Raw genomic sequence first — 56,659 nt, 5'->3', positions numbered from 1 at the left:
GGTGGTTGGTGGCGAACTGCGCCTCCCAGCCGGGCCCGACCCGCGTCTCCGGGCAGGCCATGATGCCCGCGCTGTTGATGACGATCTCGGCGCTGCGTCCGGTGGCGAGGAAGCGCTCGGCGAACCCGCGTACGCTGTCGAGGTCGCCGAGGTCGAGCTCGTCCACCTCGACCCCGTCGATGCCCCGCACCGCCTCACCGGCGGTCTCGATGCGGCGGGCGGGGACCACGACGTGGGCCCCGGCACGGGTCAGCGCACGCGTGGCCTCCAGGCCGATGCCCGAATAGCCGCCGGTGACGATCGCCAGCTTCCCGGACAGATCGATCCCGTGGAGCACGTCGTCCGCGGTGCTCCGGGCGTCGAAGCCCGATCCGATCTTGTGTTGTGGCGTGGTCATGACTCCACGTTACGAATTAGAGCGCGCTCCAGGTCAAGCGCCCCCTGCGCCGGGCCGCAGGCCGACGGCCGGAGCGAGGTCGGTGAGCTGGGCGACGGCGTCGGCGAGGTCGGGGGCTTCCGGGGAGAGGGGCTGGATGACGACGTGGTCGGCGCCGGCGTCGAGGTGGTCGCGGACGCGCTGGGCGACGGTGTCGACGCTGCCCCAGGCCACGATGGCGTCCGTCAGGCGGTCGCTGCCGCCGTCGGCGAAGTCGTCGTCGGTGAAGCCGAGCGTGCGCAGGTTGTTGAGGTAGTTGGGCAAGGTCAGGTAGACGGACATGTGGGTGCGGGCGATCGCGCGGGCGCGGGCCGGGTCGGACTCCAGCACGACCGCCTGCTCCGGGATGAGGAGCCGGTCGCGGCCGAGGATCTCGCGGGCCTGGGCGGTGTGCTCCGGCGGCACGAAGTAGCTGTGGGCGCCGTCGGCCTTGTCTCGCGACAGCTCCAGCATCTTGGGCCGCAGCGCGGCCAGGAGCCGCGGGCACTCGGCCTTGGGGAGGATCTGCTTGGCCTCGTCCATGGCGTCGAGGTAGGTGCGCATCGCGGTCAGCGGCTTGGTGTAGTCGTGGCCCCGGGTGTTGACCAGGGGGCTGTGGCTGACGCCGATGCCCAGCAGGAAGCGCCCCGGGAAGGCGTCGGCCAGCGTGACCCCGGCCCCCGCCATGGCCATGGCGTCCCTGGCCCACAGGCTGGCGATGCCGGTGCCGAAGACGACGCGCTCGGTGGCCGCCAGCAGGACGGCGGCGCTCGTGAACGGCTCCTTGCTCGCCCAGCCCTCGTTGACCCAGATGGAGCCGTAGCCCAGCGCCTCGATCCTGGCCGCCGCCCGCCGCCCCTCCTCGGCGGGAGCCTGTCCGATCATGGGATGCCACACTCCGACGCGCCCGAGGTCCACGGCCGCTCCCTCCGAGTAGAATGTTCGATCGAGATGGAACACTATCCTAATGTTCGATCGCCGTCGAACAGGACACGCAACCTCAGCCACACCTCGCCGCTCGAGGTCTCGCTCCAGGCCGCCCTCGACGCGGTCGGCGACCCGATCCGCCGCCGCATCCTGCGCGAGCTGGCCGGCGTCCCCGACTGGGCGCGCGCCTGCGGCACGTTCAACCACCTGCCGGTGGCCAAGTCCACGCTGAGTCACCACTTCGCCGTCCTGCGCAATGTAGGCCTGCTGGAGCAGCGTGACGAGGGGACTCGCCGACTCAACCGGCTACGGCGCGAGGAGTTCGACGGTCGTTTCCCCGGGCTGCTGGCGCTGGTCCTCGGCGAGGGGGAAGCCGTTCCTCCCGAGGCGTAGCGGCGCTCGTTTTGGAGTGATCTTCCTGGCCTTGGTTGCCCACCTCACCATGGGCGCGTTGCAATGTGAGATGTGATCGCCACTCCCGGCAGGACCGGCACCCCAGCCGAGCGCCCCCGGTTGGCCATCTCCTCCTGCCTGCTCGGCCGGCCCGTCAGGCACGACGGCCGCCACAACCTCGACCGCTTCCTCACCGAGACCCTGGCCCCGTACGTCGACTGGCTCCCCGTCTGCCCCGAGGTCGAGGCGGGCCTGGGCACCCCGCGCGAGGCCCTGCGGCAGGTGAGCACGGCGCAGGGCCCCCGCCTGGTGACCCGGATGTCTCGCGTCGACCTCACCGGCCGCATGACGGCGGTGGCCGACAGGCGCGCCACCCAGCTCGACATCGACGGGTACGTCTTCAAGGCCAAGACCCCCACCTGCGGCATCCACGGCGTCCCCCGCCACGGGAACGACGGCGTCGACCAGCGCAACCGGGGCCTGTTCGCCGGGATCGTCATGGAGCGGCACCCGCTGCTGCCCGTGGAGGACGAGGGCCGGCTGCGCGACCCCCGGCTGCGCGCGGACTTCGTGGAGCGGGTGTTCGCGCACGCCAGGCTGCGTACGTTCCTCGACGGCGACTGGCGGCCACGCGATCTCGTCGCCTTCCACGCCCGCCACAAGATGCAGCTGCTCGCCCACGACCCCCTGCTCTACCGGGAGGCGGGCCGCGTGGTGGCCGGCGCCGGCGCCCGGCCGCACGGGGAGGTGGCCGCCGACTACGCCGAGGTGTTCCGGCGCACGATGGCCGCCAGGACCACCACGGGCCGGAACGTCAACGTGCTGCAGCACTGCCTGGGCATGCTCGCGCTGGACCCCGCACGGCGGTCCGACCTGGTGGAGGTCATCGACTCTTACCGGGCGGGCCTGGTGCCGCTGGACGTGCCCGTGCGGCTGCTGCGCCATCACGCGCGCGGGGAGTCCGCCACGTACGTACGGGACCAGACGTACCTGACCCCTTACCCCGACGCCCTCCGGGAGTAGCGTTCTCCTCGATGAACGCCGTCGAGGAGAGCAGCGACCGTCCAGCCGCGCGCGTGGTCTGCCTGGACCGCGACGGCCGGGTGCTGCTGATGCACTGGTACGACGCGATCGCCCGCGCGGACGTCTGGGAGCCCCCGGGCGGCGGGATCGATCCCGGCGAGACCCCGCTGGAGGCCGCCAGGCGGGAGCTGACCGAGGAGACCGGCCTGCCCGGCTCGGCCGTGCTGGACCGCTTCGTCGAGGTCGAACGCGACTTTTGCTGGCTCGGGGTCCGCTACGTGAAGCGGGAGCCCTTCTACCTGGCCAGGTTCGCCGAGGCCCGCCCGGAGGCGGACCCCCGGGAGCTGACGGCGGAGGAACGGGCCGCCTTCCGCGGCTATGTCTGGGCCGAGGTGCTGCCTGAGGGCGTCGAGCCCCCGGAGCTGGCGAAGGTCGTCGCGCGGCTCACGGAAGATCCACGGTGACCCCGGCCGCCGCGACCGACAGCTCGCCACCGTAGGACGCGGCCGCCGCCGCGAGCGCGGGCTCGGGCGGGGTGTCCGGCCACAGGTGCGTGAGCAGCAGCCGCCCCGCCCCGGCCGAGGCCGCCGTGCGGCCGGCGTCACGCGCGCTGGAGAGGTAGGGGGCGTCGTCGTCGGGGACGCGTTCGGGGTAGGTCGCCTCGGCCACCAGCAGGTCCGCGCCCTTCGCCAGCGCGAGGAGCTCGCCGGAGGGCCCGGTGTCGCCGGTGTAGGCGATCACCCGGCCGCCCGCGCCGGTCAGCCGCAGCCCGGCGTTCGGCACGTGATGCGGCAGGTCGAAGGTGTCCAGCCGGAAGGGGCCGAGCTCGACCGGTCTGCCGGGCACCAGGTCGTGCCGGGCCAGGCCGGCGGCCAGCATGCGCGGCTTGTCCAGGGCCAGGACCGCGTCGAGCGCGCCGGGCGGCGCGTGGACGAGCAGCGGCGGCGCGGGCTCGTCAGCCAGCGCGCGAGCCCGGAGGAGCGGGTTGAGGTCGGCGCAGTGGTCGGGGTGGCCGTGGGTGACCAGGACCGCGTCCACGTCGGCGGCGCCCATGAGCTCCAGGAGCCGGGGCAGGGTGGCGTAGCCGGGGTCGATGAAGACCCGGAAGCCCTCCTCCTCGACGAGGTAACCGCTGCACGCCTGCCCGGCCGCCGGCCAGGCGCCGCACCCGCCCAGGACCGTGAGCCTCATGGGCGCCCCAGCTCGGCCAGCGTCGTCGTCATCAGCCCGCGCAGCAGCGCGCCCGCGACCTTCTCGTGCTCGGCCTCCACCGGCAGCCCCTTGTTCACCCGGTCGCGGTAGACCTCGCGCTCGTGGCCGCCGGTGTAGGGCACCGCGGTCATCGCGACGACCACGCCGACCTTGGTGCCGCCGTGCGGCAGGACGGCCACGGCATGCGTACGCAGGCAGGTCTCGTCGGGGGCGCCGTACCAGCCGCACTTGATCCTCGCCTTCGGCGAGCGCAGGGCCCGGCGGGCGCCGAACGCCTGCGACTCCTCCACCTGCCCCATCCACCCGAGCACGGTCTCGGCCACCGGATCGCCCGTGACGGCCGCCTGGGCGAGCACCGCGTAGGCGGCGGCCACCTCGTCGGCCGAGACCTCGACGGAGCCGAAGCGGGAGGGGTCGCCGTTCGGCGGCGCCCAGGCCACGCCGGTGCGCTCGCGGAGGTCGTCGAGGATGACGCGCGGGCCGACGGCGAGCCACAGGTTGAGCGTGTCGGTGTTGGAGGAGACGACCACGGCCGGCTCGGCGTGGCGGCGCCACCGCTCGGCGTCGGGGATGCGGGGCGCGCTCACCCACGCGTACAGGGGCTTCAGCAGGGACGCGCAGCGCAGCCGGGTCAGGCCGGATCTGACACTCACCGTACGGGCGGGCGGCCCGCCATAGCCGCGCCTGATGCCCGCCGCCTGGGCGCTGGCACTGTGATCAAGGTTGTCGAGCAGCTCATTGAAGCCCACGCGTCCAACCGTAGACCCTACGGAGCACTCCCCCAGCGCCCTTCGTACCACTCCGGACTCGGCGGTTCGCCCGGCAGCTCGGTCGCGCCCGGGGCGCGCAGGCCGTCGAGGGCGATGGCGAGCAGGCGCCGCTTGACGTGCTCGTGCTCCTCGCCGGGCGGCCCGGGGGCCGGGCGGCTGAACTGCTCCATGAGCAGCGAGATGTCCAGCATGGTCACGTCGCTCCTGAGCACGCCCGCCTCGTGCGCCCTGGCCACGAGCCGCTCGGCGGCCTCGTCGCCCCTCCTCGCGGTGCGCCACATCTCGCCGGTGACCTCGATCGTGCCCGCGACCGGCGCCAGCGCGCCCGACCTGTTGGCCACGCAGGTGCGTACGTAGAGCGCCAGGCCCTCCCACGGATCGTCCTGCGCCAGCCCGGCCTCGGCGGCCTCCACGGCCCGCTCCATCGCGATCAGGCACAGGCGCTGGAGCAGCTCCTCCTTGGTGCGGTAGCGCCGGTAGAGGCTGCCCATGCCCACGCCGGCCTGCTTGGCGATGGCCGACACGGGGGCGTCGAACCCCTGCGTCGTGAACACCTCGTGCGCCGCCCGCAGCAGGCGCAGATCGTTGCGTGCCGCCTCGGCCTGCCTGCCGCGTGTGCTCATGCCGTCCAGGATATTGCGGAGCGCATCGCTCCGATACACTTCCGGAGCAGATCGCTCCGATTGAAGTGAGGTGTGGCATGCGTGCGGTGGTGCTGAGGCGGTACGGAGGGCCCGAGGCTCTGGTCGCGGAGGAGGTGCCGGATCCCGTTCCCGGGGCCGGGCAGGTGCTCGTGGAGGTGGAGGTGGCCGGCATCACGTTCGTGGAGACGCAGGTGCGGGCCGATCGGGGGCCGCGGCGCGCATCGCTGCCCGCGATCCTGGGCAACGGCGTCGCCGGTACGGTCTCCGCCGTCGGCGACGGCGTGGACCCCGCGCTCGAGGGCACGCGGGTGGTCAGCACGCTGGGCGGTTACGGCGGGTACGCGGAGCTGGCCGTGGCCGGGGCCGGCGACCTCATCCCGATCCCCGAGGGGTTGTCGGCCGAGGTCGCGGTGGCCCTGCTCGCCGACGGGCGTACGGCGGTGGGGCTTTCCGCGGCCGCCGCGCCCCGGGCGGGAGAGTGGGTGCTGGTGGAGGCGGCCGGGGGCGGCGTGGGCAGCCTCCTCGTGCAGCTCACCCGGGACGCGGGGGCGCGCGTGGTCGCGGCGGCGAGCAGCGCGGCCAAGCGCGACCTGGCCGCGGGCCTCGGCGCCGAGCTGACCGTGGACTACACCGACCCGGGCTGGACCGATGTCGTGCGGGCGGCCACGGGCGGTCTCGACGTGGTCTTCGACGGGGTGGGCGGCGAGATCGGCGCGGCGGCCCAGGGGTTGCTGAAGGACGGGGGCCGGTTGAGCGTGTACGGGATGGCGGGCGGGCCCATGACCACCCCCGATGCCCGCGTGACGGCGGTGGGCTGGCCTTCGACGGACCTGCGTGAGCTGTCGAGGCAGGCCCTGGAGCTGGCCGCGCTCGGGCGTCTGCGGCCGGTGATCGGGGCCACGTACCCGCTGGAGTCGGCGGCCGCGGCGCACGCGGCCATCGAGGCGCGCACGGTCACCGGCAAGACCCTGCTGCGGACTCGTACGGGGTCCGCGACCTGACCGCCGGGCGGGGTCAGAGGCCGTACCTCGTCAAGGAGGCGACAAATGCGACCGGCACCAGGGCGGCCACCCCGAGCCACGCCGCCACCCGCCACCGGCGCGCCACCCCGGCCTCCGTCACGAACGTCCCCAGCGCGCCCGCCACCGCGAACGCCGCGCCCGCCATGGCCGCGTGCGCGAGTGACGACGTCGAGGAGGGCAACGACTCGCCGGCCACCCTGAACACCACCAGCATCCCGGCCGCCACCAGCGCCACCCGCCGCCCCGGCCGGACGCCGACCCGCTCCAGGGCGAACGCGATCCCGGCCAGCAGGGCCAGGCTGATCACCACGACCACGCCGACGGCCGGCACCAGGCAACCCCACTCCTGACACCCGACGCCCGACCAGGCCAGCCGCACGGTGGCCCACCACCACACCCCCAAGGCCGCACACACCACGGCCGCCCGCCCCATTCGCCCCCTCATGCCCCCAATGCTCCCACCGCCCCCGCTCCCACGCCGCCCCGACCGGGACGACCACCGGCCCGACGCGGGCCAGGCACCCGAGGCGGAGCGGCCCCGGCCGGGCCGGCACGGAACAGCGGGGGCCGACGCGGGGGCGGGACCGACGCGGGGGCCGACGCGGGGGCCGACGCGGGGCAGGCCGACGCGGGACGGGCCGACGGGGGTGGGGCGGTGAGCAGCGCGGTCGGGTCCGGGACGGCACAGCGCGGGGCGGGGCGGGGCGAGGGGCGGTGGGGTGGCTCAGGGGAGGTGGGTGGCGTGGTGGTCGTCGGCGTCGGCTTCGGGGTGGCGGCCCAGGGCGCGGAGGGCTACGGCGCGGTTGGCGTACAGGTCGGGCTGGGGCTGGAGGTCGATGGCGCGGGTGAGGTCGGCGACCGAACCCTCCAGGTCGCCCATGGCGTAGCGCAGCACCCCCCGGTTCCCCCAGGCCGACGCGAGCGCGGGCGCCCGGTCCACGGCCAGGTTCAGGGCCGCCGCCGCCGCGTCGTACCGGCCCGCCGACGTCTCGAGCTGGCCCAGCACCGTGAGCAGATGCGGGTTGCCGGGCGCCAGGGCCAGGCCGGCGTCCACGTCGGCCCTGGCCTCGGCGTCCCGGTCCAAGGCGGCCAGCAGCCCGGCGCGGTTGATGTAGGCGTCCAGGTAGCCGGGATCCAGCTCGATGACCCGCCCCAGGTCGTCGAGGGCGGCATCGACGTCGCCCCGCACCGTGCACAGCTCAGCCCGGTTGTAGTGGGCCTCCGGCAGCGGCGGCCCGGCCCGCATGGCGCGCTCGAAGTCGGCCAGCGCCTCCTCGTGCCGCCCGAGCCGGAACAGGAGATTGCCACGTTCCAGGTAGTAGTCGGGAAATGCCGGATCGATCCGGATCGCCGCCCCGTAGTCCTCCAGCGCCTCCTTGGTGTGCCCGAGCGCCGCCAGGAGCTGGGCCCGGTTGGCCAGCAGCACCATCCGGTGCACCGGGTGCCGCTCCCCCAGCTCGCCAGCCAGCTCGATGGCCGACTCCACCAGCGACAGCGCCGCCCCGAGCCGGCCGTGCCGCAGCTCGATCAGCGCCAGTCCGTTGCGGTCGAAGCCGAGCTTGAACGCCCGTTCGGCCGGGTCGGGCAGGAGGGTGGAGATGGCGATCGCCTGGTTGATCCAGGCCCTGGCCCTGGTCAGGTCGCGGCGGGCGGGGTCGGGGTGGCGGGCGTCGAGCATGGCGGTGCCGTACGCGGCCGCGGCGTGCATCGCCGGGTCCTGACTATCCTGGCGTACCCGGTCCCAGACCTCGCGGGCCTCGTCCGTGCGCCCGAGCCCGCCGAGCGCGGTGGCGGTGCGCTGGGCGAAGCGCCACCAGCGGGCGGAACCCGGCTCGGTACGCGCCATGCCCCGCTCCCCCAGCTCCGTCACGGCGTGCAGGAAGCCCTCCCGCATGCACCGATCGACGACCGCCCACAACTCGTCCGCGTCCCGGGTGTCGGGTGCGGGCTCGGGGCCGCCGGAGTACACCGTGATCGCCAGCGTGGCGGGCGGGATCCGCCGCATCATGACGTCGAGCAGCTCGGTGTCCGTCGGGTCGGCCGCGTCGCCGTTGCACACGGCGATCGCCCGCCCGGGGGGCACGACGTCGCGGACGAACTCCGCGAGCCCGTTGGCCAGCCGTAACGTCCGGCGGGGCGCGGGGACCAGGATGCGCTCCTCGTCGGACAGCCCGGCCTCGATCGTGACCCGCCCGGCCGGTACGAGCCCGGCCAGCTCGGGCGCCGCCGCCAGGATCTCGATGTCGTGGGCCGCCACCAGCTCCGCCGACCGCTCCAGCGCCGGCGGCACCAGGTGCCGCAGCAGAGCGGCGGCGACGGTGTAGGGGCCACGCGGCAGGCGATGTGCGTCGATCAACGGCGCCAGCAGCCGCGCGGCCCCCGTTCGGGCGGGTGGTTCGCCCTGGACCCTGAGGTGGGACCTCTCCTCAGTCACCCCTTGTGAATGACGCTGGAGGTCCCAGCCAGCCTCGCGGTTCCAGGCTTGCGGACTACGATGCGCTTCATGGCATACCTCTCCACTCGGGGCTAATTACCCATTATTGGGTCACCCCACCGAATATCAAGGTTTATCGTGAATAAGTGGGAGGCTAATGGATAAAAAGCACTTGCCTTTTGAATGGTATATCTAACCTATTAGGACCGAAACCAACGGTGCAATCGTGTGGTATGCGCCTGTCCGGTTTCCTCCATCAAGTCGCACAGGCACCGGCCGAGCAGGGTGACCGACTGGCAGCACCCGGGCCCGGGCAGGTTCTTCGCGCGCACGATGATGGTGGCCCGCTCGATCAACCGCTCCAGGCTGGGCTCCGCACCACCCTTGAGCGAGCGGGTCTGCCACGGGCACGACTCGGCGTCCACGCAGGCGTTCCGGTCGATGAACGGCGGGGCGCCGCCTTGGAGCCGCAGCGGATCGGCCCGCTTGACCCGCTGGTCGGCCAGCGCCCGGGTCGCGATGGCCAGCAGGTCACGGCGGCCGCGTACCTTCCTCTGAGCGGCGGCGCCCCCGGCCGGCAGGGCGAGCAGCATCGCCCCGGCCATCAGCGCGCCGCCCACGACCAGGCTCCAGCCCATCTGCTCGTGGAACCAGATCACCGCGATCGCGGCGACCCAGAGCGGTTGCGAGGACATGAGGATCTGGCTCGGCACGGCCGGCACGTGCGCCTGACCGTAGGAACGGGCCAGGAAGCCCAGGGCGCACGACACCACGGAGAGATGCGCCAGGATCAGCCAGTCCGGCACACTCGCCGGCAGCGACACCCCGTCACGCACCGCGACCCCTCCCGTGAGGATGCCGATGGTGGAGAGCTGGATCACGGTCAGCGCGTACGCGGGAAATCCGGAGGGACGCTTGGACAGGTGCGCCAGCAGCAACGTGTGGCCGGAGTAGAGGGCGGCGGCGGTGAGCGTGACGCCGAGCGCGAGCACCGAGATCTCGTGATCCTCCACCCCGCGCAGCAACGTGAACACGGTCATGCCGGCCAGCGCGAGCACGACCCCGGCCCAGATCCGCCGCGGCACCCGCTGCCGGAACAGCGCCAGCGACAGGATGGGCGTGATCATCACGCTGCACCCGACGGCGAACCCCGACACCGCCGACGGCAGGCTGTCGAGCGCGACGGCCTGGGCCGCCTGCCCGATCCCGAACATCACCCCGAGTACGGCCCCGTTGATCCACGTGCCCCGCGACAGCCCCCGAAGGCAGCCCGGCTTGATGAGGAGCAGCGTGAGCGCGGCAAGGAGATAGCGCTCGGCGAGCAGGTCCTCAACCGGTAACCGGAGAATGAGATCTTTCATCAGCGGGAACGCCGACCCCCAAGCGGCGCTGACGAACAACAGAAGCACGGCTCCCAGAAGGGGGCGGGGAGCGGGCATGCCTGTCATGAGAAAAGCATGGCACTACTATTCGCAGCCGTAGATGTACAGGGCGCAGCCGGTGATGCTTGTCTACACCTAGGTGGTAAGAGCCTCACCCGCGGGTTCGTACATCCTTATCCGTGGAAGCCGATAAGGGACCGGTCGCACATATCGCTCGGGGGAATTCGGCGATCGGCGAGCGTCACGGAGAGTGCCGGCGGTGCGGTCACGCCGAGGGGTCCGGGGCAGGGTCACCGGGGAGAGCTGTGGGTGGCGGGCCCCAGGAGGGGGTGTGGGGCCGTGCGCGTGAGTGCGGTCTAGAGTTCCAGGACCGCCGGTGGGATCAGGCGTTTCTCTATGTAGACGACGGTCAGGTCGCCTACTTGCTCCCTGGAGAGCTCACGCCATCCCTGGCGCTCGTACAACGACAGCGCGGCCTCCTGGTTGAGGGTGGTGTCACCCCTGACGCAGTGGAAGCCGAGCTCGACCGCGCGCCGCTCCAACGCGACGAGCATGGCCGAGCCGAACCCGCGCCGCTGGTATTCGGGGTGGACCCGCAACCGGCACATCTCGGCCGTGTCGGTGTCGACGGGTTTCAGCCCGCCCATGGCCACGACCCGCGAGCCCACCTCGCCCACCAGGAAGTCGCCGCCGCAGGCCAGATAGATCTCCTGGATCCGCGGGAAGTCGTCGTCGTAGTAGACGCCGTCGCCGGGGACCAGGCCCACCTTCGCCAGGGCGATCCGGTGGAGTGCCAGGATGGTGTCGAGGTCGGACCAGCGATAGCGTCTGATCTTCAGCTTCATCCACCTTCCCTTTCACGTGGGCTGCTTGGGCCGCCGCAGCGCGGCCTGGTAGCCCGGCAGCCCTGGAGCCTGGGCGTCCCGCGAGATGATGGCCTGTTCGAGCGCCATCGCGGGCCGCACGATGAGGTCGGTCAGATATTCGTCGCCCACCAGGCTCAGGGCCTTCGTGCCGATGGCCACCGCCTCGCCGACGTCGCCGTCGATCAGCTTGCACTGCGCCTGGTCGAGCCTGATCAGCGTCTGGTCGAGGATGTGGTCTTCGTACTTGTCCAGCGCCTGGTCGAGCACCACCTCGGCCTCGATCGTCTGGCCGAGCTTGGTGAGCACGTCTCCCTGGTAGAAGTAGAGCTGCTTCTCGGTGTAGCCGAAGGCCACGTCCTCCTGCTCCTCGGTCTTCATGTGGGAGAAGGCGTTCCTGGCCCGCGCCAGAGCGCGCTTGGCCTGGTCGACGACCTCCTTCTTGCTGTCCACGCCGGACATCATGGCCAGCGCCCTGGCCTCGACGACCGGTGCCATGGCCTGCGCCGGGCACGGGGTGGAGCCGGCCAGGTCGCGGCTCTTCTTGGCCAGGTTGAGCGCCTCGCGCGCGTCGCCGAAGTAGAGGGGGACGAGCGACTCGCGGGCGCAGATCCACGCGCGCAGCGCGCGGTCGCCGGTCTCGTCGGCGGCCGTGCGGCCGGTGCGGAAGAACGACCGCGCCAGCCGGTGGTCGCCCAGGTTGATCAGGATCATGCCGCTCAGGCCGGACAGCTGGGCGGCCATCCTGCACAGGCGTTCCTGCAGGTCGATGGGCTGACGGCGGGACATCGCCGTGCGGACGGCGCTCAGCTCCAGCAGCACGTCGCACAGCAGCCGCAGCGGGGCCGTCGTCGTGTACTGGCGGCCGAAACTGACCGTGGCCTCCTCCCACTGGTCGAGCATCGCGGCAGACACGGTGGCCGAGACCAGCGTCTCGTCCATCCGGCGCCTGATGCCCTCGCACGCTCCGAGCACCGGCCCGTCGATCTGCCCGGGAGAGTTGCTGTCGGTGTTGAGGAGATTTAATAGCGTCCGCCGGAGGATGTTCTCGTCCTCCTCCGCGTCGGGCTCGGTCTCCATGGGCTCGATCTGCAGCTCCCGCTCGGTGGCCAGCTGTGGCCGCTCCTTGGGGTCGGGGGCCAGCAAGCCCGGCATCCGGTGGCCGTGGCCGCAGATGCACGGCGCGTCGTAGCCGAGCGCGACCGGCTCGACGCGGTAGACCGTGCACAGATAGTGCAGGTATTCGGGGCCCGGACGCTTGAGCCCGCTCTCGTACGCGGACAGCAGCGTCTCGCCGATGCCGGGCATCGGTTTCGCGTCGCGCTCGAACAGGGCGCGCACCTGCTCGATGACGTCGGCCAGCGCGATCCCGTACGACAGGCGATGCGCCTTGATGCGGGTCGTGCTGAACAGGCCCGTGCACGCCTCGTGGATCTCATCAGCTATCTGAGCCGACGTGCGCCCGGCGGCCAGGCCCCTGGCCCTGATCCGCCGGGCGATCTCCGTCTCCCTGTGCTGTCTGCCGGACATCCCGGCCCCTCTCACGCATGTCTCGACCGGTCCGCAACTGGTGACTCAGCGTAGCCCTCAAGTTGCTGTGCGCCTACCCCAAGACTATGAAGCAATGACGGCGGGATTGGAAACGCGTGTAGCAAGCCTACGGTTAAGGATCGTCCTCCCCGGGACTGTTTCTTACAACCCATGAGGTGAGAAGCGACTCCCCGTGAGCAGAACGGCTCGTTGCGCCGACCCTTGACATGGGACATCTTTGGCCCACCAGCAACGATTCCCAAGGGAGGGACGAACGGTGGGGGACGACAACTTCGAGCACCTGGAGCGCCTCGTGGCCGAACTCGGCGCTCGCGGGCTGCTCGCACGAGTGGTCCAGACCCAGAGCGGGCGCAGGTTCGTCCGGGTCATCAACCCGAACGCGACAAGCCTGTCCGAGAACGTCACCTGTCGGCCGGCAGCCGTCTCCGACATGCCGGACTGGTGGTACTGCTGGTCCTGGGGCGAACGGATGCACACGGCCGACGACCCGGCCGGTGCGGCGACGAAGGTCGCCCGCGTGCTCGCCGCCGTGGGGGAGTGACGACGCGGTGAACCGGGTGGAGCGCAGCCACCACGGCTCACCGCACCCCGCGGCGGCTCCTGGGAGCCGGCGGAGTGACCGGTGCGGAGGGTTTCCCGAATGCGGGAGCCCTGGTCACTCCGCCGGTTCCGGCCCGCCACAACACCCAAGACGTACGGCGCCGCGCGCCGTACGCGCGAAGCCGCCCGCCCGGTCCGCCGGGCGGGTGTCCGGGGATCCCTCCCGGAACCGGCACGGGACATGCTTCCGGGTGCGTGTCCCGGACCGAGCCGTCCGTCATCGGAGCGCCGTCTCTCTCCCTCCGCGGCCCAGAGAGCCGGCGACCCCGTCTTCCCCGGCGTGATGTGACGGCGGGCGGTCCGGTCGGCGGTATTTTTGGATCGAATCGGTCCAAAGAGCCGGCCGAACCGCTTCCGGAGAGGGATCCACCATAGTGTTACTGCTGGTGACGCCATCGCCACCACCCGCGTCTCCGTCGATTTTGTCCGATATCGACAAAATGACCTCACAAGTGGCCGTGACCTGCCAGGACGACCCCGTTTGCTCTAGTCTTGCGGGGATGTTCGACAATGCAGGCTGGGCACCGCTGGCGGCCATGGTGGTCGTCGTCGTCCTGATACTCGTGCTCGCGTTCGTGCTCCGCAACATCGCGCACCGGGTCATCACGAGAGTGGTCAATCGGGCGGCGACGGGAGCTTCGATCACCAGTCGCTTCCGCAAGAGCGCAGCGACGGACGGGATCGACGCGCTCCTGCACGAGCGGCGCAAGCAGCGCGCGGAGACGATGGGGTCGGTGCTCAAGCACATCGCCTCGATCGTGATCCTGGGCACCGCGGTGCTGACCGTGCTCGACCGGCTGACGGTCCCCATCGCGCCCCTGCTGACGAGCGTGGGCATCCTGGGCGTGGCCATCGGCTTCGGCGCTCAGGAGCTGGTCAAAGACTTCATCGCCGGCATGTTCATGCTGCTGGAGGACCAGTACGGCGTGGGCGACGTGATCGACGCGGGCGCCGCGGTCGGCACGGTGGAGGCGGTCACCCTGCGCGTCACCCGGCTGCGCGACGTGGACGGCCGCGTCTGGTACGTCCGCAACGGCACGATCACCCGGGTGGGCAACGAGTCGCAGGGCTGGTCGCGGGCGTACATGGACGTCCCGGTGGCCTACGACGCCGACGTGGTCGGCGTGCGCGTGCTGCTGGAGCACGCGGCGGAGGAGATCTGGGCCGATCCCGAGCTGCGCGAGAGCAAGATCGTGGAGCCGCCCCAGGTGTTCGGCGTCGAGCAACTCTCCGACAGCTCGCTGGTGTTCCGCATCTCCGCCAAGACGCTGCCCGCCGCGCAGGCCGAGGTGTCCAGGGAGCTCAGGCTCAGGGTCAAGTCGGCGCTCGACACCGCAGGCATCTCCATGGTGGCCACCGCATAGGCTAGGACCGTGACAGAGACCTCCTTCTACGACGCCGTCGGGGGCGAGGAGACTTTCCGGCGCCTCGTGCATCGCTTCTACGAGGGGGTCGCGGAAGACCCGCTCCTACGGCCGCTCTACCCGGAGCCCGATCTGACGGGCGCCGAGGAGCGGCTGCGGGGCTTCCTGATCCAATACTGGGGCGGCCCCAACGACTACAGCCGGCAGCGTGGCCACCCGAGGCTGCGCATGCGGCACATGCCGTTCGTGATCGGCGAGCCCGAGCGGGACGCCTGGCTGCGCCACATGCGTGACGCGGTCGACTCCCTCGATCTGCCGGAGGACCAGGAGACCAAGCTTTGGGACTATCTGGTCTACGCCGCCCACAGCCTGGTGAACTCTCCTGCGTAACGGGGCATGACACGCCACATGGATATCCCCTGGTGGCGTGATGCAGTCGTCTACGAGATCTACGTTCGCAGCTTCGCCGACGCCTCCGGAGACGGCGTCGGCGACCTGGCCGGGGTGCGCGAGCGCCTGCCCTACCTCCAGCAACTGGGCGTCGACGCGATCTGGCTGACCCCGTTCTACCCCTCCCCCATGGCCGACGGCGGCTACGACGTGGCCGACTACCGCGGCGTGGACCCGCTGTTCGGCACCCTCGCGGACTTCGAGGCGCTGGTCGCCGACGCGCACCGGCACGAGCTGCGGGTGATCGTGGACGTCGTGCCCAACCACAGCTCGTCCGAGCACCCCTGGTTCCAGGCGGCGCTGCGGGGCGAGCACCGCGACCGGTATCTCTTCCGCGACACGACCAACAACTGGCAGTCCACCTTCAGCGGCCCGGCCTGGACGCAGGTGGCGGACGGGCAGTACTACCTGCACCTGTTCGCACCGGGACAGCCCGACTTCAACTGGCGCAACCCCGAGGTGCACGCGGAGTTCCTGGACGTGCTGCGGTTCTGGCTGGACCGGGGCGTCGACGGGTTCCGCATCGACGTGGCGATGGGCCTGTACAAGGCGGAGGGACTGCCCGACGTGGGCGACCAGTCGTTCAAGGCGGTCTCGCCGGTGTGGGGGCAGCCGGAGGTGCACGGCGTCTACCGCGACTGGCGGCGGCTGCTGGACAGCTATCCGGGCGAGCGGATGGCCGTGGGCGAGGTGTGGACCGACAGTCCCGAGGACCTCGCCCGTTACGTGCGGCCCGACGAGCTGCACCAGAGCTTCAACTTCGCCTGGCTGCAGGCGCCGTGGTCGCCCACGGCGTTCAAGCAGGTGATCGACGACACGCTGTCCACGGTGCCGTTCGCCACGTGGGTGCTGTCCAACCACGACGTCGTACGCCACCGCACCCGCTACGGCACGGCCGACCCCGGCACGGGCCTGGCGCGGGCCAGGGCGGCGGTGCTGACCATGCTGGCCCTGCCCGGCTCGGCCTACCTCTACCAGGGCGAGGAGCTGGGGCTGCCCGAGGTGACCGACCTGCCGGACGAGGCCCGGCAGGACCCGGTCTTCTTCCAGTCGAAGGGCAAGCTGCCGGGGCGTGACGGGTGCCGGGTGCCGATCCCGTGGACGGTGGACCCGCCCTCCCACGGGTTCTCGGCGGGCGGGGCGGAGCCGTGGCTGCCGCAGCCGGACACGTTCGCGGAGCTGAGCGTCGAGAAGCAGGAGGGGGTCGCCGACTCGACGCTGGAGTTCTACCGCCGGGCCCTGGCCTGCCGCCGTGACCTGGCCCGATCCATTCCTTACACGCTGGAGTGGATGGAGTCTCCCGAGGGAGCGCTTTTCTTCTACCGCGGGCCGCTGATCTGCGCGATCAACTGCGGCATGGGCCCGGTACACCTGCCCGAGCACGACGAGGTGATCCTGTCGAGCGGGCCGCTCAAGAGGGGGCTGCTGCCGCCCGACACGGCGGTGTGGCTGCGGCGCGCGTCATAGCCCGGCGGCGCTCTCACCGCGGAAGGGGATGACGGGCAGCGAGATCAGCGCGCACGCCAGGCCCGCCGCGAAGGCCGCCCAGAACCCGGTGCTGGTGATCAGCACTCCGGCCAGCGGCGTGACGGCCAGGGAGACGACGTTCTGGACGGTGTTGTGGGTGCCGAGCACGCGACCCGCCCAGGAGGGACCGGCGAGCTCGCCCGCCGCGAGGTAGGCGAGCCCGTTGCCGGCCACGGTCATCACCGCGGCCAGCGCGAGCATGGCGGGCCCGAGCCAGGTGCGGGTGAGCGTGCCGGTGATCAGCAGCGCGAGCACCGCCACGCTGCCGAGGGTGAGCAGCAGCAGGGGCCGCATGCGCAGGCCCGTCCGGTCGGACCAGCGCCCGACCGCGACGCGCACGGCGGCCCCGCCGATCGCCGCCACCCCGAAGAGCTGCCCGGCGCCGACACCGTCCCAGCCATAGGTCTTGACCAGGCAGGTCACGCCGTACGTGCTGACCACGACCTGCGGCACGACGTGCAGCGCGCTGGTGGCGTGCACCCGCCACAACGCGGGCTGCCGGTACGGCGAGCCGGTCGCCGCCGCGCCGGACCCGGAGAGCGCGCGCGGCGGCTCGGCCAGGAAGAGCCCGGCCAGCACGGCGGCCAGCAGGCTCACGCAGGCGCAGACGATCAGCACGCCGGGCAGGCCGTACGCCAGCGCGACCGGCGGCAGCGCGAAGGCCCCGACGGCCATGCCGAGGGTGAAGGAGACCTGCCGCACGCCCATGGCGACGCCGCGCTCGGGCGGCTCGAACCAGCGCAGCACGATCCGGCCGCCGCCGACCATCGCGGCCGAGCCCGCCGCGCCGGCCAGGGCGAGCAACACGACCACCGCCCAGGCCCGCTCCACGAACGCGACCGAGGCGAACAGGACGGCCGCCAGCCCCACGCCCACACCCAGGATCAGGCGCTCGCCGTGCCGGTCGGCCAGCGCGCCCCAGGCGACGAGAGCGACCATGACCCCCAGGGCCGGGGCGTTCGCCATGATCCCGGCCACGACCAGGGAAACACCGAAATGTCGCTCAATTTCTGGCATGACCAGCGGCAGGCCGAACAGGCCTAAGGTGACACCGGCGTGGGCGTTGACGCCCAGCGCCAGCATCAGCCAGCGTTTCATTCCGCGTAGCGCTTGAGGTAGGCCAGTTCGGTCTCGGTGAGCCGGCGGGGGGCCGCCCGATCGACGTCGTAGGCGGCCAGGACGGACATGGCGGTCACGTAGACCCCCTCGTCGTCGCGGATCTCGTAGCGCAGCGTGAACCGGACCGACCTGATCTCCGTCACCCAGGTCTCGACGCGTACGGGGTGGGCGCGGAAGCCGAGCGGGCGGCGGTAGTCGATCTCGTGGCGGGTCACCACCAGTCCCTTGAACGGCTCGTCGCCCGCGTTGTACGGATCGATGTGGAACATGCCGAAGCGAGCGTCCTCGAGGTAGTCGAGGAAGCGCACGTTGTTCACGTGCCCTTGAGAGTCGATGTCGCCGAATCTCACCGTGCGCGGATAGATGTGCCGTTCGGCCGGGGTGCGTTCAACCACGTCCGCCACCGTACCCGCCCGCGCTAGGTGGCCTTGCGCCGGGCCAGGCAGGCGAGCACGGTCAGGACCGAGATCGCGGCCATGGAGCCGAGCGCCCAGCGGTAGCCGGTCACCAGTTGCTCCACCGCGCCGCCCGACAGCTGCGCCAGCGTGCCGGCGAAGACGCTCTGGTGCAGCTCGGCGGGCAGCGGGGCGGTGATGATCGACAGGACCAGGCCGGTGCCGACGACGTTGCCGGTGTTCTGCACCATGAGGCGCATGGCGTTGACGATGCCGAGCCGGTTGGAGGGCAGGCCGTCCAGGATGGCGGTGGTGTTGGAGGGCAGGAACACGCCCGAGCCGAGCCCGATGAGCACCAGCCCGGAGGCCACGGCCGGGTACGGCATGTCCGAGGACATCACGGCGAGCATGACCACCAGTCCGCAGGTGGTGGTCGCGGCCCCGGCCACGGCCAGCGTGCGCGCACTGGTCAGCCGCTGCAGGAAGCCCGAGGTCACCGAGGCGATCATGGCGGCGATGGCCAGCGGCAGCACCTTCAGCCCGGCCTGTACGGGATCGTCCCCGCGCACGGCCTGGAAGTAGAGCGCGACCAGGAAGACCATGCCCATGCGGGCCACGGCGTTGAGGAACGAGGCCAGCGTCCCGAAGGCGAAGGCCCGCTCCCGGAACAGGCCCATGTCCACCACCGGATACGCGGCCCGCCGCTCCCTGACCACGAACAGCGGCAGCCCGACGGCGAAGGCCACCAGCCCGCCCAGCACCACGGGGTGCGTCCAGCCCAGCCTGGTGAACTCCGACAGCGCCAGCAGCAGCCCGCCCAGCGTGACCAGGACGAGCACGTTCCCCGGCGCGTCGAGCCCGCTCTCGCCCCGGTCCTGGGCCGGCCTGCGCAGCACGATCGCCCCCCAGACCAGGCAGATCAGGCCGATCGGCACGTTGAACCAGAACACCCAGCGCCAGCCCAGGTTCTCGGCCAGCACCCCGCCCAGCGTCGGCCCGATCAGCCCGGCGATCGAGAACGACGCCACGTACACGCCCATCCCCTCCCCCAGCCGCTCGCGCGGGAAGGCGTCGCTGACCAGGGCGGCGCTGTTGGTGAGCAGCATGGCGGCCCCCGCGGCCTGCAGCACGCGCATGGCCACGATCACCCACGCGTTCGGCGCCAGGCCCGCGAGGAGGGCGGCCACCGTGTAGGTGGACAGTCCTAAGAGATACATCCTGCGCCGGCCGAACAGATCCGCCAGCCGCCCGAATACCACCATGAGGACGGTCGTGGTCAACTGGAAGCCCAGGAGGATCCAGCCCGCGGCCGTCGCGTCGGCGCCGGTGTGCCTGGCGATCTCCGGCAGCGCGACGTTGATCGCGCTGCCGCCGAGCCCGGTCAGCACGCTGGCCAGGCTCACGACCGACAGCGTTCGCCAGGCGTACCCGATGGGAGTGGTCGTGGTCGCGGCCAATGGGCCTGTCCTTTCTAGATTTTAATACTAGAATCCAGTTCACATCGTCAGCCGGTCAAGGATCGAGGTGTCGGATGAGTGGAATAGTCGAGGGCCGCGTGGTGATCGTCACGGGTGCGGCCAGGGGCATCGGACGGGGACACGCGCTGGAGTTCGCCCGCCAGGGGGCGAAGGTGGTGGTCAACGACCTGGGCGCGGAGGTGGACGGCACCGGCTCGTCCGGGGCCGCGGCCGAGGTGGTGGCGGAGATCGAGGCCATGGGCGGCCAGGCGATCGTCAACGGCGAGGACGTCTCCGACTTCGACGGCGCCGAGCGGCTGATCCGGGCCGCCATCGACACCTTCGGCGATCTGGACGTACTGGTCAACAACGCGGGCATCCTGCGCGACCGGATGCTCGTCAACATGACCGCCGACGAGTGGGACTCCGTGATCAGGGTTCACCTGCGCGGCACGTTCGCGCCGCTGCGCCACGCCGCCGCGTACTGGCGGTCCAAGGCGAAGGCGGGCGAACGGGTGGATGCCCGGATCATCAACACGACCTCGTCCTCCGGCATCTACGGTAACCCGGGGCAAGGCAACTACGGCGCCGCGAAGGCGGGCATCGCCGGCCTTACCGTCATCGCGGCCAGGGAGCTGGAGCGCTACGGCGTGACCGTGAACGCCATCGCCCCCGCCGCGCTCACCCGCATGACCGAGAACCTCATACCGGCCGGCGCCACCGGCGCCGACCCCGACGACATCGCGCCGCTGGTCGTCTGGCTGGCCAGCGCCGAGGCCAAGGGGATCACCGGGCGGGTGTTCAACGTGCGCGCCGGCGTGATCAGCGTGGCCGAGGGCTGGCACGCCGGCCCCGGCGTGGACAAGGGCGGCCGGTGGGACCCGGCCGAGCTGGGCTCGGTCATCCCCGCCCTGGTCGAGAAGGCCGCGCCCAACGCTCTGACCAACGGCCGCATCCCCGGACGGGAGGACTGACATGCCGCTCGACCACACCCTGGTGGGTGTCGAGAGCCCGGCGCACGAGCGCACGTGGACCTCGAAGGACACCATGCTGTACGCGCTCGGCGTCGGAGCGGGCACCGGCGAGCTGGAGTTCACCACGGAGAAGGGGCAGCGGGTGCTGCCGACGTTCGCCGTGCTGGCGGCCCAGGCGCCGGGGCGGCGGCTGGGCGACTTCGACCCGGCCCTGCTGGTCCACGCCGAGCAGGGCTTCGAGCTGCACCGGGAGCTGCCGGCCGCGGGCGGCGTGCGGACCACCTCGAAGGTGACCGGGATCTACGACAAGGGCTCGGGCGCGCTGGTGACCTCCGAGGCCAGGGCCGTGGACCTGAGCACGGGCGAGCTGGTGATCGCCTCGCGGAGCTCGGTGTTCATCAGGGGCGAGGGCGGGTTCGGCGGCGACCGGGGGCCGCGGGACGAGTGGGCCCTGCCCGACCGCGCGCCAGACCACAAGGTGACCTACTCCACGCATCCGGAGCAGGCGCTGATCTACCGGCTGTCCGGCGACTACAACCCGCTGCACAGCGATCCGGAGTTCGCCGCCAGGGCCGGATTCAGCCGGCCGATCCTGCACGGGCTGTGCACGTACGGCGTGACGGGCCGGGCGCTGCTGCACGCGGCGGCGAAGTCGGATCCGGGGCGGTTCAGGGCGATGTCGGGGCGGTTCTCCAGCCCGGTGCTGCCCGGGGAGTCGCTCACGGTGTCGATCTGGGTGGACGGCGCGGACGTGCTGTTCCGCACCGCCAAGGACGACGGGACCGTGGTGATCGACCGGGGCCGGGCCACGATCGCCTGATCAGCCCTCGTCGAGGACCCGAAGGGGGTCGAGGCGGTGGATCAGCGTCATCGCCGCCTCGATGACCTCCTGGGCCTCCTCCTCGCTGTCGGAGGTGGCGACCTCGCGGGCGGCCTCGCCGATGATGCTGGTCAGCACGGCCACGGTGAAGCGGTCGAGCGGGTCGCCCCCAGCGCCGAGCAGCACCGCGTTCTGGCGCACCCACTCGCGCCCCCGGGTGCGCCGGATCAGCTCGAACCCGGGCGGCCCGTCGCCGTCGATGAACAGCCTGACCAGGTCGCGCCGCTCCCACGCCCCGGCGAGATAGGCTCGCGCGCCCGCGATCAGCAGCTCCACCGGATCGTCCACGCCCTCTTTCCTGGCCTTGGCCACGCTGGAGGCCGACGCCTGCTCGTGTGCGGCCTGGTGGTCCTCGTAGAGGGCGAGGAACAGCTCGGTCTTGCCGCCGAAGTGGTGGTAGAGGCTGCCGACGCTGGAGCCGGCGCGGGCGACCACCTCGGCCACGTTGGAGTCGGCGAAGCCGTGCTCGCTGAAGACCTCGCGAGCCGCCTGCAACATGCTCTTGCGCGTCTGGGCCGTGCGACTCCACTCCCACGAGGACTTGCGTGCCATACCCGCAATCCTAGCCGCTCAAATTCTAGAATCTGATTCTTGACACATGACCGTAACGGTTGGAATCTCTTCCTAGAGAACGATTCTAGAAATTTTCAGGAGGCGGCTGTGGACTTCTCGCTCACCCCCGAGGAACGGCAGATCCGCGACACCGTCCGGTCCTTCATCGAGAAGGAGGTCATGCCGCTGGAGCCCGAGGTCCTGCGCAACGAGCGCGAGGGCCGCCCCGGCCTGGCCCCCGACGTGCTGCGGGACCTGCGGGCCAAGGCCAGGAAGTCCGGCTTCTGGGGGATCAACACCCCCGAGGAGTACGGCGGCGCCGCGCTCGGCCCGATCATGTCCGCGATCATCGCCATGGAGATCGGCCGCACCTTCGTGCCCTTCTCCTTCGGCGGCAGCGCCGACAACATCCTCTACGCCGGCACCGAGGAGCAGAAGCAGCGCTACCTGATCCCGACCATCGAGGGCGAGCGGCGCTCCTGCTTCGCCATCACCGAGCCGGGCGCCGGCTCCGACGCCCGCAACATCCGCACCCGGGCCACCCGCGACGGCGCCGAGTGGGTGGTCAACGGCGAGAAGACGTTCATCACGGGCGGGAACGAGGCCGACTTCGTCATGGTGTTCGCCGTGACGGAGCCGTACGGCGTCACCTGTTTCCTGGTCGACCGGGACATGGGCTGGAAGTCCGAGCCGATCCCGACCATGGGCGAGTGGGGCCCCGCGTCGCTGGTGTTCCAGGACGTACGGGTGCCGGAGGAGAACATCCTCGGCGAGCTGGGCAAGGGCTTCGAGCTGGCCATGCAGTGGATCGGGCAGGGGCGCTACATGATCCCGGCCCGCGCCATCGGGTCCGCCGAGCGCATGCTGGGCATGGCCGTCGACTACGCCAAGATCCGCAAGTCGATGGGGCAGACGATCTCGGAGTACCAGGCCATCCAGTGGATGATCGCCGACTCGCAGGTGGAGATCGAGGCCGCCAAGTGGCTGACGCTGTACGCCGCCTGGCGGGTCTCGCAGGGCATGGACGCCCGGCACGCCTCCTCCATCGCCAAGCTCAACGGCGCCGTCATGGCGAACCAGGTGGTCGACCGGGTGCTGCAGATCCACGGGGGTATGGGCTACACCAAGGAGCTGCCGATCGAGCGGTGGTACCGCGAGCTGCGGTTGCTGCGCATCTTCGAGGGGACCGACGAGATCCAGCGGCGGACGATCGCCCGCAACCTGATCAAGGGGCACGCGCGGCTCGGCCTCATCGGGGAGTGACGGACATGTCGGTCGGGGAACTGTTCAATCCGCGTTCGATCGCCCTGGTGGGGGCCACGGACAAGTCGGGGTGGTCGATCAGCACGCTGGCCAACCTGCGTGCCCACGGCTTCCCCGGGCCCGTTCACCTGGTGAACCCCCGTGGTGGCGTCGTGCACGGCTCGCCCGCGTTCCGGAGCCTGACGGAGATCCCGGAGCCGGTGGACCTGGCGTACGTGATGGTGCCGACCGCGGCCGTGCTGGGCGTGCTGCGGGAAGGGGCCAAGCTGGGGATCCGGTGCTACGTGATCCTCACGGCCGGGTTCGGGGAGGCCGGGGAGGAGGGGGCGCGGCTGGAGTCGGAAATTTCGGCTTTCGCTGTGGAAAATGGGCTGACGATCCTCGGGCCGAACGGCAACGGGTACATCAACGCCGCCGCCGGGATCACCCCGTACGGGCTGCCCATCCCCCCGCCGCTGCTGCGCGGCGAGGTCGGCGTGGTGCTGCAGAGCGGCGCGCTGGCCAGCTCGGTGCTGGCCTTCGCGCAGGCCCGCAACGTGGGCGTCAGCCTGCTCACCTCCATGGGCAACGAGTCGGTCGTCGCGGTCACCGACGTGATCGACTATCTGGTGGACGATCCGGCCACCAAGGTCATCGCGCTCTTCCTGGAGACGATCAGGAACCCGGCCGAGTTCTCCCGCGTGGCGCGGCGCGCGCTGGAGGCGGGCAAGCCGATCGTGGCGCTCAAGATCGGCCGCAGCAGACTGGCCTCGCACACCGCGCAGGCGCACACCGGGGCCCTGGTGGGCGACGACGACGTCATCGACGCGGCGCTGCGCGGGCTCGGGGTGATCCGGGTGCGCTCGCTGGAGGACCTCATCATCACGGCGGGGCTGCTCGCCTCGGCCGGGCCGCTGCCGGGGCGGCGGGTCGGGGTCGTCACCCCGTCCGGCGGGGCCTCGGAGATCATCGCGGACCGGGCCGAGGACGAGGGACTGGAGCTGCCGCCGTTCGCTCCGGAAACGGTGGCCCGGCTGGCGGAGATCGTCCCGTCCTTCGGCACCGTGCAGAACCCGCTCGACGTCACCGGGTACGTCCTCATCGACCGCACCCTCCTCGGCCGCGCGCTGGAGGCGGTCACCGCCGACCCGGGCATCGACCTGATCATGTTGCTGTCGGAGCCGCCCAGGGTGCCACCGCCAGACCCGGCACCGGTCCTGGCCATGTACGCGGCCAGCGCGCAGCGCATCGCCGCCTCGCCGGTGCCGGTCGTGGTGGTGAGCAACGTGCTGACCGACGTGACGGAGTTCGGGCGGCGGGTGCAGCGGGAGACCGGGTACCCGTACGTGGCGGGCGGGATCGAGCACGGGATGCACGCCATCGGCGCGGCGGTGCGGTGGGCCGAGACGCGGGCCAGGGTGCTGTCCCGGCCACCGGCCGCGCCCCGGGCCGTCGAGCCCGCCCGGCCGCCAGGGGCGCACGGCGTGTGGGCCGAGCATCGCGCCGCCGCGCTGCTGGCCTCGGCGGGGTTGCCGGTGGTGCCCTCCGAGCTGGCGCGGGACGAGGCGGCGGCGGTGGCGGCGGCGGCGGCCGATCAGTTCGGCTATCCCGTGGTGCTCAAGGTGGCGGCCGAGGGGCTCGGGCACAAGAGCGACATCGGCGGGGTCCGGCTCGGCCTGGGCGGGGCCGCGGAGGTGCGGCAGGCATACCGGGAGCTGGCCGCGGCGCTGCCGTCGCTCGACGGCGTGCTCGTCCAGCCGCAGCGCACCGGCGGCGTGGAGCTGCTGGTGGGCGTGGTCCGCGATCCCGCCTGGGGGCTCACGCTGGCCGTCGGGCTCGGCGGCGTCTGGGTGGAGGTGCTGCGCGACACGGCGCTGCGGGTGTTGCCGGTGGACGCCGCCGAGGTGCGTACGGCGCTCTCGGAGCTACGGGGCTCGGCCCTGCTGAGCGGGGCCAGAGGCGCCGAGCCGGCGGACCTGGACGCCGTGGCCGGGGTGGTCGCGGGTATCGCCGCGTTCGCCGAGTCGCTGGGTGCCGGCCTGGAGTCGCTGGAGGTCAACCCGCTGCTCGTCACCGGTTCCCGGGTCGAGGCGCTGGACGCGCTGGTCACCTGGCGTTGAGCGGGAAATGGGCGACCCGGGGGCCGCCCATTTCACCTTCCGGGGTCTACTCCACCTCCACCGGCAGCTCGTAGATCTCGGTCGTCGGGTGCCCCGCCTTCTCGTGCACGCGCAGCACCGCCTCCTTCGACGGCCCCGACGACAGGCAGAACACCTTCCCGGAGTCCGGGTCGAGCCAGGCGCGCTCGAAGTGCACCCCCTCGGCCCCCTCGATCGCCAGGTCACGTTCGTGCGCCGCGCGCAGCTGCTCCTCCGTGGCCCCGATGAATCCGCTGTGCACATCCATGAATTTCGGCATCGCGAATCCCCCCTCCTGCTTCAGGGGTGCCCTTTCCAGGAAAGGCGTTCCATCACGTGCCATCCCGTGCCACCGCGGTCAGGGGAGACGGTTCGACAGCACCAGGGTCGCGGCGGAGGCGAACATGCCGCCGTTGCCCAGGACGACGCTCACCTCCACCCCGGGCACCTGGGCCGCCGCCTCGCCGCGGAGCTGGCGTACTGACTCCTGGATGGCGAACATGCCGTACATGCCGGTGTGCGTGTACGACAGGCCGCCGCCGTTCGTGTTCAGGGGCAGGCGGCCGCCGGGTGAGGTGTGGCCCTCGGCGATGAACGCCCCGGCCTCGCCCCGGCCGACGAAGCCCAGGTCTTCCAGGCCGTAGATCGGCACGTGGGCGAAGGCGTCGTACACCATGAGGTGGTCCACGTCCTCGTGCGTGATCTTGGCCTCGGCGAAGGCCGCCTCGCCCGACAGCCGGAAGCCCTTCGAGGTGGTGAAGTCCTCCATCTGCGAGATGATCGGCGACTCCGCCGCCTCCCCCGAGCCCAGCAGGTAGACCGGGGCGCGGCGGGTCCGCTCCTCCGAGGTGACGATCAGGGCGCCGCCGCCGTCGGTCACCAGGCAGCACTCCAGCAGGTGGAACGGGTAGGCGACCAGGCGCGAGGCGAGCACGTCCTCGACGGTGATGAGGTCCTGGTACATCGCCCGCGGGTTGAGATGGGCCCAGCGCCGCTGCGCGACCGCGACCTCGGCGAGCTGCTCGTGCGTGAGGCCGGTCTCCTTCATGTAGCGCAGCGCCGTGATCGTGAACGACGTGGGCGGCCCCACCACGCCGTACGGCAGCTCGAACTGCCCCAGCAGCGAGTCCATCCCCATGCCGAAGCGCCCGGCCCCGACGCGCGACCGGCCCGACTCGCCGTGGGTGATCAGCACGGTACGGCACAGCCCGGCCCGGATGGCGGCGGCCGCGTGCCGCACGTGGAAGAGGAACGACGACCCGCCCACGCCCGTGCCGTCCAGCCAGGCGGGTGTGATCCCGAGGGCGTGGGCGATCTGGATCGGGCCGGGCGTCCCCACTGTGGCGACGCCGTCGATGTCGTGGATGGTCATGCCCGCGTCGGCGAGCGCGTTCCTGGCGGCCTCCAGGTGCAGCTGCATCGTGGAGTGGCCGGGCAGGCGGCCCACCTCGTCGGTCTCGGCGGCGCCGGCGATCACGACGGTCATCGGGCGCCTCCGGCCGGCTCGAACAGCGGCACGCAGACGTCCCCGCGCCGCTCGAACACCACCCGCAGCTCCATGTCCAGCGGCAGGTTCTCCGGGGTGTTCGCCACGCCCACGATGTTCGTCATCATGCGCACGCCCTCCTCCAGCTCCACGACGGCGATCGCGTACGGGCCCTCGTCCTCGAACCCGGGAGCGGGGCGGTGGTTGATGACGTAGGAGTACAGGGTCGCGCGGCCACTGGCGCGGACCCACTCGACCTGGTCTCCGCCGCAGCGGGGACAGCTCGGCCGCGGATAGAAGTAGTGCCGCGCGCACGTCTGGCAGCGCTGGATCCTGAGCTCGCCCGCGGCCGTGCCGTCCCAGAACGGCTGGGTCTCGGGCGTGGGCTTAGGTGCCGGCTTCATCGGCCTCCCCAATCTAGTTCTAGAATTACACTCTAGATCTAGGTTCTGTCAGGACTCAAGGGCTCGGGATGCGGTTGCCGTTCCTGCCCTGGCCGGCCAGCACCTCCTCCAGGGTCGGGCGCGCGTCGTCCGGATGGCGCGGGCCCGGCTGGGCGAGCTGGATCAGCACGCCGTGCGCCTCCTTCGGATGCAGGAACACCTCCTGCCAGCGCGGATCCGCCTGGTTGAGCCCGTGCAGGCGGTAGCCGCGCCCGGTCAGCCTGGCCACGGCCGCCGCCAGGTCGCTGACGTGGAAGTTCAGGTGGTGAACGCCGCCCCTGCCGCGGGTGAGCTCGAAGAAGCTGTCGAAGAACGTCGATCCGGCCAGCGGCTCCATGAGCTCGACCTTGCCACCGTTGGCGTACGTGAGCTGCAGCGTCCGGTATCCGGCCATCCGGTTGTCACCGCCGCCGCCCAGATGCCGGCCGCCGAGCAGGTCGCGGTAGATCGGCAGCAGATCCCTGATCCGGGGCGCGGCCACGGCCGTGTGGTCGAAGTGCACCTCGAGGCCGTCCAGTTCCAGGTCCACGCGGGGGGCTCCTCACTTTCGACAATCCTAGAATTTCATTCTAGCCGCTGGCGGCGCGCCCACTCTTGACGGAGCCGAACGTGAGGAGCAGCATCGCAGAAAGGAATTCTAGAGCTTGCTTCTAGAACAATTCGGGGGGTTCGGCCCGATCAGAAAGGCTGGCCATGAGGCTGTCCTACGTCCGTGAGCTCGACGAGTACCCGACCGGCGCCCACCGCATGAAGATCCTCACGATGGCCGTGCTGGCCATCCTCATCGGCTCCTACGAAGGGCAGATCGCGCCCGTCGTGCCCCTGCTGCTCAAAGACCTCGACATGACGCTGGCCACGTACGGCGCGGTGTCGGGCACGGCGGCGGTGGCCGGCGCGATCGCCTCCATCCTGGGCGGGCGGCTCACCGACCGGCTCGGCCGGGTCCGGCTGCTCATCCCCCTCATGGCGCTGACGGCGGTGTGCTGCTTCGCCATGACGCTCGTGCAGAGCCCGCGCGACCTGCTGATCGCCAGGATCGTGCTGGCGTTCGTGGACGGCGTGGCCATGGCCAGCACCGCGCCGCTGATCCGCGACTTCTCCCCGCGCCTCGGGCGGGCCCAGGCGTTCGGCTTCTGGACCTGGGGCCCCGTCGGCGCGAACTTCCTGGCCGCGGCCGTGGCCGGGTGGACCCTGCCGATCTTCAACGACTCGTGGCGCTCGCAGTTCGTCATCATGGGCTGCTTCTCGCTGGTCATCTCGGCGGTCATCGCGTTCAACATCGCGGACCTGTCCCCCGAGCTGCGCGCCCGGATCCAGCACACCGAGCGGGCCGCCACCGAGGTCGTGGACCTCACCCGGCCGGCGACCATGCGCTCGCTGTTCCGGCGGCGCAACATCTGGGCGCACGTCGTCGGGATCTCGCTGTGGCTGGTGCTCTACATCACGCTGTCGCTGTTCGGGCAGACGATGTTGGTCGGGGCGCTGGGCATCAGCAGCGCCGAGGCCTCCACGATCATGGCGGCCTTCTGGAGCCTCAACCTGATCACGCTGATCGTGACCGGGCGGCTGTCCGACCGTACGCAGCTGCGCAAGCCGTTCTCCCTCGGCGGTACCGTCGCGGCCGTGCTCGTCACCGCCTACCTGGCCGTCTCGCTCGGCCAGGAGGGCGTGTCGACCGGCACGCTGATGGTCGTCGGCGCGCTGCTCGGCGGCTCGCTCGGCGTCGCGTACGCCCCCTGGATGGCCAACTACTCCGAGGACGCCGAGGACGCCGATCCCCGTCTGCAGGGCACCGCGTGGGGGCTGTTCGGGTTCCTCAGCAAGGGCATCGCCGTGATCGGCCTGCTGGTCATCCCGCACGTGGTCGAGGCCACGAACTGGCAGACGTGGCTGTTCGTCGCCCTGGGCTGTCTCGTCCTGTTCATCCCGGCGATCATGTTGTTCAATGGGCCGTGGCGGCGCCCCGCCCGCACGCGCGCCGCGGTCGCACTCGGGGAGGCCGAAGGATGACCGAGCTGTCCGACGTCGCCGGCGCCGACCTGCGCGGGCTGCGCGACCTCGACATCGACGACGTGCTGGCGTACGTGCACCGCGACCTCAAGCGGCTGCCCGGCTACACCGAGCTCTACAAGCGTTACCTGCGCCAGCGCTGGGACGTCTACGAGCTCGACTTCTCCCAGGACGTGGTGGACTGGCGCGAGCGCATGACGCAGGAGGAGCGCGACGCCTTCGTCGGGATCTCCGCCGGCTTCCACCACGGGGAGCGGCAGGTGGAGGTGGAGCTGCCGGTCTTCATGCTGGGCGGCTCCGAGGAGTCCAAGATCTACATGTCCAGCCAGATCGAGGACGAGGCCCGGCACACGGTGTTCTTCGACCGCTTCTACCGCGAGATGGTCGGCATGCCGGGCGACTCCGTGCAGGAGGTGCTGGACGCGTCGTTCGAGCACGTGTCGGAGACGTTCGTGGGGCCGTTCGGGCTGCTCGCGTACCAGGCCGACGAGCTGCGCAAGGATCCCGAGGACCCGGCCGCCCGGGTGCGTTACGGCACCACGTACTTCCTGTGGATCGAGGGCGTGCTGGCGCTGTCCGTCATGAAGATCACGCTGACCTACTGCCGGGAGCGCGGGTTCCTGCCCGGCTACTACACCGGGTTCACCGCCACCTGCCGCGACGAGGCCCGGCACGTGCAGTTCGGGATGCGGTTCCTGCGCGACTCCGTGCAGGAGGACCCGCGGCTGCTGCTGCAGATCCACGAGACGTTACGGACGATCCTGGCCATCAACGGCGCCACCAGCCGCAGGCTCGCACTGGAGTCGCTGGGCTGGACGCCGGAGGAGGTCAGACGGCTCATGATCCGGCAGCTCCACATGAAGCTGACCGACGTGGGCATCGCGCTTCCGCCGGACATCCAGGAGAAGGTCTCCCGTATCGAACCAGAGCTCGCCGGGGGCTGACACATGGGCTTCTTCACCGACGAATGGGCCGAGGCCGTGCGCGTCGCCGTGGACGCCGGTCCCGAGCAGGACGGCAAGCTGCCGTCGTACTGGCAGTGGATCGACCGGGCCCGGGCCGGCTACACCGCCACGTGGGCGCTGGGCGTGCGGGAGACGGGCGCGTACCTGGTGCTGGCCTGGGAGGGCGGCAAGTGCGTGGACGCGCGGATCACCGCCGACCCGGGCGCGGCCGACTACGTGCTGGCCGCCTCCGAGGCCACCTGGCGGGAGCTGCGGGAAGGGGCCGACCCGGGGCGGGTGGTGATGTACCGGGGGCTGCGCCTCGAACGTGGGAACGTGCTGGCGTTCTTCCGGGTGATCTACTTCTTCGTGGAGTCGCTGGCCGCGCTGGCCAGGGTGCCTTAACAGGCGGGTCATGCGGCTCCTCTAACATCTCCCCGGAGCCGGGCGGGGAGGAGTCATCGTGCTCGAGGTGCTGGGAGTCGATCACTGGGGCGAGGAGGCGTACCTGGCGTTGGTCGGAGGTGGACCGCTCACGGAGAACGAGCTGGCCGGGCTGACCACCGTCGAGCCGGGTGTCCTCGGCAAGGTGCTGCACCGGCTGGAGGACCGCGGGCTGATCAGCCGCGTGCCCGGCCAGCCGGTACGGTACGCCGCCCTGCCGCCCGAGCCCGCCATCGAGGTGCTGCTGCTGGCCCGCGAGCGCGACATCGAACGCGTCCGCGCGCTGGCCCAGCACCTCGGCGAGCGGCACCGGAGGGCCCGGTCCGGCCGCGACGCCGCCGAGCTCATTGAGGTGATCTCCGGGCCCGACGCCGTGGCACGGTGCGGCCAGCAGCTCCTGCGGCGGGCCAAGGACGTCATCCGGGGCATCGACGCCCCGCCGTACGCGCAGGCCAGCGAGGGCGGCGAGATCTCCTCCACCGCGAACGTCACCGACCGGGGCGTCCGGCGGCGCTTCATCCACGAGCGCGGGATGTTACGGGTGGACGGGCAGGCGGAGAAGATCGAGCGGGGCGTGGCCGCCGGGGAGGAGGTGCGGATCTTCCCCAACGTGCCGATGAAGATGATCCTCTCCGACGACGACCTCGGGCTCATCCCGCTCCGCGCCACGCCCCGGGTGCTCGACTCGTGCATCCTGGTGCATCCGTCCTCGCTGCTGGACGCCCTGTCCACGCTGTTCGAGCTGCTGTGGGCGCAGGCGCAGCCGTTCGAGGCGGTGGCCGGGGAGGAGCGGGGCGGCGATCCGCCGCTCAGCGAGGTCGAGCGGCGGATCGTCTCCCTGCTCGCGCACGGGCTGTCGGACGAGGCGATCGCCCGGCAGCTCGGCATCGGCTACCGGACCGTGCAGCGCCGGATCCAGGCGCTGATGGCCCGGTTGTCCGCGACCAGCCGGTTCCAGGCGGGTGTGCTGGCAGCCCGCCGCGGATGGTGGGACCCGGAGCTCTGAGGTCACCCGGTCAGTCGCGGTGCAACTTCCAGTGGGTCACCCGACCAGTCGCGATGCAACTTCCTGTAGGTCACCCGATCAGTCGCGGTGCAACTTCCGGTAGGTCACCCGATCAGTCGCGGTGCAACTTCCGGTAGGTCACCCGATGCGGACGGGCCGCGTCGGCTCCCAACCGCTCGATCTTGTTCTTCTCATAGTCCGCGAAGTTGCCCTCGAACCAGAACCAGTTCGACCCTTCCTCCCAAGCCAGGATGTGGGTCGCGATGCGGTCGAGGAACCACCGGTCGTGGGAGGTGATCACCGCGCAGCCCGGGAAGTCGAGCAGCGCGTTCTCCAGCGACGACAGCGTCTCGGTGTCGAGGTCGTTGGTGGGCTCGTCCAGCAGCAGCACGTTGCCGCCCTGCTTCAGGGTGAGCGCCAGGTTGAGCCGGTTGCGCTCGCCACCCGACAACACCCCGGCCTTCTTCTGCTGGTCGGGACCCTTGAACCCGAACGCCGCGATGTACGCCCGGGACGGCATCTCCACGTTGCCGACCTTGATGTGGTCGAGCCCGTCGGAGACGACCTCCCAGACGTTCTTGTTGGGGTCGATGCCGCCCCGGCTCTGGTCGGCGTAGGAGATCTTGACCGTGTCACCGACGACAATCGAACCGGTGTCGGGCGTCTCACTACCGATGATCATGCGGAACAGCGTGGTCTTGCCGACGCCGTTGGGGCCGATGATGCCGACGATGCCGTTACGCGGCAGGTCGAACGTCAACCCCTCCATCAGCAGCCGGTCGCCGAACCCCTTGGTCAGCTCGTCGGACTTGATCACCGTGGTGCCCAGACGCGGGCCCGGCGGGATCTGGATCTCCTCGAAGTCCAGCTTGCGGAACTTGTCGGCCTCGGCCGCCATCTCCTCGTAGCGCTGGAGACGGGCCTTGCTCTTGGTCTGGCGGGCCTTGGGGTTGGACCGGACCCACTCCAGCTCGTCCTCGAGGCGCTTCTTCCGCTTGACGTCCTTCTGCCCCTCGACCTTGAGCCGCTGGGTCTTGGCCTCCAGGTAGGTGGAGTAGTTGCCCTCGTACGCGTACGCACGGCCCCGGTCGAGCTCCAGGATCCAGCCGGCGACGTTGTCGAGGAAGTAGCGGTCGTGGGTGACGGCCAGGACCGTGCCGGCGTACTTCTCCAGGTGCTGCTCCAGCCACTGCACGCTCTCGGCGTCGAGGTGGTTGGTGGGCTCGTCGAGCAGCAGCAGGTCGGGCGCCTCGAGCAGCAGCTTGCACAGCGCGACCCGGCGGCGCTCACCACCGGACAGCTTGGTCACCTCGGCGTCGGGCGGCGGGCAACGCAGCGCGTCCATGGCCTGCTCGAGCTGGCTGTCGAGGTCCCAGGCATTGCGGTGCTCGAGCTGGTCCTGCAGCTTGCCCATCTCCTCCAGCAACTCGTCGCTGTAGTCGGTGGCCATCTGCTCGGCGATGTCGTTGTAGCGCTGGAGCATCGCCATCGTCTCGGCGACACCCTCCTGGACGTTGCCGAGGACCGTCTTCTCCTCGTTGAGCGGCGGCTCCTGCTGGAGCATGCCGACCGTGAAGCCCGGCATGAGCTTGGCCTCACCGTTGGACGCCTGCTCCAGGCCGGCCATCATCCGGAGCAGCGTCGACTTCCCGGTGCCGTTCGGCCCCAGAACACCGATCTTGGCTCCGGGCAGGAACGACAGCGTGACGTCGTCAAGGACAACCTTGTCGCCGTGCGCCTTGCGCACGCGCTGCAGCGTATAGATGTACTCCGGCATGCCCCCTAGCTTAGGGGCTCCCAACCCAGGCTTCCGCCGCTCGTCCCGAGTAGCCCCGGGCCCTTTTGCGCGCAGGGGGCAGAAAGCCCACCCCAAGGCCGCACACCCAGCGAAAACCACCACCGCACAGACCCGACCCCTCACCCACACGCGGCACGCGTCCCCACCGAGCCGCAACCTCCAGACCCGAACCAGCAGAAGCCCCGAACCACCAGCCCAGATACGACAGACGCCGAGTGTGGACAACGGACGTGGACGACGGACGTGGACGACGGACGTGGACGACGGACGTGGACGACGGACGGCGGCCAGGGACAGCGGACGGCGGCCAGGGACGGCGGCGACGGACGTGGGCAACGGACGGCGGCTTGGGACGGCGGCCAGGGACAGTGGCGACGGTCAGTGGGCGAGGGACGGTCAGAGGCGGGTGGCAAGGACAGCAAGAGGCAGGGAGATCAAAGGGCTGAGGAGATCAAGGGGCGGGGTTGTCGGGGAGGGAACGGGGTGGGGGTTGGACGGCGGGGATGCAGACACGGTCTCGACCCAGCTCCTTGGCCCGATAGAGCGCCAGGTCGGCAGCCGTCAGCAAGTCGATCAGGTCGTCACCGTGGACGCTCATCAGCGCCACCCCCACCGAGATCGTCACTTTGATCAACGTGTCGTCAACGGGCACGGCCATGTGCCCGATGCGGACGCGCAGGCGTTCGGCCACGCGGCGGGCCTCGTCGTCGTCGGCGCCCGGTAGGAGGACGACGAACTCCTCACCGCCGAACCGCCCCACCACGTCATAGTCGCGCAACTGACTGCGCAGCATGGACGCCACCCCGACGAGAACCTGATCACCGACCAGGTGGCCGTGAGCGTCATTGACGCGCTTGAAGTGGTCGATATCGATGATCAGGAGTGCCAGCGTGTCACCGGTGCGGCGGGCTCGGACGATCTCGGTGTCGGCCTCCCGCTGCCAGGCGGCAGCGTTGAGCAGGCCGGTCTTGGCGTCGGTACGGGCGGCGGCCTGCAACTGGGCATGGAGGAGACTGCGCTGCAGCAGCACCACGGGTGGTAGCGCAAGAACGAGCAGGCCGAGGTTCAGCCCGCAGCCGATGGAGACCGACACGCCCAGGCAGAGCTCGACGATGTCCAGCAGCACCTTCTCCCTGTCCCACAGAACCTCCCGCCAGGTGCTGTCGGGATCTTCCAGGTGGGCGGCGATGGCGATGAGGGCGATGTTGAGCAGGGAGAAGAGCACGGCGGCCGCCACCGCGAAGAGAATCGGTGGCCCGCTCCCCCGCGACAGCACCGCCGGGTCGTCCACGAACTGGTGGAACACGACGGAGGCCGTACATCCGGCCAGGCCGATGGCGGCCGAGCTGAACACCCGCCGGTACAGCACCGTCGCCCGCACGCGGATCTGCAGCAGGATCTGCAGCACAATGGGCGCGAAGAGGGCATAGACCGGGGGCAAGAGCAGCGCCACCGGCAACCACCAGGCCGACAACAGGTCTCGCGACACCCCGGCGGGCATGCCGAGACGCCTGGTGGCCTCGATGCACACCGCGCCACACCCCATGAGGGCGCCGAACGTGAGCGCGTCCCGCCACTGAAAGGTGGTGGACGCCGCGAACATCACGATCGCGACGAGATCAAGAGCGACTATCGCGCACAAGTAGAGCACAAGCGGGCGACGTTGCCCGAGCAAGGGCCAGCGATCGGCCAGCGTTGACACAACGTCGCGAGACTTGATCGAGGCGTGACTGGTCACCGCCATCTCGTCTCCTCCCTGACTAACGATGTGTAACACAATAATTGCGGAGTGTGCGTTGTGCGATGGGAACCGATACGTTGGCAGAGACCACACCTGTTCACTCCACGAGCGGGGTCGTGATGGAGAGCCGTGCTGGAAAGGAGCAGCCATGGTGCGGGGCGTGACCTGGACATGACAGATGCTCTAGCCATCTGACGCGGGCAACACACCATCGGCCGTCCTTCGGGGGTGTCAATACAGGACCCGGCCGGTGCCCCCTCCCCCCTCCACTCGCACTGTTCCTCGCGCTCTCTCCCCGCTGCGACCCGGCTCTGGGACCTGCCACAAGGAATCCCTGCACAGCGGCCCTGCACAGCGGCCCTGCACAGCGGCCCTGCACAGCGGCCCTGCACAGCCCGTGGCAGCGCCCCGGCACAGCGGGCCGGCACAGCGGCCGTACACAGCGGCCGTACACAGCGGCCGTACACAGCCGCCGTACACAGCCGCCGTGCACAGGGCACGGCACAGCGACCCAGCACCCATGTCGCCCCTCGCCTGCCCGACCATCAACTGCCAGGAGCGCAGGCCGGGTTTCGCTCCGTCCTGACAGACGCGCGTCCCAACCAGGCGTCCTGAGCCAGTTCATGGCGAACGCCGCAGATGAGCGTCGTCGGGTTGCTGAGACATCTGGCCGATCGTGGGACCGCGCCCGCCGGACCGCACCCCCGTGGGACCACACCCGTCGGACCGCACCCCCGTGGGACCGCGCTCGTCGGACCGAAAATGCGTGTCCGCGCTATCGGTGCTGGTCGCCCAGCGAAGGTTGCCCTGTCTACTGCCCCGGGGGTGCGAGGGCGCCGATGTGGCGGTCGGCGCCCCTACGGCGCGACCGTCGCTAGGCCGCCGCTCGATCCTTCATCGTCGCCGGGAGCTCTCCTTCGGCATCCGGCTCCTCGGATCCCGTATCGCGGCACTTTCCGTCGTCGTCCACGCCCAGGACGCGGACTGTGTCGTCATCGGCACCCAACATGCGTACGGTGCCACCCTTCGAACCCAACGCCTGCACGGTGGCGTCATCCACCCCCAGCACGCGTACGGTGCTCTCCTCCGAGCCAGTGGCGGCAGGCATGGTGCCGTCATCCTCCGAGCCCAGCATGCGCACGGGGCCCTCGTTCAACCCCAGGTGCCTCACCACATCGCGGTCGGTGTCGGAGGCGTGGGGGAGGTCCTGTTCCCTGTTGAGACTCGGGCGGCGGTGGGGGCGGGTGCCCATGGCCCAGTCGCGGGTTTCCTCGTCCAGCCGGTCACGCATCTCCTTGCTCATCGAGCCGCCACCGCTCCGCTCCGGCTTGCTGAAGACGCCGGTGCCCCAGCGGAGGTCGTGTCCCACCGCGCTGGCCTCGATCTCCGGCATGAAGCGGCGGTCACCCTCGGCGCCGAACTCGCGGATGCGCAGCTTGCCCGACACCACCACGGGATGGCCCGCCCGGACGGAGGCTGCCACGTTCTCTCCTAGGGCCCGCCAGCAGCGGACCGTGAAGCAGACCTTCTCCCCGTCCACCCATTGACCCGTCTTCTTGTCGAAATAACGGTGCGAGGTGAGCACCTTCAGCGAGGTGACCTTGGTGCCCTCGTCGAAGCTGTACTGCCTCGGCTCTGCCGCGACGTTGCCGGTAAGCGTGATGTAGATGTCGTTCATCCCATGCCTCCCATGCGGCGGGCCGGCTGCCCGCGATCTGGGAACACGGTGCCGCGAGAGGGCATGGCCCGGGACGGCCGAACGCGGTTCTGTGGACAGGGAGGTGGCGATGGTCGGCGGCTGTGGATGAAGGGCTCTGCTCGGCGTCCATGGGGATCCGGAGAGGAGGCCATCCGGGTGCACACCCGCGCGAGGCCCGCTCGGCAGGGTGAACGCCTGGTCATCGCCCGTCAGTGGACGTGCGACAGGGGCCATGCCGCTCGGCTTGCTCCGGCGTCCATCTGACCGCGGTCACGGAGCTGGCTGGCGGTCGGGACGGCGTTCGAAAGTGGCGGGTCGGTCGTCTGTCTGAGTGGGAGCCTGGGCTCGGCGTTCGCGAGGGAGGTCAAGCTGCGGACGAGGTCGGCGGCCTCTGGTGAGACGAGCTGGTAGCGGACGACACGTCCGCAGCGGCGGTAGGTCACCGATCCGGCGGACCGCAGCGCGGCCAGGTGGTTCGACAGCCGCACTTGTCGCGTTCCTGGCCTGCGGGAAGGCACCCAACATACGGCTCCGACCCCGTCATCGACGGCGGTCTGCGCGAGGAGCTTGGAGTTCGGGGTCGGACGTGGCGAGGCGCGTAGTTCGTACGGGTGCGGAGCGAGCCCACGGCGTGGGCCCGCTCGCGTCGGCGTCACACCGACAGGTCCCGCATGGCCGTGTAGAAGGAGTGGTGGCGGCCCAGCTCGCGTTCCACCGGCTCGACCACCATGGTGGCCGACACCGCCGCGACCCGGCGTCTCATCTCCCGCTCGAGCCGCTCCCGCTCCCGCGACGCCCCGAGCTCCACGAAGTTCCGGGACGCGATGCCGGACAACGCCCCGAGCCCGAGCACGGAGGCCATCATCAGCCCCACCCATGGCAGCGTCGCGCTCTCGCCCAGCAACTCCAGCGAGGGCGGCAGCTGCCCGGGCATGAGCAGGCCGACCACCAGCCAGGCGAGGCCGGCCACGAACGCCACCACCAGGAAGTATTGCCACACCTTGAGCGCCCGCCACCAGCCCGGCACCCGGTCGAGCTGCGGGGCCACCTCCGCGAGGTCCTCGGTCAGGGCCTGCGGGAGCTGGCCGGAGCGGGATCGGGCCGCCTGGTGCACGGCCGTACGCCACACCGGGTGCATCCCCATGGACAGCCCGTCGGCCAGGGCCTGCACCGCGTTGGCCACCTCGGCCGACTGGGCGCTCACCGAGGTGGTCGCGATACCGCGGATCTCCTCACCGACGTCGTCCAGCCGCAGGCTCTTCAGCGGGTCGGTACGGAACTTCCCGATCCACCTCGGGTACGGCCACCCGACCCAGCGGCTCGACCGCTCCGCGTAGACGTTCTCCATGGCCTCGCCCACGGCCGGCACGCCCACCGCGTCGCACAACGCGTCCGTCAGCCCCATCCGGCGGGCCTCGTCGACCGTGGACGGCGCGGACAGCGCCTCCCCCATCGGCATGGACTGGCTGAGCTTCTGCTCCAGCCGGTGCAGGTCCGCTTCGAGCTTCTGGATCGCGGCGCGCCGCCGGGCGACCGCGGTCGCGATGACGCTCTTGAGGCTCTCGACGCCCCGCCCGGTGACGGCCGAGGTCGGTACGACGCTGGGGTGCTCGACGCCTTCCCTGCGCAGCAGGTCGTTGAGGTCGATGACCAGCTCGGCCAGCTCCTCGGTGGTCAGCCGGTCCGCCTGGTTGAGCGCGAACACGGTCACCGCGTCATGCCCGGCCAGCTCCGTCACGTAGCGCCGGTGCGTGGAGGCGTCGGCGTACTTCTGCGGGTCCAGCACCCACACCACCAGGTCGGCCAGCCCGATGAGCCGGTCGGCCTCGGTGTCGGTGAGCGCCCTGATCGAGTCGTGGTCGGGCAGGTCGAGCAGGATCAGCCCGTGGAGCTGGCTGTCGCCCTTGTCGAGCGCGCTGGCTCGCGAGAAGCGGTGCCGCCACTGGATCTGCAGCCAGTCGAGCAGCGGCCCAGCGCCCTCCAGCCCCCACACGCAGGCGTGGGTGCGGGCGGTGGTCGGCCTGCGTACGCCGGTGGGCGACAGCTCAAGCCCGGAGATCGCGTTGAACAGCGACGACTTGCCGCTGCCCGTACCGCCCGCGAGGGCGACGACGGTGTGCTCCGACGACAGCTTCAGCCGGTCCCCGGCCCGCAGCAGCAGGCCGTTGGCCTCGTTGAGCAGCTTCTTGTCCAGTCGCCCCGGGCCCAGCTCCACCACCTTGGTGAGCGCGGCCAATCGCGGAGCGAGCCCCGGTCTGGTGGTCATGGTGGTCATCGAGCGACCTCGAGGTTGTACGTTGCCTGATAGAGCCGGGTCGCGACGGACTCGTCGGGAATGCCCGCGGAGTCGAGCGCTTGCACGTAACGCATGGCCTCCTCGTCGAACAGCACGCCGATCCTGGCCCGCAGATCGCTGAGCGCCTTGGCGCCGATGCCGCGCAGCGACTCGGCACCGAGCAGGGCGTTGACCAGCCGGTGCGGCACGCCTTCGCCGTTGCCACCGCTGAACATGGCGACCATGAAGATCAGGGCGAGCGAGTCCGGATCGAACGAGACCAGCTTCGACACCGACCGCTTGGCCACGCCCTCCGTGCGTACGAGCTCGCTGAGATGCTCCTGCCAGGAGGCGATGGTCCGGCCGGTGTGGCGTACGAGATTGTCGGACGGCCTGTCGAGGTTCTCCCCGAGCTTGGCCCCCAGCTCCGAACGGTGCCGCCAGCGCGCGACGACCTCCTCCGATGCACGGTTGGCGGCGGCGACGATCACCGATTCGAGCCCGGTGCGGATCGCCCCCTTGAACGCCAGCACGCGCTCCGGCGCCTGCTTGGCCGCCCGGCTGCGCTTGCGCACCTGCAGCGAGCGCATGAGGTCGCCGGAACCCGCGAAGTCCTGCCAGCGGGCGAGCACCTCACCACGCAGCAGTGAACCGTTCTTCGAGGTCTTGTCGATCTCGACGAGGGCGCCCCGGAAGGCCGCCTCGACGTCGCCGCGCAGCTCCGCCCTGAACGCGACCTGCGCCTCCAGGTGCTTGGCCAGCGCGGGTACGCGGGTGCGGAAGCTGTTGAGCACGCCGTTGAGCGTCTCGCGTACGGCCTGGGCCCGCCGCTCCTCGTCCACCGACAGCTCGGCCAGCCAGAGCCGCAGGTCGGTCACCTCGTTGTCGGGCAGCCTGCCGTCGGCCACCTTCGACTCGTGGATGACGAACCTGTCGATGTCGCCCAGCCCGTATTCGGTGAGCATGCGTACGAAGTGCTTGAGCACCACGTCCGCGGACTTCTCCTGCACCCGCGACAGGACGATCGCCAGGCGGGCGCCGCGCTCCTTGGCCAGGCGCAGCAGGTTCCAGGCGGGGGCGTCGGCGTAGCGGGCCGCCGTGGTCACGAAGACCCACAGGTCGGCGGCGTCGAGCATGCGGTGGGCGACGTCGTGGTGCTCCTCGACCACCGAGTCGATGTCGGGAGTGTCGAGCAGCGCCACGCCCTGGGGCAGCTTCTCGGTCGCGACGATGACCAGGCTGCGCATCCCGGCCTCCGGTTCCGGCTTGTCCAGCCGCTCGAGGCCGCGGAGCAGCTCGCCCTCGGCGAACCACTTGCGGTCCTCGGGGTGGCAGGCCAGGACGGGGGTGCCGGTGGTCGGGCGGCGTACGCCGGTGCGCGAGACGTTCTTCTCGGCCAGGCTGTTGACCAGGGTGGACTTGCCGGCGCCCGTTGAGCCCGCGATCACGATGAGGGCGGGGGCGGCGCTGGTCCGCACCCGGGGCAGGACGTAGTCCTCCAGCTGGGCCAGCAGTTCGGCCTGCGCCTGCTTGGCCTCTTCCGAGCCGGGCAGGTCCAGGCCGAAGCGCAGGTCGGCGATGCTCTCGCGGAGGGCGTCGAGCGCCGACATCAGCGCCTCGGCGGCCTCGGCGGGCAACTCCTCCAGCACTTCGCCCTTGCCCGGGGCGGTCTTGGGATCGTCTGAGGTGGTGGTGCCGGCGGAAGCGCTGGTGTCACCCTCGCCCTCGTCGGCATCGTCCGCCGGTTCACCGTCATCCTCGGTGTCCTCGGCGTCCGCGGTGTCCGCAGTGTCGTTGGCGTCCGAAAGGCGGTGGTCTGCGGCTTGTGCGGGGTCGGCGTCCTCGGCAGGCTCGTCGCTGTCCGCCGGTTCGGCGCGGCCCGCCAGGTCTGCGACGTCAGCGGGATGGCCGCTGTCCGCGCGCTCGTCCGGCTCCGCGTCTTCCGCTTCCTCTGCGACTTCCGCTCCCACGGTGGCCTCAGCGAAGTCTGACGAAGCCGGCTCGACCTGGGAGTCTGCCTCGGAGACCGGCTCCTCCGCCGCGTACGGGTCGGCGTCGGATGCGGGCTCGACAGCAGCAGGCGGCTCCTCGCCGGCATGGAGCCGGGTCTCGGCGGACGGCTCCTCGTCGGTCACAGGCGGCTGGGGCTCGGCGGAGGACGCGTCCGTGGCCGGTGGCTGCTCGTCGCGGGGCTCCTGCCTGTCCCAGGGCCTCGCGGTGTCCGGTGCCGCACCGTCCGAGGCGGGCGGGGTCGTACGGGCGCCGGGACCGCCGAGCGCGGCGGGCCGCACAAAGAGCGAGGGGCGTTCCGAGGATGGGGACGAAGGCTCCGGCTCCTCGAAACTCGGCCACGCCCCAGCACCCGGCCGCCCCCCAGCGCCTAGCCGCCCGTCATCGCCTGGCTGCCCTTCAGGGCCGGGCCACGCCCCAGGACGCGGCCGCCGCCTCTCAGCGTCCGACCGTCCCTGGACGTCCGGCCGCCCCTCAGCGCCAGGCCTTCCCTGGACGCCAGGCCGTGCCTGGGCATCCGGCCGTCCGTGAACGTCCGGCCTTCCCTGGGCGCCAGGCCTTCCCTGAGCGTCCGGCCGACCCTGGGTGCTAGGTCGTCCCTGAGCGCCAGGCCGCCCCTCAGGGGCCGGCTGGTCGTCGAAGCCCGGCGGTGGCCGGTGCCCCGAGGGGCCGTCGGCCGCCGGGGGGCGCCGCAGCGCGGCAGGCTTCTCGAAGAGGGAAGGCCGCCGAGCAGGGGGCTCCTCACGAGCCCCGCGGACGGCGGACTCGCCACGGAACCACTGACCGGCAGAGCCCTCATCGGCCTCACGGTCGGCAGCCTCGGCCCGGGCATCGCGCCGGACCGAAGCGTCGCGAGCATCGCGCCCGGCCGAACCGTCCCGGGCATCGCGACCGGCTGATCCGCCCGGGGCATCGCTCTGGGGCGATCCGGCGCGCGGGTCGCGGCCGGCCGAGCCGGCCGGTGCGTCGCGGGCGGCCTGGTCGGGGCGGGGGTCGTGTGGGGCCGGGTGGTCGGGCCCGTCGGGCGTGCCGGGGTCGGCGCGTTTGTCGCGCGCCGTCCCCTCGCCGTCCAGGGCGTCGTCGTCCCGGACCTCGTCGAGGTCATCATCCGTCACCGGGCGGAAGCTCAACGTCTGCTCCCCGGGTGACTCGTGCCGCCCGTCATCCATGGCCGTGTTCACGGCAAGCGCTCCGCTCGAACCATCTCGACCTCCTGGCCGACCCTCACGACGTCGCCGACGATGACGATCGCCGGCGGCCGTATCCCAGCCGCGGACACGCGGTCGGCCACGGTGGAAAGCGAAGCGATTACCGCCCGCTGGGTCGGAAGGGTACCGTCCTGTACCACCATTACGGGAGTCTCCGGCGAACGTCCGTCGCGAAGCAGGGCCTCGGCGACCTTCGCCAGCCGCTCGACGGCCATCATCAGCACCAGCGTGCCCTGGGAACGCGCCAGGCCGGGCCAGTCGACGGTGGACTTGGGGTCGTCGGGCGCCACGTGCACGGAGATGACGTGAAATTCCTGGCTCACCCCGCGATGCGTCACCGGCACCCCGGCGGCGGCGGGCACCGCGACGGCGCTGGTGATGCCGGGGACGATCAGCACCGGGATGCCGGCCTGGGCGCAGGCGATCATCTCCTCGCCGCCGCGCCCGAACACGAACGAGTCGCCGCCCTTGAGCCGGACCACGAACTTGCCCTGCCTGGCGCGGTCCACGAGCAGCTCGTTGATCGTCTCCTGGGACAGCGACCGGCCGTAGGGCACCTTGGCGGCGTCGATCAGCTCGACGTCGGGGGCCAGCTCGTCGAGCAGCGCCCGGGGCGCGAGGCGGTCGGCGACCACCACGTCCGCCTGGGCGAGGAGTTGCCGCCCGCGCACGGTGATCAGGCCGGGGTCACCGGGGCCACCGCCGACGAGGGCCACGCCGACCGGCTTGGTGCGGTTGCGCCGGGCGTCGACCGTGCCGTCGCGCAGCGCCTCGACGATCGCGTCACGGATGCCGGCGGCCCTGCGCGGGTCGCCGCCCGCGGTGACGGCCACGCTGATCTCGTCGACCCGCCCCGTGGCGGGTGTCCAGGCGGCGGAGGCGTCCTTGTCGTCGGCCCGCACGCACCACACGCGCTTGGCCTCCGCCTCGGCGGCGACCGCCGTGTTGACTGATCTCTCATCGGTGCACGCCTGCACGAGCCAGGCCCCGTCGCAGTCGCCGACCTCGTAGGGCCGGGCGTGCCACGTGACCCGGCCCGCGGCGATCAGGTCGTCGAGGGCCGGCGTGACGGACGGCGACACGACGGTGACCTCCGCACCGGCCTCTAGCAGCGCGGGAACGCGCCGCTGGGCGACACGGCCGCCACCCACGACGAGGACCCGGCGGCCGGAAAGCCGCAGGCCGAGGAGGTAGGGACCCATGGGGGGAATCTCCCATTCGCGAAGGTTGTGTTTAGCAGCTAAACCTACCGGCTTCGCATGTGTCATTTGCTGCGCACGGGTTAACGACCGTCGAGAAGAGGTTGCCGGGGATCCCAGCGAGGCCCGCCCTCATCGTCCTTACGGCGTCTGGCCATCGCTGACAAGGCTTCAAGGATAACCCTGTTCCCGAGGTAGGCCGTGATGTCGGCGTGATCGTACGGCGGCGCCACCTCGACCACCTCCATTCCGGCCACCGGCATTTCATAGCAGATCCGGCGAACCGCATCGAGGAGTTGCCTGGCCGTGAGCCCGCCCGGCTCGGGAGTGCCGGTGCCGGGCGCGTGGCCGGGATCGCAGACGTCGATGTCCACCGACAGGAAGATCTGGTCGCACTCGTCGAGCGCGATCCGGAAGGACTCCGTCAGGCATTCGTCAAGCCCGCGAGCCACAATTTCGGTCATCTCATAGGAACGCATCTTTTGCGAAGCCATCCAGCCGAGCGTCTCGGGCTCCGGCCAGTAGCCGCGCAGCCCGATCTGCAGGAACCTGTCGCCGCGGATGGCCCCGGACTCGATGAGCCGCCGCATGGGCTGGCCGTGGCCGTACAGGTGGCCGAAAGCGATGTCCCCGGTGTCGGCGTGCGCGTCGAAGTGGATCATCGACGTACGCCCCGCCGCGTACGCCCTGGCCGTGCCCCGCGCGTCCGGCAGCGCCACCGTGTGGTCGCCCCCGAGCACCAGCGGGATCGCCCCGGAGGCGGCCACCCGGTGCACCGCCTCCTCGATCGCCGCCAGCGCCCCCTCGACGTCGCCCGAGTAGCACTCCACGTCACCGGCGTCCAGCACCCGCAGGTCCCGCAGGGCGTCCACGCGCAGCGCCAGGCTGGGCCGGGAGCCGTCGTGCGGCAGGTAGCAGGCCTGCCGCAGCGCCATCGGGCCGAACCTGGCGCCCGGCCGGTTCGAGGTGCCGCCGTCGAACGGGGCGCCGATGATCACCACGTCGGCGCCCTCGTAGCTCGCCGGGTCGTTGACGTCGCATCGGTCGACGCCGAGAAACGTGATGTCAGGGCCGTACATCGGTCCATATCGAGACACTGAGCACCTCCAGTGTCTCCATCATCACACGCCCTTTTCGGTCACTCCCGCCGAATCGAACGTGGCCACGTCGTGCATCACGCGTACGGCCGCGCACACCATCGGGTGCGCCAGCAGCCCGCCCGTCCCCTCCCCGAGCCGCAGCTCCAGGTCCACCAGCGGGCGCAGTCCGAGGTGGGCCAGCGCGGCGGCGTGGCCGGGCTCGGCGGAGCGGTGGCCCGCCACGCAATGGTCGGTGACGGCCGGGTCGAGCGCGGCGGCCACGAGGGCGGCGGCGCCGGCGATGACGCCGTCCAGGATCACGGGCACGCGCGCCGCGGCGCCGGCCAGGATGAAGCCCGCCAGGGCCGCGTGCTCGAACCCGCCGACGGCGGCCAGGGCCCGCAGCGCCTCGCTGGGCGACGTCGAGGCGTCCGTCAGCGCGTTCGCGCGCAGGGCCTCGCGGACGATGCCGACCTTGAGCTCGTACGTCTCGTCGTCGATCCCCGTGCCCCTGCCGGTCACCTCGGCCGGGTCCTTGCCGGTGAAGACGGAGATCAGCGCGGCGGAGGCGGTGGTGTTGGCGATGCCCATGTCACCGGTGATCAGGCAGCGCGCGCCCTTGGCCACCAGGTCCCCGGCCACGACGATGCCGGCCTCCAGGGCGCGGACGGCCTGGTCCACGGTCATGGCCGGGCCCTTGGACAGGTCGGCGGTGCCGTACGCGATCTTGTGCTTGACCAGGGCGGGCGCGTCGGGCAGGTCGGCGGCGACGCCGACGTCCACCACGGTCACCGACGCGCCGGCCTGAGCGGCGAAGGCGTTGGCCACCGCGCCGCCCGCAAGAAAGTTGGCGACCATCTGCACCGTGACCTCCTGCGGCCACGGGCTGACACCGCGCGCGTGCACACCGTGATCGGCGGCGAAGATGGCCAGGGCCGCCGGCGCCGGCATGGGAGGCGGGCTGGTGCCGGCCGCCCCCGCGAGGCGCACCGCGATCTCCTCGAGCGCGCCGAGCGAACCGCGGGGCTTGGTGAGGCGGTCCTGATGGGCGCGGGCCTCGGCGAGCGCCGACGCGTCTGCCGGGCGGATCGCGGCGAGTGTCTCAGCGAGCACTACGAACCTCCACTTAGGGAACGAGTTGGAGCGCTTCCTCGTATCGGTCGATCACGACGTCGGCCAGGATCTCGCAGTCGCCGATCACCTCGGCGCAGCGGATGTCGAGATCGGGGTGTCCCGCCCCGTACGCCAGCGCCTGGGCCCACACGCGCTCGAGCATGCCGCCCGCGAACAGCAGGTACGGCACCACGATCACCCGCTTGGCCCCCAGGCGGCGGCAGCGCTCGAGCCCGCCGGGCACCCCGGGTGGGGTGACCGACACGAACGCGGTCTCGACGGTCATGAAGTCGTAGGCGTGCGTCTCCCAGAACAGCCGGGAGACGCGGTGGATCTCGGCGTTCGCGGTCGCGTCCGTGGAGCCCTCGCCGACCAGGACGACCGCGGTCTCCCCCGGCTCGACGTGCGTGAGGAGGTCGTCGGACGGGATCGCGTCCACAGCGCGGAGCCGGGGCCTGGCCCCCACCAGTTCGAGCGCGCGCGGCTTGGAGATCTCGGCGGCGGCCTCGTTGAGCCGCTCGGCCAGCAGCGCCAGCACGCGGGGGTCGGGGCCGAGGGGGCGGCCGTAGTCGTACATCAGCGTGGGGTGCCGCTGCTGCTCCAGCGCCATCGCGGCGGGGAACTCCTCGCCCACCCGGCTGAGGCTCAGCGGCAGCGCCACGAGCCGGTGGTGACCCCTGGCGACCAGGGAGGCGACGGAATCGCTCAGCCGGGGCGTGGCCCGCTCCAGATAGCCCCCCGACACGTCCGCTCCGGTCTGGTCGAGTCGACAGCGCAGGCGGTGTACGAACCTGCCGAACTCCGCGGCGTAGGCGTCGTCCTGTGAGCCCTGCCCGATCAGCAGGAGCGGCGGCTTCATTGTGAGGGATTCTCCGGTGCGCTAGACAAAGTCACGCGAGGATAACCGATGCGCACCGGTAGGGAACAGGTCACGCTGTGTGCGCAGGTGTCGCATGCACCACGAAAACGGGGTCAGAGGCGGTCAGGCGGTGGGAACCGTCGGGGTTGAGGGTCAGCTTCGAGGCCAGGATCTGAGTGCCCTCGCCACGGTAGCCCTGCTCGCGCAGCCGGTCCAGCACGGCGGTGACCTGCTCGACCTTGCTCAGCGCGCACACGAGAACGCGCGGGCGCCGGGCGGCGCAGGCCACCACCACGTCGAGGCCGCCGCCGCCCACGTAGACGGCGTCGGGGTCGGGCAGCGGCTCGAGCGCCGGGGGCGCCTGTCCCCTGGTCAGAGCCACTTTCACGCCGTGTTCGAGCACGTTGGAGCGCAGTTGGGCGCACCGCTGCTCGTCCCGCTCGACGGCCATGACGGCCGCCCCGTGGCGGGCGCACTCGACGGCGATATGGCCGACGCCCGCGCCGACGTCCCAGACCAGGTCGCCCAGCCGGGGCCCCAGCTTGGCCAGCACGTACGCCCTGACCTCCGGCGGGAGCCCGCCCTCGAACGGCAGCGCCCACTCGGCGGGCCCCGGCCCGGCGCCGGCCACCCAGCTCGGCTCCTTGGCCTGGTGCAGCGGGTCGATGACGAGGACCACGTCGGGGTCCTTCCACGGCCTGGTGGTGGCCTCGCCCATGCGGCTGTGCGTGACCCGCTCGTCGGGGCCGCCGAGGTCCTCGCACACGATCAGCGCGCGCGGCGTGGTGGGCGCCAGCTCCCTGGCGATCTCGCCGGGGCCGACGCCGGGCGCGACGAGCAGCGCCACCTTGGGATGGGCGCGGCAGGCGTTCACGGCCCGGTTGAGCTGGCCGGGGCCGGAGGGGGCGACGACCAGGGCGTCCTCCCAGTTGAGGCCGGCGCAGGCGAAGGCGCGGCTGACGAGCGAGATGGCGGGCAGGACGTCCGGCTTGAGGCCGTGTGCCCGCAATGTGCGTACGACGCCGAAGAATCCGGGATCGCCCTCCGCGACCACGACCGCGGGCCCCTCGCCATGTTCGAGGTGGTCGTCGAGGGTCTGCAGCAGCGACCCGTCGGCCGCGGTCGCCGCGGTGAGCCTGAGCTGCCCGAGAATGGCGTCCGGCCCCACGACGAGCCTGGCCTCGTGCAGCTTGTCCACCGCCCTGGCCGAGAGCTCGGACCCGTCCCAGCCGACAACCGTGATCATGCGCCTCACCGTCCTCACCTCAAGGGTGACGGCTGCGGAGGAGATTCACAAAGGGTGCGGGGGTCAGTCCGGTGTGCCCTCAGGCCAGGTCGGACGGGATGAGGCTGTAGATGACCATGTCCGCGCCGCCGAGCGAGGCGCGGGCGACGCCCTCGCGGACGAACCCGGCCTTCTCCGCCACCCGCTGCGACGCGGTGTTGGCCACGACGGCGCGCAGCTGGAGCCGGCTGAATCCGTGCTGCTCGAACAGCCAGCGCGCGAGCGCCCGCACGGCCTCGCCGGTGAACCCCCTGCCCCGGGCCCAGGGGGCGGCCATGTAGCCGACCTCGGCGGTCCGGTTGTCCCAGTCGAGGTGCTGCAGGTCCACGTTCGCCACGTAGCGGCCGGTGCCGAGCTCCTCGGCCGTCCAGACGGCGCCCAGACCCCTCATGCGCAGGCGCTCCGCGTGGGCGATGTACGCCCGCGCGTGCTCCTCGGTGTAGTCGCGGGGCACGCCCGTGTACGCCTGCGACAGCGGGTCCGCGGCGGTGTCCGTCAGGTGCCGGACGTCCTGGGGGCCCTGCGGCCGGAGGAGCAGCCGCTCGGTGCGCAGCTCCGTCCTGGGCAGGGCGGCGGTGCGCGTGCGGCTGTCGTGGCGCAGCAGGCCGAAGATGACGAGGTCGTGCGTGCCGTCGCCGTCCAAGACCGCGTCCCGGAGCACGCCTTCCCAGGTGAAGCCCGCTTTGCAGGCCACGCGGAGCGAGGCGAGGTTGTCCAGGTTAGCCGTCAGGTCGATCCTGCGCAGCCCCACCGTCGTGAACGCCCAGTGGGTCAGCCCGCGCACCGCCTCGGTGGCGAAGCCGCGGCCCCGGTAGAGGGGGTGCACGCCGTAGCCGACCTCGGCGGTGCCCGCGGTCCACGAGGTCTTGAACAGGCTGATGGCGCCCACGATGAGCCCGTCGGCGTCGGTCATGGCCAGGTGGACGCCCTGACCCGAGCGCCGTAGCTCGTGCACGTCGTGCATGAGCCACCGGTGCACGCCCGAGCGCTTGGCCGGGGCGCCCGGCGGCAGGAACTGGACGCCGGACCCCACGATGGAGCTGACTCTGCGCGCGTCCTTGAGGCCGAATGGCCGCAGCGTAAGCCGTGCCGTGGCGATGCTCACGTCAGGATCGAACACGCTCGGCAGGCTACACACTCGCGATGTTTGCCCACGAAAGCGGGGGTAGGGGCGCACTGAGAGGAGTGAGGGAACTATGGAACGTGGGAGCGACAAGCACGGGCCCCGCCTGGACGACGAGCAGAAGCACGAGACCGAGGGCATGATGCGCGGTGGCGGCTCGACGCACGCCGAGGAGTGGAAGGAGCCCGAGGCCATGCCGGCGGCCGGTGAGGAGCCGCGGCAGTCGTACCCGCCCGGTCACGCCCCCGGCGTCCCCGAAGGCATGACGCAGCGTGACGTCGACGTCCGCAGCGACCTGGCCAAGTGGCTGAGCGACACCCACTGGCCGGCGGACAAGCGCCAGCTGCTGGAACGCGCCCACCGCCACGGTGCCCCGGACCCGGTGATCGACATGGTCGAGGCCCTCCCCGACCGCAGTTTCGTGAACATGGCCGACATCGCCAAGGCGCTCGGCATCGGCGTCGAAAAGCGGAGGTGGTGACCGGTGCGGCTCGACTTCATCCGGCCGCTGTACGAGCGGCGCGGCCCGTACGCGTCCGTCTACCTGGGCGCGCTCACCGGGCCCGAGCGGGAGAGCCACTGGCGCGGCGTACGCGACCAGCTCGACCACCACGCCGACAAGGCGACCCTGGACGCCCTCCAGGAGGAGGCCCTGCGGGCCGCGGCCGGGCGGGCGCTGTTCGCCACGCACGGTGACGTGGTGCTGGCCGAGTCGCTCGCGCGGGCGCCGTCCGAGCTGGCCGTCTGGACCCCCCTGCCGCACGTCACGCCCATGCTGATGCAGCGCGGCGAGAACGTGCCGCACATCCGGGTCATCGTGGACCACGCGGGGGCCGAGATCACCGTGTTCGGGGGCGGGTCACCGCGCAAGGCCACCGTCGAGGCCGCCTCGTGGCCGCTGCAGAAGACCGCGCAGGGCGGCTGGTCGCAGAAGCGGTACGAGCGGGCCGTGGACGAGGCGTGGGAGAAGAACGCGGTCGCCGTGGCCCACGAGATCGACGAGCAGGTACGCCGCATCGGGGCGGAGCTGGTCCTGGTGGCGGGCGAGCCGAAGTCGCGCTCGTACCTGCTGCACCACCTCGGCACCAAGGCCGCCGACCGGGTGACGATGGTCGAGCACGGCAGCCGCGAGGACCACGGCCAGTTCGAGGCGGACGTGGAGCGGGCCCTCGACGACTGGCTCGACCGCCGGCGGGCCGAGCTGCTCGAACGGCACCAGGAGTCGTCGGGCCCGACCGGGATGGCCCGGGTCTCGCAGGCCCTGCGCGAGGGCCGGGTGCACGCGGTGCTCGTGCCTGGCGAGCTGCCGAAGCCGGTCTGGATAGGCGAGGGCGGCACGCAGCTGGCCACCGACCAGGGTGAGCTGCACCGCTGGGGGGTGGAGGAGCCGATCCAGGAGCGCTCGGACTCCGCGCTGGCCAGGGCGGCCGCGATGACGGACGCCGAGCTGTGGTTCACCGACGCGGTGCCGGACGTGGCGGCCGTGCTCAGGTACTGATGATCACTTCGAGGGTCCGGGGGCCGTGCACGCCCTCGACCCGGTTCAGCTCGATGTCGCTGGTGGCCGACGGGCCGCTGATCCAGGTGAGGGGGCGGGCCGGGTCGAGCCGGGCGACGGCCTCCGGGACGCCGGCCACGATCTGGTCGGCCCGCACCACGCACAGGTGGTAGTCGGGGACCAGCGTCTGCGCTCTCGTGCCCTGGCCGGGGCCGTGGTCGAGGACGATGGTGCCGGTCTCCGCGATGGCCACGGCGCAGTTCGTGACCACGCCGTCGGCCGTCCTCACGTCGCTCCACCCGCCGGCCCGGTCGAAGCCGTCGGGGACGATCATGCGGCGCTCGCCGAGGCATTCGTCGATCTTGCCCGGCACCTCCGCCGCCGGGATGACGTGCACGATCGCCCGGTAGTCGTCCACCCGCTCGGCGAACAGCTCGACCAGGCCCTCGCCCTGGCGCTCCGTGCGGTAGTGCCGGGGGATCTCCACGTCTTCCGCGCCGGTGACGGCCTTGCCGATCCGGGCGAGGATCTCCTCACGCGCGCTCATTCCGCTCCCACCAGTCTCTGAAGGATTCTTCCGGAATTTCAGGAATGTCCCTGGTGTCGGTCCACGCCGACAGCGGGCCGGGCATGCGTTTGGGGACGAGCTTGCGCAGCCGACCGGCCGCGCGCTGCGCCTTGGCCAGCCGGCGGTGGTCGTTGAAGATCCAGCCGGCGACCTTCATGCCGGCCCGCTCGGCCGCCGCGTGCGGGGCCTTGGCCCGCAGGTCCACCAGGACCTCGGGGATGTCGATGGCCACCGGGCAGACCTCGTAGCAGGCGCCGCAGAGGCTGGAGGCGAACGGCAGCGAGGCGTCCAGTTCGGAGGACATGCCCCTGAGCTGCGGGGTGAGGATCGCGCCGATCGGGCCGGGATAGACCGAGCCGTACGCGTGGCCGCCCGCGCGCTCGTACACGGGGCACACGTTCAGGCAGGCCGAGCAGCGGATGCAGCGCAGCGCCTGGCGGCCCACCTCGTCGGCGAGCACGTCGGTGCGGCCGTTGTCGAGCAGCACGAGGTGGAACTCCTGGCCCTCGACCGCGCCCGTCCACATGCTCGTGTACGGATTCATCCGCTCGCCCGTGGAGCTTCGCGGAAGGAGCTGGAGGAACACCTCCAGATCCCGCCAGGACGGCAGCAGCTTCTCGATCCCGACGACGCTGATCAGGGTCTCCGGGAGGGTCAGGCACATGCGGCCGTTGCCCTCCGACTCCAGGACCACCAGCGTGCCGGTCTCGGCCACCATGAAGTTGGCGCCGGAGATCGCGACCTTGCTCCTGAGGAAGCGTTCGCGCAGGTGGAGCCGGGCCGCCTCGGCCAGGGCCGGCGGGTCGTCGGTGAGGTCGGGCGACACGCCGGGCATCTTGTCGAGGAAGATCTCCCGGATCTCCGACCTGTTGCGATGGATCGCCGGGACCAGGATGTGGCTCGGGAAGTCGTCGCCGAGCTGGACGATCAGCTCGGCCAGGTCCGTCTCGTACGCGGTGATGCCCGCCGCCGCCAGCGCCTCGTTGAGCTCGATCTCCTGGGTGGCCATCGACTTGACCTTGACCACCTCGGTCTCGCCGGTGGCCTTGACCAGGTCCGTCACGATGCGGTTGGCCTCGGCGGCGTCCCTGGCCCAGTGCACGGTGCCGCCCGCCCGGGTCACCGCCGCCTCGAGCTGGAGCAGGTAGCGGTCGAGGTTGCGGAGGGTGTGGTCCTTGATCGCCTTGCCGGCCGCGCGGAGCTCCTGCCAGTCGGGCAGCTCGCCGACGACGCTCGCCCGCTTGCCGCGAATGGTGTGGGTGGCCTTGCGGAGGTTGAAGCGGAGCTGGGAGTCCTGTACGGCCTCTTTGGCGTTCTCCGGGAAACTTCCCGGCATGCCGAGGAACGTCGAGCTCATTGGGCCTCCTCCGTGGATGCGAGGATCTCGGCCAGGTGCATGGTCCTGACGCCGGTCTGCTGGCGGCTCAGGGTGCCGCCGATGTGCATCAGGCAGGAGTTGTCCGCCGCGCAGAGCACCTCTGCGCCCGTGCCCAGGATGTTCCGGGTCTTGTCGGCGCCCATCGCGGCGGAGACCGCCGGGTTCTTGACCGCGAAGGTGCCGCCGAAGCCGCAGCACTCCTCGGATCCCGGCAGCGGCACCAGCTCCAGGCCACGTACGTTCCGCAGCAGCCTGGTGGGCCGGTCACCCAGGTGGAGGCCCCGGAGCGAGTGGCACGTCGGGTGATATGTCACTCGGTGCGGGAAATATGCGCCGACGTCATCGGTCTTCAGGACGTCGATCAGGAACTCGGACAGCTCGTACACCTTCGGGACGACCTCCGCGATCGCCACCGCTCCCCTGCTGCCCGGCTTGGCCAGCTTCGGGTACTGCTCGCGCACCATGGCCGCGCACGAGCCCGACGGTGCGACGACGGCGTCGTATCCGGCGAACACCTCGGTGAAGTGCCGGGCCAGCCGCACGCCCTCCTCCCGGTAACCGGTGTTGACGTGCATCTGCCCGCAGCACGTCTGGGCGGCGGGGAAGTCCACGTCGCAGCCGAGCCTGCGCAGGAGCGACACGACGGCCTTGCCGGTGCCGGGGAAGAGCGTGTCGTTCACACACGTGATGAACAGGGCGACTCGCACGACTCTCCTTCCAAGGTATGGTCCGACCACAGTATGGTCAGACCATACCGAACCACACCACTTCCGGCCACCATCCACCCCGGCACCAGGAGGCTTCGTTGGACGGCACCGGCTGGCGCCCCGTCAAGCGAACGCGGACGTTCGAGGACGTTCTTGCCCAGATCGAGCGGCGCATCACCGAGGACGGCCTCACCGTCGGCGACCGGCTGCCCGCCGAACGTCAGCTCGCCGAGCAGCTCGGCGTCAGCCGCTCGTCGGTGCGCGAGGCGATGCGCGTGCTGGAGACGCTGGGCGTGGTCTCCTCGCAGGTGGGCCGGGGGCCGGACGCCGGAGCCGTGCTCACCTCGCGCCCGGACTCCGCCCTGACCGACCTGCTCCGGCTGCACCTCGGCCTGGCCAGCCTGGAGATGCGCGAGGTCATCGACGCCCGGCACATGATCGAGCAGTGGGCCGCCGCGCAGGCGGCCGCCGCCGGGGCCGATACCTCCGCGCTGGCCGCCGCCCTGGACGGGATGGACGGGGCGAAGACTGCCGAGGAGTTCGTGGAGCACGACACGGCCTTCCACTGCGCGATCGCGGACGCGTCGGGCAACCGGCTCATCGCCGCCATCATGCGCTCACTCCGCGACTCGATGCGGAGGTACTCGGTCGAAGCGGTGCAACGGCTGGGGGACACGTCGGTCCTGCGCGCGGACCACGTACGCATCCTGGAGGCCGTCGAGCGGGGCGCTGCCGACGAGGCCGCCCAGGCCGTCTCGGAGCACCTGGCGCACGCGTACCCGTCGCTGTTCCGCTGATCCGCCAGCGGCGGCTCACTCCCGCCGGTCCGCCTCCCGGCACGTGGCCCCCGAACACCCCGCCATCCCCGTCAACCGCTGATCCAACCGCGCCACCAGCGCCGGATCGGCGTACTCGGCCAGGTTCCGCAGCTGGTAGGGATCAGCGTGCAGATCGTAGAGCTGCCGCTCCCCCGTCTCGTAGCGCACATACGTGTACTGCTCGGTCCGCAACGCCTGATAGGCGGGCACGGGCGTCTGAGCCGCCGACGACGGGTCGGCCGGCCGGCTGAACTCGATCAGCACCTGTTTTCGCCAGTCCCCCGGCGGGGCCCCCTTCAGCAGCGGCACCAGCGAGCGGCCCTCCGCGAACGGAGCCGCCGTGGCCCCGCCCAGCTCCGCGAACGTCGGCGCCAGGTCGATCGTGGCGCCCATCTGCGTGACCGCCGCGCCGACCTTGACGCCGGGGCCGCGGACGACGAGCGGGACCTTGATGGCCTCCTCGAACGGAGTGGTCTTGCCCTGCTTGAGGCGGTGGGTCCCGAGGTGGAAGCCGTTGTCCGAGGTGAAGAAGATGTAGGTGTTGTCGAGCTTGCCCGACTCCTGCAAGGCCCGGACCACCGACCCGACGAGGTCGTCCACGCCGAGCATGGATCGCAGCCGGGTGCGGTAGCGCTCGTCGATCCCGGCGATGGCCGGCTCCGGGATCCTGGGCCTGGTGCGCAGCCAGAGCGGCTCGTCGCTGACGTCCTCCTGGTTGAACGAGGGCGTGCGCGGCGCCGTGGCCGTCGGGAAGGCGTCGAGGTGCCGGAGGGCGGGGTTGGCCGGGTTGTGCGGGCCGGTCGGGGCCAGGTAGAGGAAGAACGGCTCCTGCGATCCGGTGATGAAGTCGTGGGCCTTGCGGGCCAGCACGTCGGACAGGTAGTCCTGCTCGGACCAGCCGTAGTCGTACAGGCTGCCGTTCTCGTTGAGGCGGTAGCCGTACTCCTGGTAGAGCGCGCGCACCGGCACGTTCCACTCGTTCCAGCCGGGCGGCACGAACGACTCCTGGGCCGACGCTCCCGGATAGTGGTTGAGATATTTGCCCATCAGCGCCGTCCGGTAGCCGGCCTGCTGCATCCAGGTGCCGATCGTGGAACGTTCCAGATCCTGGGTGTGGAAGCGGTCGAAGCCGCCCTCGGGCGCGGTGTTGGTGAGCACGCCGTGGCTGTGCACGTGCTGGGAGCGCAGGATCGACGCCCTCGACGGGCAGCACCAGGAGTTCGTCACGAAGAAGCGGTCGAACGAGGTGCCCTGGCTGACGAGGTGCTGGGTGATGTTCGGGAAATTCGGCAGGGTACCGCTCTCGAGATCGTCGGCCAGCACGAGGACGATGTTCGGCCGTGAGTCGCCCTCGGCGATCGTGGGCTCGGCCGCCGGCAGGAGAAGCAGCAGGCAGGCGAGTCGACAGAGCACTTTGAGCACAGAGTCTGACTTCCCCGGAAGATCCCATTGACACCCGGGTCGAGCACGACCGTAATAGAACTTAATTCCGGAGGTGTCCTATGAAGCTCGGCCTGAACCTCGGCTACTGGCAGCGCAACGCCGACGACGCGACGGAGTCGGTGCTGGCGGCCGAACGGCTCGGCTACGACTCGGTGTGGACCGCCGAGGCGTACGGCAGCGACGTTTTCACACCGCTCGCCTGGTACGGCGCGCGTACGACCCGCATCAAGCTGGGCACCTCGATCGCCCAGATCTCGGCCCGGCCCCCGGTCACGACGGCGATGACCGCCATGACGCTCGACCACCTCACCGGCGGCCGGCTGCTGCTCGGCGTGGGCGCCTCCGGGCCGCAGGTCGTGGAGGGCTGGTACGGCCAGCCGTTCGCCCGCCCGCTGGCCAGGACGCGCGAGTACGTCGAGATCATGCGCAAGGTGTGGCGCCGCGAGGAGCCGGTGACCAGCGACGGCCCGCACTACCCGCTGCCCCTGGCCGGCGGGCTGGGCAAACCGCTCAAGCTCATCACCCATCCCCTCAGGCCGGACATCCCCGTCTACCTCGGGGCGGAGGGCCCCAAGAACGTCGCCCTCGCGGCGGAGATCGGGCAGGGGTGGCTGCCGCTGTTCGCCTTCCCCGAGAAGATCGAGGAGATGTACGGCGAGGCGCTGTCGGGGGCCGCTCCCGGCTTCGACGTGGCCGCCATGGTGATGGTGATGATCTCCGACAACGTCCGGGCCGCGCTGGACGGCGTGAAGATGATGCTCACGCTGTACATCGGCGGCATGGGCGCCAAGCAGCGCAACTTCCACGCCGACATCATCGGCCGGATGGGTTATGCCGAGGCCGCCGAGCACATCCAGTCGCTCTACCTGGCGGGGCGCAAGGACGAGGCGTTCCGGGCGATCCCGGACGAGCTGGCCGACGGCATCTCGCTCGTCGGCCCGCCCGGCCGGATCAAGGAGCGCCTCGAGCTGTGGCACCGCAGCCCGGTCACGAGCCTGCTGGTCATGGGGCCGCGGGACGAGCCGACGCTGAAGCTCGTCCGCGACCTCGTGCTCGACGGCTGATCAGGGCGGCGACGCAGGAACGGCTGATCACGGTGGCGACGCCGGGCGCGGGCCGGGCGGCCCCGGCGCCCCCCCCGGCCTAGACCCGGGCCGCGCGCCGGGCCGCCACCGCCCCCGCCACCAGGCC

At 71.2% G+C, this 56,659-nt stretch carries 53 protein-coding genes (1 of these 53 cut by a window edge); 20 read left to right on the top strand and 33 right to left on the bottom strand.

Annotation, left to right across the window (positions count from 1 at the left end; genetic code table 11):
* Positions 1-397 carry the 5' portion of an SDR family NAD(P)-dependent oxidoreductase gene (locus AB0J69_RS36860; protein WP_364127277.1) on the bottom strand. 569 nt of this gene lie to the left of the window's left edge, so only the first 397 of its 966 coding nucleotides appear in the window; it begins with the start codon at positions 395-397; its stop codon lies beyond the left edge, outside the window.
* 33 nt (positions 398-430) lie between these two features.
* Complete coding sequence (locus tag AB0J69_RS36855; protein WP_364127274.1) at positions 431-1,333, bottom strand: LLM class F420-dependent oxidoreductase; 903 nt, start codon at positions 1,331-1,333, stop codon at positions 431-433.
* 33 nt (positions 1,334-1,366) lie between these two features.
* On the opposite strand from AB0J69_RS36855, the gene AB0J69_RS36850 reads away from it, so the two are divergent.
* The 3 genes from AB0J69_RS36850 (at position 1,367) to AB0J69_RS36840 (ending at position 3,222) form a co-directional block, all read left to right on the top strand.
* Entirely contained in the window at positions 1,367-1,735 is a 369-nt protein-coding gene (locus AB0J69_RS36850) for an ArsR family transcriptional regulator (RefSeq protein ID WP_364127272.1), read from the top strand.
* A gap of 72 nt (positions 1,736-1,807) precedes the next feature.
* On the top strand, positions 1,808-2,758 hold the full coding sequence (locus tag AB0J69_RS36845) for a DUF523 and DUF1722 domain-containing protein (RefSeq protein WP_364127269.1): 951 nt from the start codon (positions 1,808-1,810) through the stop codon (positions 2,756-2,758).
* A gap of 11 nt (positions 2,759-2,769) precedes the next feature.
* A complete protein-coding gene (locus AB0J69_RS36840; RefSeq protein ID WP_364127266.1) occupies positions 2,770-3,222 on the top strand; it encodes an NUDIX domain-containing protein in 453 nt (150 codons plus the stop codon).
* On the opposite strand, the gene AB0J69_RS36835 is transcribed toward AB0J69_RS36840, so the two are convergent.
* Genes AB0J69_RS36835 through AB0J69_RS36825 form a run of 3 tightly spaced genes read right to left on the bottom strand, consistent with a single transcriptional unit; the run spans position 3,203 to position 5,363 of the window.
* A complete protein-coding gene (locus AB0J69_RS36835) occupies positions 3,203-3,949 on the bottom strand; it encodes an MBL fold metallo-hydrolase (protein ID WP_364127264.1) in 747 nt (248 codons plus the stop codon). The genes AB0J69_RS36840 and AB0J69_RS36835 overlap by 20 nt on opposite strands.
* Positions 3,946-4,719 (bottom strand): hypothetical protein, encoded by a 774-nt coding sequence (locus tag AB0J69_RS36830; protein ID WP_364127261.1) that lies wholly within the window; start codon positions 4,717-4,719, stop codon positions 3,946-3,948. The genes AB0J69_RS36835 and AB0J69_RS36830 overlap by 4 nt, the downstream gene beginning before the upstream one ends.
* Before the next feature lie 17 nt (positions 4,720-4,736).
* The gene (locus tag AB0J69_RS36825; RefSeq protein ID WP_364127259.1) at positions 4,737-5,363 is read right to left on the bottom strand and encodes a helix-turn-helix domain-containing protein; all 627 of its coding nucleotides are present in this window, start codon (positions 5,361-5,363) and stop codon (positions 4,737-4,739) included.
* Positions 5,364-5,440: 77 nt separating this feature from the next.
* Between AB0J69_RS36825 and AB0J69_RS36820 the strand changes: the two genes are divergently transcribed.
* A complete protein-coding gene (locus AB0J69_RS36820; protein WP_364127257.1) occupies positions 5,441-6,385 on the top strand; it encodes a zinc-binding dehydrogenase in 945 nt (314 codons plus the stop codon).
* A gap of 13 nt (positions 6,386-6,398) precedes the next feature.
* Here the strand turns inward: AB0J69_RS36820 and AB0J69_RS36815 are convergent, their stop codons facing one another.
* The 5 genes from AB0J69_RS36815 to AB0J69_RS36795 form a co-directional block, all read right to left on the bottom strand.
* Entirely contained in the window at positions 6,399-6,851 is a 453-nt protein-coding gene (locus AB0J69_RS36815) for a hypothetical protein (protein WP_364127254.1), read from the bottom strand.
* A gap of 279 nt (positions 6,852-7,130) precedes the next feature.
* Positions 7,131-8,840 carry a tetratricopeptide repeat protein gene (locus AB0J69_RS36810; RefSeq protein ID WP_364127251.1) on the bottom strand — a complete coding sequence of 570 codons (1,710 nt, stop codon included), beginning with the start codon at positions 8,838-8,840 and terminating at the stop codon, positions 7,131-7,133.
* 200 nt (positions 8,841-9,040) lie between these two features.
* Entirely contained in the window at positions 9,041-10,279 is a 1,239-nt protein-coding gene (locus AB0J69_RS36805) for a DMT family transporter (protein ID WP_364127391.1), read from the bottom strand.
* Between the two features lie 299 nt (positions 10,280-10,578).
* Entirely contained in the window at positions 10,579-11,067 is a 489-nt protein-coding gene (locus tag AB0J69_RS36800; RefSeq protein WP_364127248.1) for a GNAT family N-acetyltransferase, read from the bottom strand.
* A gap of 12 nt (positions 11,068-11,079) precedes the next feature.
* Positions 11,080-12,615: an XRE family transcriptional regulator gene (locus AB0J69_RS36795; protein ID WP_364127245.1), complete on the bottom strand. Its 1,536-nt coding sequence runs from the start codon at positions 12,613-12,615 to the stop codon at positions 11,080-11,082.
* A 277-nt stretch (positions 12,616-12,892) separates the two neighbouring features.
* Here AB0J69_RS36795 and AB0J69_RS36790 point away from each other — a divergent pair, with 277 nt between their 5' ends.
* The 4 genes from AB0J69_RS36790 (at position 12,893) to AB0J69_RS36775 (ending at position 16,517) form a co-directional block, all read left to right on the top strand.
* The gene (locus AB0J69_RS36790) at positions 12,893-13,177 is read left to right on the top strand and encodes a hypothetical protein (RefSeq protein WP_364127243.1); all 285 of its coding nucleotides are present in this window, start codon (positions 12,893-12,895) and stop codon (positions 13,175-13,177) included.
* A gap of 559 nt (positions 13,178-13,736) precedes the next feature.
* Positions 13,737-14,600, top strand: a complete 864-nt coding sequence (locus tag AB0J69_RS36785; protein WP_364127240.1) for a mechanosensitive ion channel family protein — start codon at positions 13,737-13,739, stop codon at positions 14,598-14,600.
* A gap of 9 nt (positions 14,601-14,609) precedes the next feature.
* Positions 14,610-14,990 carry a globin gene (locus AB0J69_RS36780; protein WP_364127238.1) on the top strand — a complete coding sequence of 127 codons (381 nt, stop codon included), beginning with the start codon at positions 14,610-14,612 and terminating at the stop codon, positions 14,988-14,990.
* 18 nt (positions 14,991-15,008) lie between these two features.
* Positions 15,009-16,517 carry a glycoside hydrolase family 13 protein gene (locus AB0J69_RS36775; protein ID WP_364127235.1) on the top strand — a complete coding sequence of 503 codons (1,509 nt, stop codon included), beginning with the start codon at positions 15,009-15,011 and terminating at the stop codon, positions 16,515-16,517.
* Here AB0J69_RS36775 and AB0J69_RS36770 read toward each other — a convergent pair.
* The 3 genes from AB0J69_RS36770 to AB0J69_RS36760 are packed head-to-tail and all read right to left on the bottom strand — an operon-like array spanning position 16,512 to position 19,548.
* Entirely contained in the window at positions 16,512-17,675 is a 1,164-nt protein-coding gene (locus AB0J69_RS36770; protein WP_364127232.1) for an MFS transporter, read from the bottom strand. The two genes, AB0J69_RS36775 and AB0J69_RS36770, sit on opposite strands and share 6 nt — an antisense overlap.
* Positions 17,672-18,100, bottom strand: a complete 429-nt coding sequence (locus AB0J69_RS36765; protein WP_364127230.1) for a thioesterase family protein — start codon at positions 18,098-18,100, stop codon at positions 17,672-17,674. Before AB0J69_RS36765 ends, AB0J69_RS36770 begins: the two co-directional genes overlap by 4 nt.
* A gap of 14 nt (positions 18,101-18,114) precedes the next feature.
* The gene (locus AB0J69_RS36760; RefSeq protein WP_364127227.1) at positions 18,115-19,548 is read right to left on the bottom strand and encodes an MFS transporter; all 1,434 of its coding nucleotides are present in this window, start codon (positions 19,546-19,548) and stop codon (positions 18,115-18,117) included.
* A 74-nt stretch (positions 19,549-19,622) separates the two neighbouring features.
* On the opposite strand from AB0J69_RS36760, the gene AB0J69_RS36755 reads away from it, so the two are divergent.
* Both AB0J69_RS36755 and AB0J69_RS36750 read left to right on the top strand, forming a co-directional pair.
* Complete coding sequence (locus AB0J69_RS36755; protein WP_364127224.1) at positions 19,623-20,522, top strand: SDR family oxidoreductase; 900 nt, start codon at positions 19,623-19,625, stop codon at positions 20,520-20,522.
* Position 20,523: 1 nt separating this feature from the next.
* Complete coding sequence (locus AB0J69_RS36750) at positions 20,524-21,342, top strand: MaoC/PaaZ C-terminal domain-containing protein (RefSeq protein ID WP_364127221.1); 819 nt, start codon at positions 20,524-20,526, stop codon at positions 21,340-21,342.
* Here the strand turns inward: AB0J69_RS36750 and AB0J69_RS36745 are convergent, their stop codons facing one another.
* Positions 21,343-21,954, bottom strand: coding sequence for a TetR/AcrR family transcriptional regulator (locus AB0J69_RS36745; protein WP_364127218.1), 612 nt, complete (start codon positions 21,952-21,954; stop codon positions 21,343-21,345).
* A gap of 108 nt (positions 21,955-22,062) precedes the next feature.
* Between AB0J69_RS36745 and AB0J69_RS36740 the strand changes: the two genes are divergently transcribed.
* On the top strand, positions 22,063-23,217 hold the full coding sequence (locus AB0J69_RS36740) for an acyl-CoA dehydrogenase family protein (RefSeq protein ID WP_364127215.1): 1,155 nt from the start codon (positions 22,063-22,065) through the stop codon (positions 23,215-23,217).
* 5 nt (positions 23,218-23,222) lie between these two features.
* Positions 23,223-25,316: an acetate--CoA ligase family protein gene (locus AB0J69_RS36735; RefSeq protein ID WP_364127212.1), complete on the top strand. Its 2,094-nt coding sequence runs from the start codon at positions 23,223-23,225 to the stop codon at positions 25,314-25,316.
* 46 nt (positions 25,317-25,362) lie between these two features.
* On the opposite strand, the gene AB0J69_RS36730 is transcribed toward AB0J69_RS36735, so the two are convergent.
* From AB0J69_RS36730 to AB0J69_RS36715, 4 genes are all read right to left on the bottom strand, one after another.
* The gene (locus tag AB0J69_RS36730; protein ID WP_364127209.1) at positions 25,363-25,614 is read right to left on the bottom strand and encodes an SCO4226 family nickel-binding protein; all 252 of its coding nucleotides are present in this window, start codon (positions 25,612-25,614) and stop codon (positions 25,363-25,365) included.
* A 78-nt stretch (positions 25,615-25,692) separates the two neighbouring features.
* Entirely contained in the window at positions 25,693-26,820 is a 1,128-nt protein-coding gene (locus AB0J69_RS36725; RefSeq protein WP_364127206.1) for a thiolase, read from the bottom strand.
* On the bottom strand, positions 26,817-27,224 hold the full coding sequence (locus AB0J69_RS36720; protein WP_364127204.1) for a Zn-ribbon domain-containing OB-fold protein: 408 nt from the start codon (positions 27,222-27,224) through the stop codon (positions 26,817-26,819). The genes AB0J69_RS36725 and AB0J69_RS36720 overlap by 4 nt, the downstream gene beginning before the upstream one ends.
* Positions 27,225-27,279: 55 nt before the next feature.
* Positions 27,280-27,792 carry a VOC family protein gene (locus tag AB0J69_RS36715; RefSeq protein ID WP_364127201.1) on the bottom strand — a complete coding sequence of 171 codons (513 nt, stop codon included), beginning with the start codon at positions 27,790-27,792 and terminating at the stop codon, positions 27,280-27,282.
* Between the two features lie 164 nt (positions 27,793-27,956).
* Between AB0J69_RS36715 and AB0J69_RS36710 the strand changes: the two genes are divergently transcribed.
* From AB0J69_RS36710 to AB0J69_RS36695, 4 genes are read left to right on the top strand one after another with little or no spacing between them, the layout of a single operon-like run.
* Positions 27,957-29,273: an MFS transporter gene (locus tag AB0J69_RS36710; protein ID WP_364127199.1), complete on the top strand. Its 1,317-nt coding sequence runs from the start codon at positions 27,957-27,959 to the stop codon at positions 29,271-29,273.
* Positions 29,270-30,217: a ribonucleotide-diphosphate reductase subunit beta gene (locus AB0J69_RS36705; RefSeq protein ID WP_364127197.1), complete on the top strand. Its 948-nt coding sequence runs from the start codon at positions 29,270-29,272 to the stop codon at positions 30,215-30,217. The genes AB0J69_RS36710 and AB0J69_RS36705 overlap by 4 nt, the downstream gene beginning before the upstream one ends.
* A gap of 3 nt (positions 30,218-30,220) precedes the next feature.
* Positions 30,221-30,622 (top strand): hypothetical protein, encoded by a 402-nt coding sequence (locus AB0J69_RS36700; protein ID WP_364127194.1) that lies wholly within the window; start codon positions 30,221-30,223, stop codon positions 30,620-30,622.
* A 58-nt stretch (positions 30,623-30,680) separates the two neighbouring features.
* The gene (locus AB0J69_RS36695; RefSeq protein WP_364127191.1) at positions 30,681-31,667 is read left to right on the top strand and encodes a helix-turn-helix domain-containing protein; all 987 of its coding nucleotides are present in this window, start codon (positions 30,681-30,683) and stop codon (positions 31,665-31,667) included.
* Positions 31,668-31,779: 112 nt separating this feature from the next.
* On the opposite strand, the gene ettA is transcribed toward AB0J69_RS36695, so the two are convergent.
* The 11 genes from ettA to AB0J69_RS36640 all read right to left on the bottom strand — a co-directional run bounded on the left by ettA (position 31,780) and on the right by AB0J69_RS36640 (position 49,053).
* Positions 31,780-33,444: an energy-dependent translational throttle protein EttA gene (ettA, locus tag AB0J69_RS36690; protein WP_364127187.1), complete on the bottom strand. Its 1,665-nt coding sequence runs from the start codon at positions 33,442-33,444 to the stop codon at positions 31,780-31,782.
* Positions 33,445-33,916: 472 nt separating this feature from the next.
* A complete protein-coding gene (locus AB0J69_RS36685) occupies positions 33,917-35,068 on the bottom strand; it encodes a GGDEF domain-containing protein (protein WP_364127388.1) in 1,152 nt (383 codons plus the stop codon).
* 1,012 nt (positions 35,069-36,080) lie between these two features.
* Positions 36,081-36,884: a single-stranded DNA-binding protein gene (locus tag AB0J69_RS36680; RefSeq protein WP_364127184.1), complete on the bottom strand. Its 804-nt coding sequence runs from the start codon at positions 36,882-36,884 to the stop codon at positions 36,081-36,083.
* Positions 36,885-37,557: 673 nt separating this feature from the next.
* Entirely contained in the window at positions 37,558-39,180 is a 1,623-nt protein-coding gene (locus tag AB0J69_RS36675) for a GTP-binding protein (protein WP_364127181.1), read from the bottom strand.
* Positions 39,177-41,471, bottom strand: coding sequence for a dynamin family protein (locus AB0J69_RS36670; RefSeq protein ID WP_364127179.1), 2,295 nt, complete (start codon positions 41,469-41,471; stop codon positions 39,177-39,179). The genes AB0J69_RS36675 and AB0J69_RS36670 overlap by 4 nt, the downstream gene beginning before the upstream one ends.
* Before the next feature lie 896 nt (positions 41,472-42,367).
* Positions 42,368-43,600: a uroporphyrinogen-III C-methyltransferase gene (gene cobA, locus AB0J69_RS36665; RefSeq protein ID WP_364127177.1), complete on the bottom strand. Its 1,233-nt coding sequence runs from the start codon at positions 43,598-43,600 to the stop codon at positions 42,368-42,370.
* An 80-nt stretch (positions 43,601-43,680) separates the two neighbouring features.
* On the bottom strand, positions 43,681-44,676 hold the full coding sequence (gene speB / locus AB0J69_RS36660; protein ID WP_364127175.1) for an agmatinase: 996 nt from the start codon (positions 44,674-44,676) through the stop codon (positions 43,681-43,683).
* A 42-nt stretch (positions 44,677-44,718) separates the two neighbouring features.
* Positions 44,719-45,789: a nicotinate-nucleotide--dimethylbenzimidazole phosphoribosyltransferase gene (cobT, locus tag AB0J69_RS36655; RefSeq protein ID WP_364127173.1), complete on the bottom strand. Its 1,071-nt coding sequence runs from the start codon at positions 45,787-45,789 to the stop codon at positions 44,719-44,721.
* Positions 45,790-45,802: 13 nt separating this feature from the next.
* Positions 45,803-46,648 carry a sirohydrochlorin chelatase gene (locus AB0J69_RS36650; RefSeq protein WP_364127171.1) on the bottom strand — a complete coding sequence of 282 codons (846 nt, stop codon included), beginning with the start codon at positions 46,646-46,648 and terminating at the stop codon, positions 45,803-45,805.
* A gap of 70 nt (positions 46,649-46,718) precedes the next feature.
* On the bottom strand, positions 46,719-47,894 hold the full coding sequence (gene cbiE / locus AB0J69_RS36645) for a precorrin-6y C5,15-methyltransferase (decarboxylating) subunit CbiE (RefSeq protein WP_364127169.1): 1,176 nt from the start codon (positions 47,892-47,894) through the stop codon (positions 46,719-46,721).
* Between the two features lie 79 nt (positions 47,895-47,973).
* Positions 47,974-49,053 (bottom strand): GNAT family N-acetyltransferase, encoded by a 1,080-nt coding sequence (locus AB0J69_RS36640; protein ID WP_364127166.1) that lies wholly within the window; start codon positions 49,051-49,053, stop codon positions 47,974-47,976.
* A 76-nt stretch (positions 49,054-49,129) separates the two neighbouring features.
* On the opposite strand from AB0J69_RS36640, the gene AB0J69_RS36635 reads away from it, so the two are divergent.
* Together AB0J69_RS36635 and AB0J69_RS36630 are read left to right on the top strand one after the other, a co-directional pair.
* Positions 49,130-49,537, top strand: a complete 408-nt coding sequence (locus AB0J69_RS36635) for a DUF2795 domain-containing protein (RefSeq protein ID WP_364127164.1) — start codon at positions 49,130-49,132, stop codon at positions 49,535-49,537.
* A 3-nt stretch (positions 49,538-49,540) separates the two neighbouring features.
* Positions 49,541-50,554 carry a Vms1/Ankzf1 family peptidyl-tRNA hydrolase gene (locus AB0J69_RS36630; protein ID WP_364127162.1) on the top strand — a complete coding sequence of 338 codons (1,014 nt, stop codon included), beginning with the start codon at positions 49,541-49,543 and terminating at the stop codon, positions 50,552-50,554.
* Here the strand turns inward: AB0J69_RS36630 and AB0J69_RS36625 are convergent.
* From AB0J69_RS36625 to AB0J69_RS36615, 3 genes are read right to left on the bottom strand one after another with little or no spacing between them, the layout of a single operon-like run.
* On the bottom strand, positions 50,544-51,101 hold the full coding sequence (locus AB0J69_RS36625) for an LUD domain-containing protein (RefSeq protein WP_364127160.1): 558 nt from the start codon (positions 51,099-51,101) through the stop codon (positions 50,544-50,546). The genes AB0J69_RS36630 and AB0J69_RS36625 overlap by 11 nt on opposite strands.
* Complete coding sequence (locus AB0J69_RS36620) at positions 51,088-52,479, bottom strand: lactate utilization protein B (protein ID WP_364127159.1); 1,392 nt, start codon at positions 52,477-52,479, stop codon at positions 51,088-51,090. Before AB0J69_RS36620 ends, AB0J69_RS36625 begins: the two co-directional genes overlap by 14 nt.
* The gene (locus AB0J69_RS36615; protein WP_364127157.1) at positions 52,476-53,207 is read right to left on the bottom strand and encodes a (Fe-S)-binding protein; all 732 of its coding nucleotides are present in this window, start codon (positions 53,205-53,207) and stop codon (positions 52,476-52,478) included. The genes AB0J69_RS36620 and AB0J69_RS36615 overlap by 4 nt, the downstream gene beginning before the upstream one ends.
* A 98-nt stretch (positions 53,208-53,305) precedes the next feature.
* On the opposite strand from AB0J69_RS36615, the gene AB0J69_RS36610 reads away from it, so the two are divergent.
* On the top strand, positions 53,306-54,004 hold the full coding sequence (locus AB0J69_RS36610) for an FCD domain-containing protein (RefSeq protein ID WP_364127154.1): 699 nt from the start codon (positions 53,306-53,308) through the stop codon (positions 54,002-54,004).
* A 15-nt stretch (positions 54,005-54,019) separates the two neighbouring features.
* Here AB0J69_RS36610 and AB0J69_RS36605 read toward each other — a convergent pair whose 3' ends face one another.
* On the bottom strand, positions 54,020-55,438 hold the full coding sequence (locus tag AB0J69_RS36605; RefSeq protein ID WP_364127152.1) for a sulfatase: 1,419 nt from the start codon (positions 55,436-55,438) through the stop codon (positions 54,020-54,022).
* 89 nt (positions 55,439-55,527) lie between these two features.
* Here AB0J69_RS36605 and AB0J69_RS36600 point away from each other — a divergent pair, with 89 nt between their 5' ends.
* Positions 55,528-56,532, top strand: a complete 1,005-nt coding sequence (locus AB0J69_RS36600; protein ID WP_364127149.1) for an LLM class F420-dependent oxidoreductase — start codon at positions 55,528-55,530, stop codon at positions 56,530-56,532.
* The last annotated feature ends 127 nt before the right edge of the window (positions 56,533-56,659 follow it).

Source organism: Nonomuraea sp. NPDC049709 (assembly GCF_040674815.1).
Classification (GTDB): Bacteria; Actinomycetota; Actinomycetes; order Streptosporangiales; family Streptosporangiaceae; genus Nonomuraea.
The sequence above is the reverse complement of the archived record's forward strand: the minus strand, read 5'-3'. Positions and strand labels throughout refer to the sequence as shown.

Coding starts and splice junctions, on each gene's coding strand:
- AB0J69_RS36850 (WP_364127272.1), top strand. CDS start 1,367: ATGGAACACTATCCTAATGTTCGATCGCCGTCGAACAGGACACGCAAC.
- AB0J69_RS36840 (WP_364127266.1), top strand. CDS start 2,770: ATGAACGCCGTCGAGGAGAGCAGCGACCGTCCAGCCGCGCGCGTGGTC.
- AB0J69_RS36835 (WP_364127264.1), bottom strand. CDS start 3,949: ATGAGGCTCACGGTCCTGGGCGGGTGCGGCGCCTGGCCGGCGGCCGGG.
- AB0J69_RS36825 (WP_364127259.1), bottom strand. CDS start 5,363: ATGAGCACACGCGGCAGGCAGGCCGAGGCGGCACGCAACGATCTGCGC.
- AB0J69_RS36820 (WP_364127257.1), top strand. CDS start 5,441: ATGCGTGCGGTGGTGCTGAGGCGGTACGGAGGGCCCGAGGCTCTGGTC.
- AB0J69_RS36815 (WP_364127254.1), bottom strand. CDS start 6,851: ATGAGGGGGCGAATGGGGCGGGCGGCCGTGGTGTGTGCGGCCTTGGGG.
- AB0J69_RS36805 (WP_364127391.1), bottom strand. CDS start 10,279: ATGCCCGCTCCCCGCCCCCTTCTGGGAGCCGTGCTTCTGTTGTTCGTC.
- AB0J69_RS36800 (WP_364127248.1), bottom strand. CDS start 11,067: ATGAAGCTGAAGATCAGACGCTATCGCTGGTCCGACCTCGACACCATC.
- AB0J69_RS36795 (WP_364127245.1), bottom strand. CDS start 12,615: ATGTCCGGCAGACAGCACAGGGAGACGGAGATCGCCCGGCGGATCAGG.
- AB0J69_RS36785 (WP_364127240.1), top strand. CDS start 13,737: ATGTTCGACAATGCAGGCTGGGCACCGCTGGCGGCCATGGTGGTCGTC.
- AB0J69_RS36775 (WP_364127235.1), top strand. CDS start 15,009: ATGGATATCCCCTGGTGGCGTGATGCAGTCGTCTACGAGATCTACGTT.
- AB0J69_RS36770 (WP_364127232.1), bottom strand. CDS start 17,675: ATGAAACGCTGGCTGATGCTGGCGCTGGGCGTCAACGCCCACGCCGGT.
- AB0J69_RS36755 (WP_364127224.1), top strand. CDS start 19,623: ATGAGTGGAATAGTCGAGGGCCGCGTGGTGATCGTCACGGGTGCGGCC.
- AB0J69_RS36750 (WP_364127221.1), top strand. CDS start 20,524: ATGCCGCTCGACCACACCCTGGTGGGTGTCGAGAGCCCGGCGCACGAG.
- AB0J69_RS36745 (WP_364127218.1), bottom strand. CDS start 21,954: ATGGCACGCAAGTCCTCGTGGGAGTGGAGTCGCACGGCCCAGACGCGC.
- AB0J69_RS36735 (WP_364127212.1), top strand. CDS start 23,223: ATGTCGGTCGGGGAACTGTTCAATCCGCGTTCGATCGCCCTGGTGGGG.
- AB0J69_RS36730 (WP_364127209.1), bottom strand. CDS start 25,614: ATGCCGAAATTCATGGATGTGCACAGCGGATTCATCGGGGCCACGGAG.
- AB0J69_RS36725 (WP_364127206.1), bottom strand. CDS start 26,820: ATGACCGTCGTGATCGCCGGCGCCGCCGAGACCGACGAGGTGGGCCGC.
- AB0J69_RS36720 (WP_364127204.1), bottom strand. CDS start 27,224: ATGAAGCCGGCACCTAAGCCCACGCCCGAGACCCAGCCGTTCTGGGAC.
- AB0J69_RS36710 (WP_364127199.1), top strand. CDS start 27,957: ATGAGGCTGTCCTACGTCCGTGAGCTCGACGAGTACCCGACCGGCGCC.
- AB0J69_RS36705 (WP_364127197.1), top strand. CDS start 29,270: ATGACCGAGCTGTCCGACGTCGCCGGCGCCGACCTGCGCGGGCTGCGC.
- AB0J69_RS36700 (WP_364127194.1), top strand. CDS start 30,221: ATGGGCTTCTTCACCGACGAATGGGCCGAGGCCGTGCGCGTCGCCGTG.
- ettA (WP_364127187.1), bottom strand. CDS start 33,444: ATGCCGGAGTACATCTATACGCTGCAGCGCGTGCGCAAGGCGCACGGC.
- AB0J69_RS36685 (WP_364127388.1), bottom strand. CDS start 35,068: ATGTTCGCGGCGTCCACCACCTTTCAGTGGCGGGACGCGCTCACGTTC.
- AB0J69_RS36680 (WP_364127184.1), bottom strand. CDS start 36,884: ATGAACGACATCTACATCACGCTTACCGGCAACGTCGCGGCAGAGCCG.
- AB0J69_RS36675 (WP_364127181.1), bottom strand. CDS start 39,180: ATGACCACCATGACCACCAGACCGGGGCTCGCTCCGCGATTGGCCGCG.
- cobA (WP_364127177.1), bottom strand. CDS start 43,600: ATGGGTCCCTACCTCCTCGGCCTGCGGCTTTCCGGCCGCCGGGTCCTC.
- speB (WP_364127175.1), bottom strand. CDS start 44,676: ATGTACGGCCCTGACATCACGTTTCTCGGCGTCGACCGATGCGACGTC.
- AB0J69_RS36650 (WP_364127171.1), bottom strand. CDS start 46,648: ATGAAGCCGCCGCTCCTGCTGATCGGGCAGGGCTCACAGGACGACGCC.
- cbiE (WP_364127169.1), bottom strand. CDS start 47,894: ATGATCACGGTTGTCGGCTGGGACGGGTCCGAGCTCTCGGCCAGGGCG.
- AB0J69_RS36635 (WP_364127164.1), top strand. CDS start 49,130: ATGGAACGTGGGAGCGACAAGCACGGGCCCCGCCTGGACGACGAGCAG.
- AB0J69_RS36625 (WP_364127160.1), bottom strand. CDS start 51,101: ATGAGCGCGCGTGAGGAGATCCTCGCCCGGATCGGCAAGGCCGTCACC.
- AB0J69_RS36620 (WP_364127159.1), bottom strand. CDS start 52,479: ATGAGCTCGACGTTCCTCGGCATGCCGGGAAGTTTCCCGGAGAACGCC.
- AB0J69_RS36600 (WP_364127149.1), top strand. CDS start 55,528: ATGAAGCTCGGCCTGAACCTCGGCTACTGGCAGCGCAACGCCGACGAC.